Raw genomic sequence first — 53,703 nt, 5'->3', positions numbered from 1 at the left:
GCCGGTCGGCGGGACGACGTCATGCCGCGGGCCATGCCCGTGGCCGCTGCGGTGGGTCGCCTTGAACTTCGATGCGTCCTGCATGGCTCGTCTCTCCTTGAAGGGCCTCCCCAACACTTCGGCAAGCTAAGAAACTATCGATGGGTCCACTGTGCCGCACCGCACGCTCCGTGACGTGCGGCCTGGATCGGGGCACGTCGCCGCGGGGGCGGCGCTTTGCCCCTCCCCGGCCTCCGGTTCGGCTGTTAGGCTGCGCCGCAACGGAAACGATCGAAGGGATTGTCCATGAATGGCTTCACGCGGCGGCATCTTCTCGCGGGCGCAACGCTCCTGGCAGGCTCGCCGCTGGCGACGCCGGTCCTCGCCCAGCCGAAATGGCCGGCCCGGCCTGTGCAGCTGCTCTGCCCCTGGGCTGCCGGCGGCGGCACCGATGCCGTGGTCCGCATCGCCGCCACCCTGCTGGAACGCGATCTCGGCCAGCCCTTCAACGTGGTGAACCGCACCGGCGGCTCGGGCGTGGTCGGCCATACCGCGATCGCGCAGGCCAACCCGGACGGCTACACGCTCGGCATCATCACCTCCGAGATCTGCATGCTGCACTGGCAGGGCCTGACCGAGGTGACCTACAAGAATTTCACGCCGCTCGGGCAGATGAACAACGACCCGCCGGGCATCCAGGTGAACGTCAACTCCCCCTACAAGACCGCCAAGGACTTGGCCGAGGCGATCAAGGCCAGCCCGCCCGGCAAGTTCAAGGCGAGCGGCACCGGCCAGGGCGGCATCTGGCACTTGGCGCTGGCCGGCTGGCTGATCGCGCTCGGGCTGAAGGCCGACCATGTGCGCTGGGTGCCGTCGAACGGCGCGGCGCCGGCGATGCAGGACCTGGCGGCCGGCGGGCTCGACTTCACCACCTGTTCGGTGCCCGAGGCGCGCGCCATGCTGGATGCCAACCGGGCCCGGAGCCTGGCGGTGATGGCACCGGCGCGGCTGTCCGCCTTCCCGGCCATCCCGACCCTGCAGGAGGCGATGGGCATCGGCTTCACCACCGGCGCCATGCGGATCATCGCCGGGCCGGCCGGGCTGCCGGCCGAGGTGGTGGCGGCCGTCGGCCCCGCGTTGAAGAAGGTCTACGACAGCAAGGAATACCAGGACTTCATGAACGCGCGCGGCTTTGGCCTGGTCTATGCCGACCCGGCGGGCGCCGGACGCGCCCTGGCCGAGGCGGACGCCGCGCTGGGCGATGCGATGAAGGCGGCCGGGCTGGCCAAGGCCTGAAGCCGCGGGGGCCCGGCCTCGGCGGGGCCCCCGCTATTCCTCCGGCTCGGTGGTGAAGAGCAGCGGGTAGCCTTCACGCCGCCCGGCATCGGTCGCCGCCGTCGCCTTTTCCTCCGCCACGTCCTTGGGGAAGACCGCGACCACGCAGACGCCGCGCTGATGGGCGGTCATCATCACCCGGCCGGCCTGTTCCTCGGCCATGCGGAATTCCGCCCGCAGGACGCGGACCACGAAGCCGCGCGGGGTGAAGTCGTCGTTGACCAGCAGCACCTTGTGCAGCTTCGGCCGCTCGGTCCTGAGCTCCGGCTTGGTGCCCTGGATGGTGATGGGGTCGTGCATCGCTGCCCTCCGGCCAATCCTTGCCGCCGGTCCTGGCGGGCCGGCCAGGGCCCGCGGACGCCCGCGCCATACACCGGCCGGGGCCTCGCCGCCAAGGCACATGCTGTGGAGGCCGGGCTTGCCGCGGCCGGCGGATGCCCACACTCTCAGGATCGAATACCGGGAGGGCCTGGCGTGGCCGGCTTCAAGAGCACCGAGAGCTATATCGCGTCCCGCGACCTTGAGGTCGCGGTCAATGCCGCCGTCGCGCTGCAGCGTCCGCTGCTGGTCAAGGGAGAGCCCGGCACCGGCAAGACCGTGCTGGCGCACGAGATCGCCGCGGCGCTCGGCTTTCCGCTGATCGAGTGGCACATCAAGTCCACCACCAAGGCGCAGCAGGGTCTGTACGAGTACGATGCCGTTTCCCGCCTGCGCGACGGCCAGCTGGGCGACGAACGGGTGCACGACATCGGCAACTACATCGTCCGCGGCAAATTGTGGGACGCCTTCGAGGCCGACCGCCCGCATGTCCTGCTGATCGACGAGATCGACAAGGCCGACATCGAATTCCCCAACGACCTGCTGCTCGAGCTCGATCGGATGCAGTTCTTCGTCTACGAGACGCGGAAGACCATCGTTGCGAAGCACCGCCCGGTGGTCATCATCACCTCGAACAACGAGAAGGAGCTGCCGGACGCCTTCCTGCGCCGCTGCTTCTTCCACTACATCCGCTTCCCCGACCGCGAGACGATGGAGAAGATCGTCCAGGCGCACTACCCCGACATCAAGCACGAGCTGGCGCGGGAGGCGCTGAACGTCTTCTTCCAGGTCCGCGGCGTGGCGGAGCTGAAGAAGAAGCCGGCGACGAGCGAGCTGCTGGACTGGCTGAAGCTGCTGATGATCGAGGACCTGCCGCCCGAGGTGCTGCGCAGCCAGGATGCCAAGACGGCCATCCCGCCGCTCTATGGCGCGCTGCTGAAGAACGAGCAGGACGTGCACCTGTTCGAACGGCTGGCCTTCCTGTCGCGGCGGCAGCCGGGGCGGTGAGGATTGGGGGAGAGGACATTCCTCCCCCCCACTCACCGTCTTCTCCGAGTCGGGTCTGGCCGGGTCGAGGGGCCAACCCACAGAAAAAAGTGAGGGGGTTTCAGGGGGAGAATTCTTCTCCTCCTGACCTTCCTTCGAGGAGGCCCGGATGCTCGCCCACTTCATCTTCGCGCTGCGGACCGCCGGCATCCCGGCCAGCATCACCGAATACCTCACCCTGCTGCGCGGGATGAAGGAGGGCGTCGCCGACTACAACGTCGACGATTTCTACCACCTGTCACGTGCCACGCTGGTGAAGGACGAACGCCACCTCGACCGCTTCGACCGCGTCTTCGCCGAGACCTTCAAGGGGCTGGAGCCGCCCGAGGGCGACCCGCAGCAGCAGATCCCCGAGGAATGGCTGCGCAAGCTGTCCGAGAAGCTGCTGACCGAGGAGGAGAAGGCAGCGATCGAGGCCGCCGGCGGATTCGACAAGCTGATGGAGCTGTTGAAGCAGCGCCTGGCCGAGCAGAAAGGCCGCCATCAGGGTGGGTCGAAATGGGTCGGCACCGGCGGCACCTCGCCCTTCGGGGCCTATGGCTACAACCCCGAGGGCGTCCGCATCGGCCAAGAGGAAAGCCGCAACCGGCGCGCCGTGAAGGTCTGGGACAAGCGGGAGTTCAAGGACCTCGACGGCGACATCGAGATCGGCACCCGCAACATGAAGCTGGCGCTGCGCCGGCTGCGCCGCTTCGCCCGGCAGGGTGCGGCGACCGAGCTCGACCTGCCCGACACCATCCGGGCGACGGCCAACAATGCCGGCACGCTCGACCTGAAGATGGTGCCGGAGCGGCACAACACGGTGAAGGTGCTGCTGTTCCTGGATATCGGCGGGTCGATGGACGACCATATCCGCATCTGCGCCGAGCTGTTTTCCGCCTGCCGGGCCGAGTTCAAGCACCTCGAGCACTACTACTTCCACAACTGCCCCTATGAGCGGCTCTGGACCAACAACCGCCGGCGCAAGGAGAGCGAGGTCTCGACCTGGGAGGTGCTGCGCAAGTACGGCCCGGACTACAAGGCGATCTTCGTCGGCGACGGGGCGATGTCGCCTTACGAGATCATCCAGCCCGGCGGCAGCGTGGAGCACTGGAACGAGGAGACCGGCCAGGTCTGGCTGCACCGGCTGACCGGGCATTTCCGCCGCAGCGCTTGGCTGAACCCGATGCCGGAGGTGGCCTGGCCGCGCTACCAGTCGGCGCAGATCCTGCACCGGCTGATGGAACAGCGGATGTTCCCGCTGACCCTCGGCGGGATCGACGCGATGACCCGCGAACTAAGCCGGTAGCATCCGGGCACAAAAAACCCCCGGGGGCCTTGCGACTCCCGGGGGGTTGCCGTGGTGCGCGGCTTACGGCAGCGGCAGCGGGTTGGCCGAGAGGCTGCGCAGATAGGCGATGACGTTGGCGCGGTCCTCGGGGTTCTTCAGCCCGACGAAGCCCATGCGGGTGCCCGGGGCATACTGCGCCGGAGCGAGCAGCCAGGCGCTCAGTTCCTCGTAGTTCCAGGGGCCCGGCTTGCCCTTCAGCACGGCCGAGTAGTTGAAGCCTTCGAGGTGGCCATGCGGCTTGCCGACCACGTCATAGAGGTTGGGGCCGACGCCGCTCTTGCCGCCCTCGTTCGCGGTGTGGCAGACGGCACATTGCCGGCGGAACAGGGCGCCGCCCTTCTCCGGATCGGCCGCGGCCATCAGCGGGCCGATCTTCGGCACCTCGGCCGCGGCCGGCGCCGCCGCGGGGGCGGCGGCGGCAGCGGCCGGGGCGGCTGCGGGAGCGGCACCGGCCGGCGGCAGCGGCGGGGCCTTCGGCGAGATGGACCGCAGGTAGGCAATCACGTCGGCGCGCTGCTGGGTATTCGCCAGGCCGGCATAGCCCATCCGGGTACCGGGCGCGTAGGCGGAGGGCTTGTACAGCCACTCGTTCAGCGAGGCGTAGTCCCAGGGGCCAGGCTTGCCCTTCAGCACCGCCGAGTAGTTGAAGCCTTCGATATGGCCATGCGCTGCGCCGACCACGCCGTAGAGGTTCGGGCCGATGCCGTTCCTGCCGCCTTCGTTCAGGCTGTGGCAGGCGGCGCACTGCTTCTGCACGATGCCCTGGCCGTTCTCGACGCTGGCATTGGCCAGCAGGCCGGCGATGGGCTCCGGCCCGGCCGGCGCGGCAGCCGGGGCGCCGGCGGGGGCGGCGACGTCACCGATCCTGATGGCGCTCTCATGCGGCCGTTCGCCATGCACCAGCACTTTGCCGAGTTGGCCGGCCAGCATGAAGGTGATGCCGGCCGTGAGTACGGCGGCGAAGGCCTTGTTCAGTTCAAGCGAGCTCATCGGCGATGGCGTCCTTGGCAACGCGACGGACGAATAGGACCGCGCGCCTTTCGGGCGCGGTCGGTATCCATCCAGGGATATAACCCAAGCGCCGCAGGTCGCAACCCACCCCGGCGGCGATCGGCGGCCGGAAAGGCCCCCTGAAGAAGCAAGGGCCGGGCCCCGCCGTGGCGGGACACCGGCCCTGTCTGCTGCGCCCGGCGAACCGGGCCGCGTGCTACTGGCGGATCGGCTCCGGCGCGTCGATCTTGGTGATGCTGTTCAGCTCCGGATAGTCCCGCAGCATCGAAACCCCGAGCAGCGGCTTATAGGCCCCCTGGTGGCAGGTCGCGCAGTTGACCTTCAGCGGGTCGCCATGGATGCCGACGCGGGCCTGGGCCGGGCCGCTCGCCGGGCCATAGGGGTTGGCGGCCCAGCTCGGCTGCAGCGGGTCGATGAAGTTGTTGTTGATGTCCCGCACCATGCGGATGCCATGCCAGGCATTGGTCCGCTGCGGCGGGCTCTCCTCCCAGGAATACCAGGCGCGGGAGTTGTGGCAGTAGGTGCAGTTGACCCCGAGCGAGGTCGACATGTGCATCATCAGCCCATAGGTCCACTCGGCGTCCTTGGTGCCGGGCTTCACCGGCATGACGCGTGGTGCCGGGGTCTGCACCCGGACCTGCGCATCGTTGCTGAGATAGGGCGTGAAGGGGTCGTAGGGCAGCGAGGTCAGGCCGACCGATGCGCTGGCCAGGTTCTGCCCGGCGGTGCCGACCGAAAGGCCCGCGGCACGCGGCGGGGTGTCGTTGCGCGCCCAGGAATTCGCCGGCACCGGCTGGCCGCGGTGGCAGGTGTAGCAGGTGACGCCGGTCTCCGCCACGTGGCTCTTCCACTCGGCATTGATGCGCGCCGTCATCTGCAACATGCGTCGGGCGACGACCTTGGTATAGACCTCGTCGGACGCCATGTTGTTGGGGTTGTGGCAGTAGTTGCACCCCTGGTCCGGCGAGACCCAGGAGGTCAGCGCCGCCATGGTGCGGGCGAACTGGGTGACCGTGAGGTCGCCCAGCACCTGCACGTTCTGGTAGACCGCGCCGGCCTTCGGCCCGACCGCGCCGACATTCGGCACCGCGGTGGGGATCACGTTCTGCGCCGCGACCACCCGTTCGAGCCGCGGGTTGACCGGCTGTTGCTGCGCCAGGCCGCGGTAGCCGAGCTGGACGGTGTCGATCGGCGGCCGTTCGAAGGTGGTCAGCAGCGCGAAGCCGCCGATCAGCGCCACCGCGGCGGCGGCGCCTTTGAGGACGTAGCTCATCGAGCGCCTCCAGACAGCGGATCGGGCAGGGCGTTGAACGACTCCGGCGGGTAGGACGGCGCGAAGGAATGCTGCATCGCCCACTGGTGCCAGTTGTCCACCACCGTGCCGGTCAGCAGGATGCCGATGCCGCCCGTGAGGGGGCACAGCACGGCGAACCACCAGGCCCAGCGATGGATCGACTCGAAGCTGGCGTTGAAGCCCATGGTCCAGCGCCAGAACAGGCCGCCGCGCTCGGCCGCCGTGCCGCGGTCGATCGCCAGCTCGATCTCGCGCTCACCGCCGAAGCGGCCCAGCGCCAGGATGGTCGCGCCGTGCATGGCGAACAGCAGGGTCGAGCCATAGAGGAAGACGATGCTGAGCGCGTGGAACGGGTTGTAGAACAGGTTGCCGTAGCGGATCGACAGCGCCGCGGTCCAGTCGAGGTGCGGGAAGATGCCGAAGGGCACCGCCTCGGACCAGGACCCCATCGCCAGCGGACGGAGGAAGCCGCAGACGAAGAACAGCCAGAGCGCCGCGGCGAAGGCCCAGGGCACATGCGTCCCCATCCCCAGCGCGCGGGCCCTTCGGTAGGTGCGGACCCACCACAGGATGACCGAGAGCGAGAGGAAGAAGCCGGCCATGATCCACCAGCCGCCTTCATTGAGCGGCGGGAAGCGCAGGCCGTATTTCGGCGCCGGCGGCTCGAGCGCCAGCCAGAAGAACTGGCGGCCGAATTCGCGGATGTTCCAGTTGACGCTGTCGAGCATCACCAGGCCGATGATCTCGAAGGCGATGAAGCCGCAGACGAGGGAGAGCAGCCCGGTCATGCCCAGGTAGACCGGCCCGACCTGCGCGTCGCCGAGCCGGCCCAGCAGGTGCCAGTGCCCGGTCTTGGCCTGCCGCTCGACGCTGTCCCGTGTCCCGAGCGCCACGCCCGGATAGGCGGGACCGACAACCTGTATCCGGGTGAAGATGTTCTGATATTCGGCCATGGATCGATCCTCCCCCTACGACCAGATCGGCAGCTTGAGCCACCAGCCCCACCACTCGGGCCAGCCGCGCGTCCAGAAGGGCCCGCTGATGATGATGCAGACGGCGCTCCAGAAGGCCGCCGACAGCGCGACGAACAGCCCGAGCCGATGGATGCCGAGGGTGCCGATCGAATAGCCGATCAGGTCGCGGAAGAAGCTGTTCTCGTGTTCCGAGGTCTTCACCGCCTCGCCCCGCGGCGGGTTCAGCGCCGAGAGCACCAGGCCGCCGTGCAGCGACAGGGCCAGCACCGTGGTGAAGAAGAAGGTCACCGCCAGCATGTGCGCCGGATTGTAGTGGAAGTGCAGGTACTGGTACCCGACGTTCGACACCCAATCGAGATGGCTGAAGATGCCGTAGGGGAAGCCGTGCCCCCAGGCGCCCAGCAGCACCGGGCGGATCACCACCAGCGAGATGTAGGCGAAGACCGCGACGCTGTAGGCGACGGGGATGTGGTACCCCATGCCGAGCTTCCGCGAGATCTCCGCCTGCCGGAAGATCCAGGAGACGAAGGCGCCGATGGCGCAGACCGTGATGACCTGCCACAGCCCGCCCTCGTACATCGGGGCCAGGCCCAGGCCGTATTTCAGATCCGGCGGCGCGATATTGATCAGCCACGGATTCCAGGTTCCACCCTTGGCCGCGCCCATGAATATCAGGACGGTGCCGATCACGGTGAAGAAGGCCGTGGTAATGCCGAAGAACCCGACCCAGAACGGCCCGATCCAGAAGTCGAAAAGATCGCCCCCGACCAAGGTGCCGCCGCGGACGCGGTACTTCTGCTCAAAGCTCAGCATGGACATCGCATGTTCCCCTCATCCGCGCGCCGACCGGACGCCGCCGCAGGATGCTTCCGACAGGGGCTGGGGCGGGCTGTGCCGCCCGACCCGCCCACTGTCGTGAAGCGGACGCCGGCGCGCTACCGCGCGGGCGGACGGGCAGCCACGGCGCCCGGCTGTGCGTTCATCGTCGGAGCGCACCAGCCCCAATGGTCGCAGTAGCGCGGCGAGCTCATGACCACGAAATGCAGGATGGTGGCGATCGCGATCACCCCGATCGCGGCCAGCACGAGCGAGCGCCGCGGATCGAACAGCATCCAAATCTTGTGCATGTCTAACATAGTGTTCTCCCCAGTGTGCGGGCGGGAAGGCGGCCAGGCGGCCGCCCTCGGCTGCTCAGAAGAAACGCCAATCCGGCGGCACGGCCTGGCCGCCGTACACGAGCGGACGCCACAGCCACACCAGGATATGCGCGCCCATCGAAGCGAAGACGGAGAAAGCCCACCCCTTGATCAGCAGGTTGTTGACTTCCTTGGCCTCGGCCTCGGTCAGGCCGGAAGGACCTCTTCCATCTGCCATGTCAGAAACTCCTCACTGGCCTTGCGGCCGGTCACCGCGCAGGTCCCGCGCGGCAGGGATCGGCGCGACGGCGAACGCCGCGCGCGATGGGGTGCGCCAAGGGGGGGCAAAGCCGCGGTCGCTCATGCGACGCGCCCCTCGGCCAATTCGGTGAGCAGGCGCTCGACGCGCGCCGCGGTGACGCGCGGCTCGGCGGCGTCCCGCGCATCCCGCTCGACGCGATCGCGCAGCCGCTTGGCGGCCGAGATGCGCAGCAGGAAGGGCTCGGTCTCGAGGTGCCGCTCCAGCAGCGCCTGGGCCTGCGGCTCCCACACCTCGGCCGGGCGCGCCGGCGTCGGCTCGACGCGGTCGAGGTCGGTGCCGAGGGGGAGGATGTGGAACAGCGCGTCGAACAGCGCGTTGCAGTATTCCTGGATGATGTAGGTCGCGCCCGCATAGCCCATGAAGGGCGTGCCGGTGGCGCGGCGGATGATGGCGCCGGGGAAGCTGACCGGGATGTAGGTGCAGCGCGCCCGTGTCTCGGCGGCATACATGCGCTCGTTGTACGACCCGAACAGCACCAGCGGCGGGGTCTTCCGCATCGCCTCCCGCACCGCCTGGTTGTCGGGCTTCATCCCGGGCCGCCTGGCGAAGGAGAAGGCGCAGGGCACGCCCATCTCGTCTTCCAGGAAGCGGCGGAAGCCGCGCGTGTAGGTCTCCGTCGCCACGATGGCGAAGCTGGCGGTGGCGTAGAAATCCTGCGTGACGCTGCGCCAGAGATCCCAGATCGGCTTGATCGTGGTGTGCTTCTCGCGCTCGATGAAGGGCTCGGGGTCGAGCCCGGTCAGCTCGCCCAGCTTGCGCAGGAAATTGGTGGTGGCGAAGATCCCGAACGGCGCCTGCAGGTAGGGCCGGTCGAGCTCCTCGCACAGCTTGCGGCCGAATTCGCGGTACATGCAGATGTTGACATCCGCCTCGGGCAGCCGGGCGATGTCCTCGACATGACTGCCGAGCGGGAAGACCAGGTTGATCTCGCAGCCGATGCCCTCGACCAGCCGGCGGACCTCCGCCAGGTCGGACGGCATGTTGAAGGTGCCGTAGATCGGACCGATGATATTGACCCGCGGGCGCTCGCCGTCCTTGCGGACGCGCGGCCGCACCTTGCCCTTCTTCGCGCCGAACTCGGTCCAGAGCCAGTTGATGGCGCGGTCGGCCGCCTGCCACTGGTCCTCGTCGATGGTGCGCGGGATGAAGCGCAGCAGGTTGGAACCCTCGGGCGTCACCCCGCCGCCGATCATCTCGGCGATCGAACCCGTCACCACCACGGCGGGAAGGTCGGGGTCCTGCGTCGCCGCGGCGCGCCGCATCGAGCCTTCGGTGCCGGTCTTCGACAGGCTGTCCTCGTCGAGGCCGGTGACCACCACCGGCAGCTCGTGCGGCGGCAGCGCATCCGTGTAGTGCAGCACCGCCGTCACCGGCAGGTTCTCGCAGCCGACCGGGCCGTCGATCACCACGCGCAGGCCGCGCACCGCGGTGAAGGCGTAGACCGCCCCCCAGTAGCCGCCGGCGCGGTCATGGTCGATGACGAGCATCGGTCAGGTCCCCACCGCTTCGATCGCCTTCGCCTTCGCCGCGCGGATCTTGCGCTGGCGATCGCGGAAGCCGGGCGGGTCGGCGGGCTTGCCCGCGAAGCCGTAGCCGGCGCTGTCCTTGGTGCCGACGCCCTCGAAGAAGCTGACCATGCGGCCGAAGCGCTCGCGCCCCTTGGTCTGGGCGTTGACGATGGCCGCCATGGACCCGGCGCCGGCCGGCCCGAACAGCGGGCGGGCGGAGACCATGTTGGTGAAGTAGAGCGACGGGATGCCGAGCTCCTTGCCGCGCTGCACCAGCGGGGTGGTGCCGATGGCCAGGTCGGGGCGGACATCCTCCATGGCCGCGACGTCGTGCTCGAGGCTGGCGCGGTACTGCACATGCGCGCCATGCGCTTCCAGCCAGTCGAGGTCGGCGGCGCTCCATTCGGTCTTCGGCAGCGCGGTGCCGACATAGGGCACCTCGGCGCCGGCCTCGATCAGCAGCCGCGCGACCAGCAGCTCGCTGCCCTCGTAGCCGGAGACGGTGACGCGGGCCTTGATCGGGTTGGCAGCGAGTGCGCTGCGCAGCGCCGGCAGGATCGCCTGGCGTGCCGCCTCGATCCGCGGCCCGTCGATGCCGGCGGCACGGCCGACCGATTCCAGCCAGGCCATGGTGCCCTCGACGCCGACCGGGCCGGAGCCGACGACAGGGCGGCCGGCGGCGCGGAATTCGCGGATGCTGGCGGTGTAGAAGGGATGCACCGCGGCGACGACCTCGCAGTCCAGCGCGGCGTAGAGGTCGCGCCATTCGCGCGACGGCGTCTGCGGCGCGACGCCCAGGCCGAGCGGCTTCAGCAGGCCCGCCACCACCATCGGGTCGGCCGGGAACAGCTCGCCGACCAAAGCGACGCTGCGCTCCTCCTCCGGCAGGTTGCGCGGCCGGGCGACCGGGCCGGCTTCCGCTTCCAGCCGGGCGTATTTCAGCATCGCGCCGGCGAGCACGTCCTTGGCCTCGGCATGGGTCGGCACGCCGAAGCCGGGCACGTCGATGCCGATGACGCGGACGCCGTCGATCTGCTTCGGCAGCAGGTCGAGCGGCACGCCGGAGGCGGTCGGTACGCAGAGGTTGATGACGACGACCGCGTCATAGTCCTCGGGCTTCGCCGTCGCATGCACCGCGTCGCGGATGTCCTCGAACAGCTTGCCGGTGACCAGCGTCTCCGAGTTGAACGGCACGTAGCCGACCGAGCGCTTGGCGCCGTAGAAATGGCTGGTGAAGGTCAGCCCGTAGACGCAGCAGGCGCTGCCCGACAGGATCGTCGCGGTGCGGCGCATCCGCAGCCCGACCCGCAGCGACCCGAAGGCCGGGCACATCGATTGCGGCTGGTCGTGCGGGCCGCGCGGATAGTCCTTCACCAGCTGGGCCATCGCCGCCGATTTCCCGGCGGCGCCGGCGGCCGCCAGCATCGTCTCCCGCCCGCCATGGCAGCCGGAGGCTTCCGTCGGGGATTTGGGGGGGAGCGCATCCATGCTCAGGCGCCTTCGTAGACGACTTCGAGGGAGGGCTTCTCGATGACCTCGGCGCCGCACATGTCTTCCATGGTGGCCGGGTTCAGCACCACGCCGCGGCCGACCGCATCGCCCTTGAACAGGCCGAGCAGCGCGTCATGCGTCAGCGGCTTCGGCCGCAGCGGCGGCGCCGTGGCGACCTGCTCGGCCAGCTGCTCGAAGACGCTGGCCCATTGGCCGCCGGGCGTGCCGACGATCTCGTAGTTGGCCGACTTGCGGCGGATGTCGTCGTCGGCCGGGATCGCCGACAGGATCGGGATGCCGGCGGCGGCGGCGAAGGCCGCGGCCTCCCCGGTGCCGTCGTCCTTGTTCACCACCATGCCGGCGACGCCGACATTGCCGCCGAGCTTCTTGAAGTACTCGACCGCGGAGCAGACGTTGTTCGCCACGTAGAGCGACTGCAGGTCGTTCGACCCGACGACGATCACCTTCTGGCACATGTCGCGGGCGATCGGCAGGCCGAAGCCGCCGCAGACCACGTCGCCCAGGAAGTCGAGCAGCACGTAGTCGAAGTCCCACTGGTGGAAGCCGAGCTTCTCCAGCAGCTCGAAGCCGTGGATGATGCCGCGCCCGCCGCAGCCGCGGCCGACCTCCGGCCCGCCGAGTTCCATGGCGAAGACGCCGTCGCGCTTGAAGCAGACATCGCCGATGGCGACCGGCTCGCCGGCCAGCTTCTTCTTGCTGCTGGTCTCGATGATCGTCGGGCAGGACCGGCCGCCGAACAGCAGGCTGGTCGTGTCGGACTTGGGGTCGCAGCCGATGAGCAGCACGCGCTTGCCCTGCTGCGCCATCATGTAGGACAGGTTCGCCAGGGTGAAGGACTTGCCGATGCCGCCCTTCCCGTAGATGGCGATGATCTGCGTCTCCTTCTTCACCGGCCCGGTATGCACCGCGTCCGGCTCCATCGCGGCCTCGGCGCGCAATGCGTCTGCCATGCTGGCCTTGGGGGGCTCGGACGGGGTCTTGCCGACGGCCACGTTCATGCGCAGTCCCTCCAGTCTAAAATCATCTTCAGGCACGCGGCGTCCGAGAAAGCCGTGCGGTAGGCCGCAGCAGCCTCGGCCGCGGCCGCGGTATGGGTGATCAGCCCGTCCAGCGAGAGCCGGCCGGCAGCGAGCAGCGCCTGCACCGCCAGCAGGTCGGGCGCCTTCCACTCGGCGGCGATGCGCAGGCGCGCCTCCCGCATGAAGGCGGGCGGGAAGGCGAAGCTGAGCGGCTCGGCGTAGAAGCCGGCCAGGCAGATCTCGCCGCCCGGCGCCAGGCGGGCGATCAGGCTGTCGAGCAGCCTTGGGTCGCCGGAGACGTCGCAGATGGCGCGGTAGTCGCGCCGGTCGTCGCTGGCGGGGTCCACCACCCGATAGCCCGCGGCGCCGTCGCGGCGGGAGGGGTTGCTTTCCCAGACGGTGGGCGGCGGCGCGCCGGCGGCGATCGCCAGCCGGGCCAGCAACCGGCCCAGCACGCCATGGCCGATGATCAGTTCAGGCTGGACCGCGCCGGCGGGGGTGGCGTGGTAGGCGGTGGCGGCGAGCGCCAGCAGCACGCCGGTCTCGGCCAGGTTCTCGCCGATCGGCACCACCTTGGCGCCCGGGACGACCAGCCGGGCGGCGGCCCCGCCGAACAGCCCGCGGACGGGACCGAAGCAGCGCGCGCCGGGGACGAAGACGCGGTCGCCGACGCTGCGGCCGGCATCGGGGCCAGCCTGCGTCACGCGGCCGACCGATTCGTAGCCGGGGACCAGCGGGTACCCCATGCCGGGGAAGTGCGGCATCCGGCCGGACCAGAGCAGCCGCTCGGTCCCGGTGCTGATGCCGCTCCACTCGACGGCAACGACGACATCGTCCTCGCCGGGGGGTGTCAGGTCGAGCCTTTCGAGGCCCAGGTCTTCCGGTCCCCTCAGCAGGACGGCGATGGTGTCCATTGTTTGGACCTCCCCTGTCCAGCTTGATGTCAGGATACCTTGACGGTCCAAAGTGTCAAGCGAGTTTGACATACCTCAAGCCGCCCTGGCGACCATGACGCGCGCCAGCAAGGGCGTGCGCGTCGGCAGCAGCTTCGGCGCGGCGAAGCCGGCCTGCTGCACCAGCGCGGCCAGTTCCCCGGCGCTGCGCGGCCGGCCGGTGCCCATGGCGAGCAGGTAGAAGCCGAAATAGGCCTCGGTGATCGGCTCGGCGCCCGGCGTGCCCGACATCGGCTCCGCCACCAGCAGCGTCCCCCCCGGGGCGAGCGCGCCGCGGGCCGAGCGCAGGATGGCCAGCGCCTTGCCGTCGTCGTGGTCGTGCACGATGCGGACAAGCGAGACGATGTCGGCGCCCTGCGGCATCGGCCCTTCGGTGAAGTCGCCGCCGAAGGCCTCGGCGTGGTCGGCCAGGCCCGCCGCGGCGAAGGCGGCGCGGCCGCGCTCGGCCACCGCCGGCAGGTCGAACAGCTTCAGGCGGAGATCGGGATGCCGCGCCGCCACCGCCCGCAGGAAGCTGCCGTCGCCGCCACCCAGGTCCAGCAGGCAGCGGTGCTTCGAGAAGTCGTAGGCGGCCAGCACCTCCTCGGCGATGAAGGGCTGGGACGCCGCCATCAGCGCGGTATAGGCGGCGACCTGGGCATCCGGCAGCGCGGCGGGGCGCTCGACCTCGGCATAGGGCCAGTAGCCGGACAACCCGTTGCCGCCGCGGTCGCGCCGCAGCAGCGCCACCGGGTCGGCCAGGTCGCGGTAGACCATGGCGTGGTGCTCGACCATCGCGGTGACGCCGGGATTGTCGACCATGGCGGCGCCGAGCGCGCCCAGGCCCCAGCGCCGGCCACGGCGGCGGGCGACGAGCTTCAGCGACTCGGCAGCATTCAGCAGCGTCGCCGCTGCCTCCGCCGAAAGCCCCAGCCGCGCCACCAGCACGTCATGCGCCACCGGCCCGTCGCGCAGGATCTCGAAGACCCGCAGCCGGACGCAGGCCAGCAAGGTCTGGGTGTAGACGAAGCCGGCGCACAGATCGAACAGCGCCCGCACCCGCCGCCGCGCCATCGGCCGGGTCAGCGGGAAGCGTGTGGCGAACCGGCGGAAGCGCGGGCTGGCCAGCAGCCGGTCGTAAAGGTCGCGGAGGCGCTCCGGGAGCCCGGGCTGCGCCATGGCGGTGGTATCCGACACGCTGTCAGGCCGCGTTGACGGACAGCTTGCGCGGCAGCAGCCGGCGGGTCTCCGACAGGATCACCGCGCGCAGCTCCCGCGCCCCCGGGCAGTCCGGGATGGCGGCGACCGCCTCGGCCGCCAGGTCCTCCAGCCGCGCGATGGCGCCCGCGAGGCCGAATTGCAGCACCGCGCTGGGGCGCTGGTGCGCCGCGTCCTGGCCGGCCGGCTTGCCCATCTCGGACTCGTCCTCGACCGCGTCGCGCAGGTCGTCGGCCACCTGGTAGGCCTCGCCCAGCCGGTCGCCGAGCAGCCGCCAGACCGCCGCATCGGCGCCCGCCGCGGCGGCCCCGGCCGCGGTCGCGGCGGCGAACAGCGAGCCGGTCTTCTCCCGCTGGTATTGCGCCAGGTCGCAGCGCGGCTCGCTCTCCCAGGCCTGGCCGGCGACGATGCCGCGCGGCACGCCGACCGAATCGCCGATGGTCATCACCAGCGGGCCGAGCCGGGCCGGCGCGTGGTGGGCGGCGCGGGCCAGCAGCTGGAAGGACAGCACGATCAGCGCATCGCCAGACAGCACCGCCAGCGGCTCGCCATGCGCGGCATGCACGCTGGGCCGGCCGCGGCGGGTCGCGGCGTCGTCGAAGCAGGGCAGGTCGTCGTGGACGAGGGAGGCGCAGTGCAGCAGCTCGATCGCCGCCGCGGCGGCGTCGGCCAGGGCCGGCGCGTCGTCGCCGCAGGCGCCGGCAACCGCGAGGCAGAGCCGCGGGCGGACCCGCGCGCCCTTCGGGAAGACCGCATGCCGCATCGCCTGGGCCAGGCGCGGCGGGCAACCCGGGCCTTCCGCCAGGCCGATGGCGGCGGACAGGGCCCGTTCGATCCGCGTGACTGCGTCCATCTGGCGACCTCCCCAGGGGCCCGAGCGTGTGTCGGGCTTCCTTGTCGGTTAAGACTGTCAACTTGATTGGACAGTGACGTCAACCGGAATTCACGCATCGCGCCCTCGTGACCCGCGCAGGGTCCGGGTCCGGGGCCATATCAGCCTTGCTAAGGCTCGCGTGGCGGCTCCCGCCCCCTCAAGGCCGGCGGCTTCCCCGGGCCCGCATGCAACGCGGCCTGGCCCCGTGCGGCCAGGCAGGGAGGGATCCGGTATGGCCAAAGCCTGGACCAACGATCGCCTTGCGACCGGCGTGCAGGAGGCGGGAATCCGCCGCATCGGCACCGCCGACCTGATGCTGGCGCTGCGCCAGGGATGGGACGACTTCCGCGCCATCCCGACGCAGCTGCTGTTTCTCTGTGTGCTCTATCCCGTCGTCGGCCTGGTCGCCGCGCGCGCCATGTCGGGCGGCGAACTGGTTCCCCTGATCTGGCCGCTGGTCGCCGGGCTCAGCCTGGTCGGGCCGGTCGCGGCCGTCGGGCTGTACGAGATCAGCCGGCGGCGCGAGGCGGGGGAGGATGTCTCCTGGCTGACCGCCTTCGCGGTGCTGAAGCACCCCAACCTGCCGCAGATCGCCATGCTCGGCATCCTGCTGATGGCGATCTTCGTCGCCTGGGTGGGGGTGGCGCAGATGATCTGGTCCGCGACCTTCGGGCACCTGCCGGCGATGGGCTTCGGCGAGATGGTGCATGCCGCCTTCACCACACCGGAAGGGCGGCGCTTGCTGCTGTATGGCAATGCCGTCGGCTTCGTCTTTGCCCTTCTGGTGCTGGTCCTGACCGTGGTCTCGGTGCCGATGCTGATCGACCGGCCGGGGGTCGGGATCGGCTCGGCGATCAGTGCCTCGGTGCAGGCCTGCATCGCCAACCCGGTGCCGATGGCGATCTGGGGCGCGCTGGTGGCGGCGCTGCTGCTGCTGGGCAGCATCCCGGCCTTCATCGGGCTGGCGGTGGTGATGCCGGTGCTGGGGCATGCCACCTGGCACCTGTACAAGCGGGTGGTGGTGTAGGAAGGCCGGGGAGAAGGTATTCTCCCCGGACCCCTCATCTCTTTTTCCGAGTTGATACCCGCCGCGCGACAGGTCGCGACCCACAAAAAGAAGGGGTGGGTTTCGGGGAGGGAGTACTTTTCCCTCCCCAGCCTTGCGTCCTTCAGACCACCGGCAACGGAGACCCCCCGCATGACCTGGTCCATCCTCGGCGCGTCGCTGGCGGCGCATGACCTGGCCGCGTCCCGCCATTTCTTCGGCACCCTGCTCGGCCTGGGCACGCCACGGGCGGTCGACCCGCAGACCCTGGCCTTCGGCGAGGGGCTGCGGCTGCGCCGGCCCGGCCGGATGCTGGCCCGGCGGGGCGGCGACTTGCTCGGCCCCGCCGGCGCCCGTCACGTGGCGATCGAGATCGACGACCTGCACACGGTTGCCGGCAACCTCGGCAAGGCGGCCATTCCGCATGTCGAGGCGGATCCGGCCGAATTCGGCCGCGCCGCGATCTGGACGCTGGACCCGGCGCAGAACCTCGTCGCCTTCTGCCAGCGGCAACGCAGCGAGGGCGATGCCGGCTGGCATGTCCACCACGTCAACCTGCCGGCCGCCGACGTGCGCGAGGCCACCGCCTTCTATGTCGAGATGGCCGGCATGACCGAAGGCCGCTGGCAGGCGCCGGCGGCGCGCGGCGATTTCAGCATCGACCCGGCGGAGCTTGCGGTGCTGACGCGCGGCACCGACAACAGCGGCCTGCACATCATCCGCCCCGACCCCGGCTTCGCGCTGCGCAACCACTTCGCCCACAACCCGTCGATCGGCGGCCATCCGGCCTTCTGCGTGAAGGATGTCGGCGCGGTGAAGGCGCGGCTGGAAGCGGCCGGGGTGCTGGTCTCGGATGCCGGGGTCTATGCCATGGCGAACATGCGGCAGATCTACGTGCTCGACCCGGTGTCCAACATGATCGAGGTCAACCAGGTGGTGTAGCGGACCTCGAAGACGCAGGCGGCGGCGCCCGCCGCTGCGCAGGCCACCTCGGTGACCCGGGCGCGGCGGTGCACCAGCCCGGCGAAGAGCCGTTCGAAGGTCGCGGCGAAGTACCCGCAGCCCGGCCGGTCCAGCACCGCGCCGCGGCACAGCGGGCAGCCGGCGATCGACAGCCGGACGGGATGCCCCGGCCGCGCGGCGAAGGCGCCGCTCCCGGCGAAGGTCCAGGCATGGCGCCGGATGGCCGAGAGCAGCAGGCGCGCCGCCAGCGGCGCCGGCAGCACCCGCAGCAGCCATTGCACCGGGCGCGGGATGCGGTTGGCCAGCAGGTAGTCGCCGGTGCGCAAGCCTGCCTCCCTGGCCGCGGCGGCGAGCAACGCGGGGTCCAGCCGCCTTCGCAGCACGTGGTGCAGGACGGCGACCTCGCGCTCCTCGACCATCCGCGCCGGCGGTGCGCGGCGATAGGCGGCGAGCCCCGCCTCGGCGAACAGCGCATCGACCGCATCCGCCGGCAGCGCCGCATCCAGCGCCGCCGCCATCTGGGTGATGGCGTTCGGGCCGATGCGGCCGCCCGGGTGGGCGCCGCCGTCCATGCTACTCGACGCTTTCCGGCAGTTGCTCCGTCCCGCCGCCGCAGGCCTTGACGCTGGCGGCCGAACTGCCGCCGACATTCGCCGCCGGCAGCTTGGCCTTGGGCCGGTGCATGGTCTTCCACATCGCGTTGTGCGGCGCGCGGGCGGCGGCGGCGTCCATGGTCCGCGTCGCGTCGAAGTGGAAGTCGACCGACTTCTTGGTCTGCGGCCCCCAGTAGCCGACCTTGCCGAGATCGTAGAAGGTCCGCTGGAAGCCCGATTTCAGGAAGGCCTTGAGGCAGCCGAGCAGGTATTTCCGCTTCGCCTTGTCGCGCTCGAACGGGTAGCCGAGGAAGGACTTGCGCATGTAGAAGCGCCGGTAGTTCGCCATGACGCGGTCGAGCAGGGTCGCCCGGTCCATCGCATCCGGCTTCATGATCGGCGTGACGAAATTGTACTTCGAGAAGTCGAAGACCTCGACCTTGTCGCCCAGTTCCTGGAACAGGTCGCTGAACGGCCAGGGCGTGTACATCGCCCAGTTCGCCATGTCCGGGTTCCAGTCCAGCGCCATGCGGTAGGTCTCCTCCAGCGTCTCCACCGTCTCGTTCTCGAGCCCGACGATGAACTGCGCCTCGGCGACGATGCCGTTCTGGCGCAGCAGCTGGATGGCCTTCTTGTTCTGGGCGATCGTGGTCTCCTTGTTGAAGCGTTCCAGCTTCAGCTGCGCCGCGGCCTCGGTGCCAAGCGAGACATGGATCAGCCCGGCCTTGCGGTAGAGCGGCAGCAGCGCCTCGTCGCGCAGGATGTCGGTGACGCGGGTGTTGATGCCCCAGAGCACGGGCAGGTCGCGCTCGACCAGCAGTTCGCAGAATTCGACGAATTTCTTCTTGTGGATGGTGGGTTCCTCGTCGGCCAGGATGAAGAAGCCGACCTGATGGTCGCGCACCAGCCCTTCGATCTCGTCGACCACCTTGCGGGGGTCGCGCACCCGGTAGTCGCGCCAGAATTTCCACTGGCTGCAGAAGGAACAGGTGAAGGGGCAACCGCGGGCCAAATTGGGGATCGCCACCCGCGTGCCGGTCGGGGTGTAGACGTAGCGCTTCCAGTCGAGGATGCCCCAGTCGGGCGAGATGCGGTCCATGTCGGCGATCGGCGGCGCGGCCGGCGTCGCCACCGCCTGCCCCGCCTCGCCATAGGCGATGCCCTTCACGCCGGCGCGCTCCGTGGGCCAGCGGCCTTCGTCCACGCAGCGGACCAGGTCGAGCAGCACCTGCTCCCCCTCCCCGCGCACGATGGCATCGATCCAGGGCGCCTCGGCCAGGACCTGGCCATACATGAAGGTGCCGTGGATGCCGCCCAGCACGGTGACCGCCCGCGGGCAGGCCTCCTTGGCGATGCGCAGGATCGACTCGGCCTCGTAGATCGCCGGGGTGATCGCGGTGCAGCCAACCAGGTCGGGCTGCAGGGCCAGCAGGGCTTCCCGGACCTGCTCGTGATCCAGGTGCTCGGTCATCGCGTCGATGAAGGTGATCTCGGTGAAGCCTGCCGCCTTCAGGTAGCCGGACAGGTAGGCGACCCAGGCGGGTGGCCAGGTGCCGGCGATCTCGGCGCCGCCCGAGTGGTAGTTCGGATGGATCAGGACGATGCGCATGGCTTTGGCCCTCCCCCGGCCCTGGCCGGCAAGGGGAAGGCTGCCCGCGAAAGTGTCAGGCTACCTTGACAGAGATCAAACCGGTTTCAGACGACACCGGTTGCAGGGCGCCTCCTCTACATGGGCCTGCACCCGCCACACGGCAGGTCCCGACCCGGCGACATGGAGGCGGGTCCAGCGAGGATGCTTCCTCCCTGGCCTTGCCATCCCCTCTACCGGTTCCGCCGCCACAGCTCCTCGCTCAGCAGCGCCGCGAAGCCGATCCAGGCGGCATAGGGCACCGCCAGCCAGGCCGCCGGCCGGTCCACCCTGCGCGCGGTCTCGACGAAGGCCACGGCGTTCACCACCGTGACCGCCGCCTCCAGCGTCGCCGTGCCGCGGAGCCGCTTGCCGAAGCCCAGCCACATCCAAAGCGCGTTCAACCCCTGGATGCCCCACCAATGCGCCAGCGCCTGGGTCCGCGCCTGGCCCGGCCGGGCATTCCACAGCCGGGCGCCGGAGACGGTCAGCGCCGCATAGATCGGCCCCCAGATGGCGAAGGCGGCGTCGGGCGGGTTGAAGGGCGGCTTCTCCAGCCTCTCGTAGTCCCGCCGGATCCGCCCATGCGCCGGGGAGGGCGACCAGCGCGCCGCCAGCAGCGCCGAGGCCAGCACCGCCCCGCCGCAGACCGCCAGCGCCGTGGCGATGTCGGCGTCGCCCACCCGCCGCGGCGCCAGGGCGATACGCGCCCGCTCCACCAGGGACTGATCCATGCACCGCGCCTCCGCCTGACCGCCGGCGGAACGCGGCGGCCCGGGGCAGGGTTCAGCGCAGCCGGGGGTTCAGCGCGCGTTCCTGCTCCAGCCGCAGCATCAGGTCGAGCATCCAGCCGACCTGCGCACCCAGCCGCGGCGCCGGCGCCTGGCCGCGGCGCGGCTCGGCCGCCACCGCCTCGACCAGGAAGCGCGTCTCCGGCAGGCAGGGCGCGTCGGTGCGGCCGGCCGGCAGCGCGATGGCGCCCAGGCTGCGCGCCAGCAGGGCGACCTTCCGCCGGCCCGACACCACGGCGCGGCGGGAGACGCTGTCGAAGCCCTGGCGCGCCACCTGGTGGCCGATCTCGGCATAGATCCAGCGGGCGGCGCCGATCCCGGGCCGGCAGGCCAGCGGCAGCCGGGCGATCCCGGATTCCGACCGGCGGTACAGCATCGCCGCCTCGGCCAGAAGCCGCCGCACCACGCCGGCGAGCCGCGCGTCGAAGACCGGCTCCGCCAGCCAGGCATCCGGGTCCAGCCCGGCCTCCCGCATCCAGTCCAGCGGCAGATACAGCCGCCCAGCCCGGGCATCCTCGCCGACGTCGCGGGCGATGTTGGAGAATTGCATGGCGACGCCGAGGTCGCAGGCGCGGGCGAGGACCGCCGGCCGGCGCTCGTCCATCAGCAGCGCCATCATCGCGCCGACCGTCCCGGCCACCCGCGCGGCATAGGCGGTGAGGTCAGCGAGCGTCGCATAGCGCCGTCCCGCGCGGTCCCAGGCGAAGCCGTCCAGCAGGGCTTCCGGCACCGCGCGCGGGATCGCGTAGCGGGCGATCACCGCGGCCAGCGCGCGGTCGGCGGGCATGGGCAGCGGGCGGCCCTCATAGGCGCGCTGCAGCCGGTCCCGCAGCTCGGCCAGCGCGGCCGGGCTGGGGTCGAGGTCGATGACGTCGTCGGCGACCCGGCAGAAGGCATAGAGCGCGGTCGCCGGCTCGGCGATCCGCCGCGGCAGCAGCTTCGAGGCGGCATGGAAGCTCTTCGACCCGCCGGCCAGCAGCGCGCGGCAGGCGGCGAGGTCTTCAGGGCTGAGCACGGGCTCTTGGCGCATCTTGGACCCCACTGGACGTTTGCGGTCTGCGCCGCGGCAGCCGTCGACCACCCTTGCGCCACTGTAAATCCAGCCTGACACTTTCCGCCAGAGCAAAAAGGACAAGCGCGTGCGACGATTGGCCGTCGGTCTGGTTGCCCTGCTGGCGCTCGTCGCCATCGGGTTCGGCGTCGCGCGGATGCTGGCGCCGCTGGAAGGGCTGGCGGTTGCGCCGCTGCGGGTCGGGGGCATCCCGACCTTGGTCTACCGCAAGGCCGGCGGCGCCGCGGCCCCGGTCGTCGTCATCGCGCATGGCTTCGCCGGGTCGCAGGCGATGATGCAGCCCTTCGCCACCACCCTGGCGCAGGCCGGCTTCGTCGCCGTCACCTTCGACTTCCCCGGCCATGGCGGCAACCCGGCGCCGCTGTCGGGCGGGCTGACCGACGACGCCGCCGCCGCCGGCGTGCTGCTCGCGGCCCTCGGCCGGGTGGTGGAGGCGGCGCAGCCGCTCGGCGACGGGCGGGTGGCGCTGCTCGGCCATTCCATGGCGGCCGACATCGTCATCCGCTGGGCCTTCGCCCGGCCGGAGGTGGAGGCGACCGTCGCCCTCTCCGGTTTCGGGCCGGAGGTGACGGCGGGCCAGCCGCGCAACCTGCTGGTCGGCGTCGGCGCCTGGGAGCCGGAATTCCTCCAGGACGCCGCCCGCCGCATCGTGGCCCTCGCCTCGCCCGGCCCGCCGGTGCCGGAGACCACCTACGGCGCCTTCCCCGACGGCACCGCCCGCCGCCTGGTGCTGGTCGAGGGCGTCGAGCATATCGGCATCCTCTACGCGCGGCAGTCGCTGGTGGAATCCCGCGCCTGGCTCAACGCCGCCTTCGACCGCAGCGGGGATGGCCCGCTGGATACCCGCGGACGCTGGATCGGCCTGCTGCTCGGCGGCCTGCTGGCGCTGGCCTGGCCGCTGTCCCACCTGCTGCCGCGCGCGACTGCGGCACCTGCCGGCGGCGGCCTGCCCTGGCGGCGCTTCTGGCCCGTCGCCCTGCTGCCCGCCATCGCCACGCCGCTGGTCCTGCGGGTGCTACCCACCGGCTTCCTGCCCATCCTGCTCGGCGACTACCTGACGGTGCATTGCGCCGTGTATGGCGGGCTGACCGCGGCCGGGCTGTGGTGGGCGCGGCGGGGGGAGCCGGCCGCCGGCCGCGCCGCGGCGCTGGCCGTCGGCCTCGCCGCGCTGGCCATCGCCGCCTATGCCATCCTCGGCCTCGGCAGCGCGATCGACCGCTTCGTGCTGGGCTTCCTGCCGGCGCCGCACCGCGCCTGGCTGGTGCCGCTGATCCTGCTCGGCACCCTGCCCTGGTTCCTCGCCGACGAATGGGCGACGCGCGGGCCCGGCGCGGCGCGGCTGGCCTACCCCGCGACCAAGGCGCTGTTCCTGGCCTCGCTGCTCGGCGCCGTGGCGCTCGACCCGCCGCGGCTGTTCTTCCTCATCATCATCGTGCCGGTGATGCTGGTCTTCCTCGTGGTCTTCGGGCTGTTCGGGCGGTGGAGCCACCGTGCCACGGGGTCGCCGCTGCCGGCGGCGCTGGCCAATGCGCTGGCGCTGGCCTGGGCGATGGCGGCGACCTTTCCCATCGTGCCACGCTAGGCAAGGTCGGGGAGGACGTATCCTCCCCAAGCCCCACCCTCATTCCTGTGGGTTGGCACCTGCCGTGTGGCGCGGCCCGACCCTGCCACCGCAACCCGAGGAGACCCTCCATGGACATCAGGCGCGCCGGCTCGCAGCCCTCCGGCAAGGGGCCGGCGGACTACTTCACCGGCACCGTCCGGATCGACCCGCTGTTCAGCCCGCCCGACCCTGCCCGGGTCGCCGGCGCCCTGGTCACCTTCGAGCCCGGCGCCCGCACCGCCTGGCACACCCACCCGCTCGGCCAGACCCTCTTCGTCATGTCCGGCTGCGGCCGGGTGCAGCGCGAGGGCGGCCCGGTCGAGGAGATCCGCCCCGGCGACGTGGTCTGGTTCCCGCCCGGCGAGAAGCACTGGCACGGCGCGGCGCCTGCCACCGCCATGTCGCACATCGCCATCCAAGAGAAGCTGGACGGCAAGGCGGTGGACTGGCTGGAACAGGTCACGGACGCGCAATACGGCGGCTGACGGCGGCCTGCCGGCAGGCCGCCGGAGTCACCGCCCCGGCAGGGCCCGACGCGCCTCGCCCCGCGGCGCGAAGGCGTCGTCCGTGAAGCTCAGATAGGCGTCGCCGAGCGGTTCGGGGACCTCGAACCGGACCCATAGCTGGCGCGCCGCCCCCGCGGGAACGGCCGTGAGGGGCAGCCCTTCCACCGGCCTGTGGATCCTGCCCGGCGTGAGGATCCGCACGTTGCTGCGGGACAGGTCGACCTGGGTCGTGCCGGCGGTGACCCGGAAGGTCACGCTGATCTCCCGCGTGCCGTCGCGGAGCGCGGCATTGCCGAGGGCCAGCACCTCGAACCAGGTGCCCGCGATCTCGAGCCGCTCGCCGAGGACGAGCGGCGGGGCCGCCTTGCCCGGCTCGCTCCCCCCGGCCGGCACGCGCGGGTCCGGCTGCGGGGCCAGCCGGGGTTCCGGCCCGGCAGGCCGCGCCTCCCGCGGCGGGGACGGTGCCGGGACCGGCGCTGCGGCCGGCACGGCGGCACGCCCCGCGGGGTCGGTCGGCGCCAGCGCGACGCGCGCCTGGTAGACCGGCAGGAGCAGGGCAAGCAGCCCCGTCATCGCCGTCAGCAGCGCCGCCAGGCCGGTCAGCAGGCCGGGCAGGGTGGTCCACCAGGAGCGTTCGGGCGGCGGCTCGGCCATGGCGTCTCCCGTCCCCTCCCCTGCCGCCCGATCCTGCCTTCGGCGCCGCGGCCGTGCCAAGCCTGGATCCGGGCCGGCAGCATCACCCGGCGCCGGTCCCCTGGCCCGGCAGGTGCGGATGCCCTTGTTGAGCATAGCCGTGCAGTTATATTATGGTCCGACCATGCAAGCCTCGCTCGATCGGACCTTTGCCGCCCTGGCCGATCCGACCCGCCGTGCCATCCTCGCCCGGCTGGCCCAGGGCGAGGCGACCGTCGCCGAATTGCAGAAGCCCTTCCGCATCAGCCAGCCGGCCATCTCGAAGCACCTCAAGGTGCTGGAGGCCGCCGGGCTGGTCGAGCGCGGCCAGGCCGGCCAGGCCCGGCCGCGGCGGCTGCGCCTGGCGGCGCTGGACGAGACCACCGCCTGGTTCGACCAGCTCCGCGGCCTCTGGGCCGACAGCTTCGACCGGCTGGAGGCGCTGCTGCAGGCACCCGACACCATCGACAGGAAAGCCTGACCCATGACCGCCGATCCAGGCTCCGATTTCGTCGTCACCCGCCTGTTCCGGGCACCCCCCCAGCGGGTCTGGGACGCCTGGACCCGGCCGGAGATGCTGGCGCAGTGGTTCGGCCCCAAGGGCGTCACCACCACCGTGCTGCGCCACGAGCTGCATCCGGGCGGCCTGCTGCATGCCCGCATGGACCGGCCGGACGGCGGCACCATGTATGCCCGCTTCCTCTACCGGGAGGTCACCCCGCCTGCCCGCCTGGTCTGGGCGCATGCCTTCGGCGATGCCGCGGGCAATGCCGCCCCCTCCCCCTTCGGCGGCCCCTGGCCACTGGAACTGCTGGCCACCGTGACCTTCGAGCCGGCCGGCGCGGCGACCCGGGTCACGCTGCACTGGACGCCGATCGAGGCGACGCCGGAGGAACGCGCCGCCTTCACCGCCGCCATTCCCTCGATGGAAGGGGGCTGGGGCGGCAGCTTCGATCAACTCGACCAGTTTCTCGCCGGGATGGAGTAGGCAAGGCCCGGGAGGCGGTATCCTCCCGGTGGACGCAATGCGTCCAACCCACCCCTATCTCTCTGGGTTGGCATCGGCCGCGCGGCGGGTGCCAGGCTCACAAAGAGGCAGGGTGGGGCTTGGGGAGGGAATACCCTTCCCTCCCCAGTCTTCCTTTCTACGGACACCGATACGGATGGCCAATGCCCCCTGATCCCTATGCGACGCTCGGCCTGGCCCGCGACGCCACCGCGGACCAGGTCCGTGCGGCCTACCGCAAGCTCGCCAAGCAGCACCACCCCGACCTGAACCCCGGCAATGCCGCCGCCGAGGCGCGCTTCAAGGCGGTCAACGCCGCGCACGACCTGCTCTCCGACCCCGAGACCCGCGGCCGCTTCGACCGCGGCGAGATCGACGGCGCCGGCGACCCGGTGGCGCCGGAGCCGCCGCGCTACCACCGCTACGCCGATGCCGCCGCCGGCGGCCGCTACCGCGCCGCAGCGGAGGACGACGACCCCTATGGCGACATCTTCGCCGACCTGTTCCGCCGCAGCGGCGGCGAAGGCCTGCGGCTGCGCGGCGCCGATGCGCATTATGCGCTGGCGGTCGATTTCCTCGACACCGTCACCGGGGCGACCCGCACCCTGACCCTGCCGGACGGCAAGACGCTCGAGGTCCGCATCCCGCCGGGGATCGAGGAGGGGCAGAGCCTCCGGCTCAAGGGCCAGGGCGGCCCCGGGCGGAACGGCGGCCCGGCCGGCGACGCGCTGATCGAGATCCAGGTCCGGCCCCACCCGGTCTTCACCCGGGCGGGCGACGACATCGAGGTGGCGCTGCCGGTCGGCCTCAAGCAGGCCGTGCTCGGCGGCCGCATCGCCGTGCCGACGCCGGCGGGCGAGGTCAGCATGGCCGTCCCGCCGCGGTCCGACACCGGCACCCGGCTGCGGCTGCGCGGCCGCGGCGTCGCGGCGCATGGCGGCCGGCCGGCCGGCGACCTCTACGTGACCCTGCGGGTGACGCTGGCCGGGGTGGATGCGGCGCTGGAGGCCTTCCTGCGCGACTGGACACCGGCCCCGGCAAGCAAGGGCGAAGAGGAGGGCGCATGATCACCATCACCGCGCTGTCGCAGAGCCTCGGGCTGGAGGAGGCGGAGATCCACCGCTGGGTCACGCTGCACTGGCTGCGGCCGGACCCGGACCCGGAGGGGTGGCTGTTCCAGCCGGTCGACCTCGCCCGCGGCCGGCTGATCGTCGAATTGCGGTCGCTCGCCCTGGACGAGGAGGCGATGCCGGTGGTGCTCTCGCTGCTCGACCAGCTGCACGCGACGCGGCGCGACCTGCGCCTGCTGCGCCAGGCGGTCGAGGATGCGGCGCCCGACGCGGTGCGCGCCCGGCTGCGTGACCTGCTCAACGAGGGCTGATCCAGGGCGGCCGCGCGGAATCCGTTGCGCCGGGCGGCCGGTCCGTGCGATAGGAATATCATCAAGAGCAGGCATTTGTCCGAAACCCGCGACGATGTCCGGCCGGGCACCGTCGAAGCCGCCTCAATCGCTGAAGGATAAAAGCCGCGTCCGGCGAAAGCGCCGGCAGGCCTGGGATAGCCGGCGAAGGACCCGGATCGGCCTCAACTCGTTTGAGCGGCCTTGCGCCATTTGAAGCCGACGCGGCTTCAGCCCGGCTCCGCCTGCCGCCGCCGCCGCTTCAGCAGCTTCCGCACCTGCCGCAGCCCGAGCGCCACCATCACCGCCACCACCGGGATGGCGATGCCCGTCACCAGGTCGGGGTCGAGCTTCGCCCCGCCCGCCTTGATGCCCTTGGCGACATAGCCGACCAGCCCGACGACGTAGTAGGTCACCGCGGCGATCGACAGGCCTTCCACCGTCTCCTGCAGCTTGAGCTGCTGCTGCGCCCGCCGGTCCATCGAGGCCAGCACCGCCTGGTTCTGCCGTTCGCGGGTCAGGTCGACGCGGGTGGACAGCAGCGCCGTCGCCCGCGCCACGCGGCGGGACAGCGCATCCTGCCGCGCCGCCACCGCCCGGCAGGTGTTCATCGCCGGCGCCAGGCGGCGCTCGGTGAATTCCTGCAGGGTCTGCACCCCTTCGATCCGCACCTCGCGCAGCTCGGCGATGCGGCGCTGGACCAGCTCGTAATAGGCATCCGCGGCGCTGAAGCGGTACAGCGACCCGGCCTCGCGGCTCTCGACCTCGGCGGCCAGCCCGGTCAGCCGTTCCAGCAGCTCCGGCTCGTCGTGCTCGACGGCCTGGACGAGCGAGTTGGTGACCTGGGCGAGCGCCTGCTCCGACCGGGTCAGGAAGGGGCCGATCTCCCGCGCCATGGGCAGGGCCAGCAGCGCCAGCATCCGGTAGGTGTCGATCTCCAGCAGCCGCTGCACCACGCGGCCGGCCTGGCGCGGCGCCATGCCGTGGTCCTGCACCAGGATGCGGCTGAAGCCGCCCTTGTGGATGCGGAAATCGGTGAAGGCATGCGCCATGCCGCCCGAGACCTGGCCGCCGGCCAGCACGTTGCCGGCGAACAGCCGGTCCGAGATGGCGTCGATGTCGGGCGCCGCCTTGTCGCGGACCAGCCCGACATGCGCCGCGACCATCAGCCGGCCGGGCAGCGACTCGACCCAGTCGGCCGGGACGGTGGCGATGGCAGGGTCCGCGAAGGGGTCGTCGCCCACGAGCGGGGCGAAGACCATGATGCGGTGGAATTCGGTGTGGCTCTCCCATTTCAGCCGGAATGGGCCGAAATCGGCGCTGAAATGGCTGGCCCCGGGCAGCGGCGGCGCCACCGCCATGCGGCGCGCGAGGTCGACCACCGCCTCCCAGGCCGCATCGCGCCGCGTGGCCTCGTTCAGCAGCGCGAGGTAGGAGATCCGCAGCGGCGGCCCCATCGCCTCCGGCGGGCGGGCATGCACCTCGTCGTTGAGCTCGAGCCGCTGCGGGTGGGAGGCGGGCAGGATCATGCGGTTTCGGGGGCCAGCAGCGGTGCCAGGGCGCCGGCCTCCTCGGCGATGCGGACGAGGAGGCCGGCGACCTCGGCCGGCCGCTCCTCATGCGCCAGGTGGCCGAGCGCCGGCAGGTCGATGATGCGGGTGCCCGGCAGCGCGGCGCGGATGCGCCGCGCGTCGGAGGGCGGCACGGTCCGGTCATGCCCGCCCACCACCAGGACCAGCGGGACGGCGAGCGTCTTGAGGTCGCGCAGCAGGGGCCGCAATTCCCAGTGCGCCATCATGCCGAGCGCCGCGGCGACATGGCCGGGCTGCCGCACCAGCCGGCCATAGAGCTCGACCCCGCGGGCATCGAGGGCCGAGCCGGTGTCGCGCAGCAGGCGTTCCACCAGGCCGCGGTCGCCGGCCCGCCAGGCGAAGAACCAGGGCACCGCGGGGACGCCGGCCAGCAGCCGGGCGATGGGGGAGAAGATCTGCCCGGCAATGCCCTCGAAGGGCAGCAGCGCGGCGTTCAGCCCGACCAGGGCACGCGGCGCGATGCCGCCGTCGAGCGTCATGCGGGCGATCACCGCCGCCCCGGCGGAATGCCCGGCGGCGAGGGCGGGCGAGAGGCGGAGGGCGCGCAGCAGGGCGGTGAGGCCGCGCGCCATGCCGGGCAGCGACAGCCCCTCGGCGCGCGGACGCTGGGAGAAGCCATGGCCGGGCAGGTCGGGGGCAACCACGGTGAAATGCCGGGCGAGCAAGGGCAGCAGGTCGCGCCAGGAATGCGTGGCGGCGCCGGTGCCGTGGACCAGCAGCAGCACCGGGCCGGAACCTGCGACCTGGACATGCCAGCGCAGGCCGCCGGCGGTGACGAGGCGGCTGGAACTCCGGTTCGGCCAGTCGGCGGGGATCACGACCCTTCCAGGGGGCTTTGCCCCCTGCCCCCCCGCCGGGGACCGGGTCGGTCCCCGCACCCCGACCTGGGCTTGCCGGTCATGCCGCTTCGGCCTTAACGGCGCGGGACAGCGTCGCCGCGTCGGCATAGGGCAGCGCCAGGTACTTCGCGCCCATCTCGGCGGCCAGCCGGCGGCCGGCCTCGGCCGGGCGCGGGGAGACATCGACCAGGACGCAGGCGACGCGGGCGGCGCGCAGGGCACGCGCGGCCTCCAGCGCCTCGGCCTCGGCCCGGGCGCGGCCGCCGGCGCCGTCGCGGGCGACGTTGGCGCGGCCGTCGGTCAGCATCACCAGCAAGGGCGTCTGCCCCTTGCGCCGTACCGCGTCCGCCAGGGCCAGGGCCGCATCCAGGGCGGAGGCCACCGGCGTGCCGCCGCCGCCCGGCAGCCCGGCCAGGCTGCGCTTGGCCCGCACCAGGGAGGAGGTCGGCGGCAGCAGCAGCTCGGCCCCGGTGCCTCGGAAGGCCAGCAGCGCCACCTTGTCGCGGCGCACGTAGCAATCGGCCAGCAGCAGCTCGACCGCCCCCTTCGCCTCGGCCAGGCGGTTCAGCGCGGCGGAGCCGGAGGCATCGACCGCGAAGATCGTCGCCGTCTCGGAGCGCTGGCGGAAGCGGCGGATGCGGAGGTCATCGCGCCGGACTTCGATCCGGCGCGGCTCGTCCGCATCGGGGCGCACCTCGATCCGCGCGCCGCTGCGCCCGCGCAGCCGCTGCCAGGGTGCGGCGGCCCGCAGCGTCTCGACCAGGGCCAGCTTCGCGCCGCCGCGCGGCTCCCCGGCGCGGACGCCGATCGGCCGGCCGCGCCGGGGCGAGGCCTTCTGCGCCCCGGCTTTGCCCGGGGCGCGGGACCGTGCCGCCTCGCCCAGCTTGAGCCCGTCGAGCAGATGCGGCGGCACCGCGGCGGCGGCGGCGGCGAGGATCATGTCCTGCAGCGCCTGCGGGTCGGGCAGGTCGTCCGCCTCGCCCTGGTCGGGCGGCTCGGGGGCCGGCTCCTCCGCCTCGGGTCCCGGTTCCTCCTGCGGTTCCTCCGGCGCCGGCGCCTCGGCCGGGACCATCAGCGCGCGCGGCCCTAGCACCAGCCGGGCGGCGAGCGCCGCGTCCGCCTCGGTGACCGCGTCGCGCCCGGCCAGCGCCGCGGCGGCCCTGGCCGCCCGCAGCGCCAGCACGGGCGGGCGCAGGCTGCCGATGCCCAGCGCCAGCGCGGTGCCGCAGAGCGCCTCGAGGATGTCGTCGCCGGCGGTGACCGCGGGCAGCAGCGCCCGCGCCGCGGCCAGGTCCGGCGCCTCGCCCACCGCATCCCGCGGCGGGACGGCGTGCAGGTCGAGCCGGAAGGCCAGGCGTTCGAGCAGCGCGGCGGGCGGCGCCTCCTCCGGCGCCAGCCCCTCGTCGAGCGCCACCACCGCCAGCCGCGCGGCCGCCCGCAACGCCAGCCCGTCGCGCTCGGCGACCGCCTCGCCGGTATCCAGCGCCGCGGCCAGGTGCGCGGCGGTATTGGCGGCGACGCGTTCGGCCATGGCCAGCAGCAGCACGCCGCCATCGGCCTCGGCCAGCAGGCCGCGCTCGGCGACCGGCCGGCCGGATCGCAGCGTGGCGGTCAGGTCGAGCCCGCCGAGCAGCCGGCTGTCGCCGACCGCGAGCGGCACGCGCCGCCAGGGCGCCTCCGCCGGCAGCATGCCGCGCAGCAGGGCCAGCCAGGCGTCGCGCACCGGCCCCGGCATGGCCCGCAGCGAGACGCCGCCGAGGCCCCGGGGGTCGATCGCCAGCAGCGTCGCGGCCTGCATGGCTGCCGCCCAGGGGCCGGAATCGTCGGGCCCCGGCGCGGTCACGGGCCGAACAGCTCGGTGACGGCGCGCTCGACGCGGGTGCCGGCGACAGCCTCGTCCAACGGGTTGCGGCGGAGGCGGTGGCGCAGCGCGGGCGGGGCGACGCGGCGCAATTCGGCATCGCCGACCGCGGCGCTGCCCTCCAGCGCCGCCAGCGCCCGGGCGGCGCGGATCAGGGTCAGCTCGCCGCGCAGGCCATCCGTGCCGAGCGCCATGCAGAGCCGGGCGGCGCGTTCGTAGGCCGCCTCGGGCACCTCGACCTTGGCCAGGGCCTCGCGCCCCGCGAGGATCCGGCCGCGCAACTCGGCCTCGGCGCCGCTCCATTGGGCCACGAAGCCGGCCTGGTCGCGGTCATAGGCGTCGCGGCGGCGGATCACCTCGATCCGGCTCGGCAGGTCGCCGGGGGTGCGGACCTCGACCGAGAGGCCGAAGCGGTCGAGCAATTGCGGCCGCAGCTCGCCTTCCTCGGGGTTGCCGGAGCCGACCAGGACGAAGCGGGCGGGGTGGCGGATCGACAGGCCCTCGCGCTCCACCACGTTCTCGCCCGAGGCGGCGACGTCGAGCAGGAGGTCCACCAGGTGGTCCTCCAGCAGGTTCGCCTCGTCGATATAGAGGAAGCCGCGATTGGCCCGGGCCAGCAGGCCGGGCTCGAAGGCCTTCTCGCCATGGGCCAGGGCGCGCTGGATGTCGAGCGCGCCGACCACGCGGTCCTCGGTGGCGCCGAGGGGCAGGTCCACCACGGGGACCGGCGCCATGCGGGTGCGCAGCGGGCCCTTCGCCTGCCGGGCGCGGCAGTCCTCGCACAGGGCGCGGGCATCGCCCGGGTCGCAGCGGTAGGGGCAGCCCTCGACCACGGGGATGTCGGGCAGCAGGGCGGCGAGCGCCCGGATGGCGGTGGACTTGCCGGTGCCGCGGTCGCCGAAGGCGAGCACGCCGCCGATCCCGGGATCGACCGCCGCGACCAGGATGGCCAGCTTCATCTCGTCCTGGCCGACGATCGCGGAAAACGGGAAGGGGACGCGTTGGCTCATGGGGCCCCATCCGAACGTCTAGGCTGCATAAGTGACTCCGGCGCGGCCATGGGGGCCGCGCCGGGCCTAGTCTAGCCTCAGGGCTTCGCAGCCCAAACCGCGCACCAGCCTTCTGGCGCGATGTTGCCGGCAACGATGGCGCAGGCGTTCGGCGGCTGGAAGTGCAGGCAGCCGCTGCACTTCTGCCCGTCCTTCGGCTTGTCCTGGTACATGACCATCGAGCCCTGCAGCTTGTCCTGCGCCTGGACGGGACGGATGGCGATCGGCGCGAGCGCGGCGAGGCCGGCCGCCTGCAGGACGGCACGGCGCGGCTTCGGGGTCTTGTTGTCTGGCGTCACCCTGAGAATCTCCTTCGTGTTCACCCGGCGCCCAACAGATTAGGGGCGGCTGCCGCTTTGCCAATCCGCCGGCCGAGGTATACGCGCCCCTAGGCCGCCCGTTGCAGGCTGTACCGCGCCCAGACCTCGCCCAGGGCGAAGATGAGATGGTCGATATCCGCATCCGTGTGCAGCGGGCCGGGGGTCAGGCGCAGCCTCTCCGTCCCGCGCGGGACGGTCGGGTAGTTGATCGGCTGCACGTAGATCCCGTACTGGTCGAGCAGCAGGTCGCTGATCTCCTTGCAGACCACCGGGTCGCGCACCATGACCGGGACGATGTGGCTGGGGTTGTCGAGATGCGGCACCCCGATCGCGTCCAGCCGGCGCCGGACGGTGGCGGCGCGCTCCTGCAGCCCGTCGCGCTCGGCGGTGCTGGCCTTCAGGTGGCGGATGCTGGCCAGCACGCCGGCGGCGACCGCGGGCGGGATGGCGGTGGTGAAGATGAAGCCCGAGGCATAGCTGCGGACGAAGTCGCACATCGCGGCCGAGCCGGCGATATAGCCGCCGACCACGCCGAAGGCCTTGGCCAGCGTGCCCTCAATGACGGTCAGCCGGTGGGCGACGCCGTCGCGTTCGGTGATCCCGCCGCCGCGCGCACCATACAGGCCGACCGCATGGACCTCGTCCACATAGGTCATGGCGCCGTATTCGTCGCAGACGTCGCAGAGCTCGGCGATCGGCGCGATGTCGCCGTCCATGGAATAGACGCTCTCGAACGCCACCAGCTTCGGCGTCTCGGGGTTCAGGTCGGCCAGCTTGCGGCGCAGGTCCTCGGGGTCGTTGTGGGCGAAGACGCGCCGCTCGGCCCGGCTGTGGCGGATGCCCTCGATCATCGAGGCATGGTTCAGCTCGTCGGACACGATGACGCAGCCCGGCATGCGGCCGGCGAGAGTCGAGAGGCTGGCCCAGTTGGACATGTAGCCGCTGTTGAACAGCAGCGCGGCTTCCGTGCCGTGCAGGTCGGCCAGTTCCTGCTCGAGCAGCACGTGGTAGTGGTTGGTGCCACCAATGTTGCGGGTGCCGCCGGCGCCGGCGCCGCACTTGTCCAATGCCTCGTGCATCGCCGCCAGCACCTTGGGGTGCTGGCCCATGCCGAGATAGTCGTTCGAGCACCAGACGGTGACGTCCTGCGCGCCGCGCGGGCGGTGGTGCACCGCGCGCGGATAGGCGCCGGCCTGGCGTTCGAGGTCGGCGAAGACGCGATAGCGGCCTTCGCGGTGCAAGGTGCCGATCTGCTTCTTGAAGAATGCCTCGTAGTTCATGCTACCTCCCCCTGGCCTCACCGGGCCTACTGGCAGGGCATCGGCAGACCGCACCGACGCTGTATGGGACGCCGCCGGTCATCCGGCGGGCGCCGTACCGGCACGGAAGCGTGCCGGGTCGAGTGCGGGCGGCGCCGACGACGGCGCCTCCCGCGAACGCAGCCCCCAATTCCACAGCACCTCGGCCGGGATGGGGAGCACCAGGAACCAGTGCTCCAGCGTCGCCAGCGCCGCGAGGGTGCCGAGGAAGGTGAAGCCGGCGACCTGGAAGGGGCTTGCCGCCGGGGCGAGCGCCAGATGGAACAGCAGCGCCGTCAGCAGGGTCGCCAGCGTCACCGCGAAGGGGAACAGCAGGTTCATCGGCCGGCGCAGGAAGAAGCTGCCGAGATAGCGCAGGTGGGCGGGAAGGAAATTCTCGTTCAGGTTGCGCGCGCCGAGGAAGACATTGAGCTTGGCGCTCTGCCGCATCCCCCAGATCAGCAGGTAGGTCCAGGTGCCGATCTGGTTCGGCTGGCCCCAGGTGACGGCGACGACGGCGACCGCGCCGGCGATGATCGCCAGCTCATGATACAGGATCGCCCGCAGCGCCAGGCCGAAGCGGCGCCAGCCGGCGGCATCCGGCGGGCAGGGCGCGCGCGACGGGCCGGTGGCGTAGCCCATCAGGAAGGCCATCTCCTGCCAGGCCCAGGCGAGCAGCCCGCAGGAGAAGGCGCAATAGGCGCCGAGCACCGAGGCATCCGCGCTGCTGGCCGAAAGCCCCCAGAGCGCCGCGAGCAGGACCAGGGTCGCGCCCGCCATGCTGATCCGGTAGGTCCGGGCCGGCAGCCCGTCCAGCCACAGGATCGCGCCGGTGCTGAACCACCAGACAAACAACGCGAACAGGGCGGGCAGCGCGAAGGCGGCCATGCTACCAGGCCGGCGCCATGCGGACATCGGCCGGCAGCGCCGCATGCTTGCCGGGCAGCATGTACAGCCGCGCGAAGGTCGCGGCGGCCGAGAGCTTCAGGCCGGTGCGGCGGAGCGAGGCGACGGCGCCGGTCTGGGCCCTCAGCGCGCTGAGCTTCTCGGTGATGACGAAGAGCTGGTCGAGACCGCGGCGGAAAGACGGGCGGTCGGTGTCGAGCGTCACCGGGAAGACCTGGGTGCAGATCGCGGTGCAGGTCTGGAAGACGCGGTGGTCGTATTCGGTCGGCGTCATGCCGAGCGCCTTGTGGAATTCAGGCCGGGCGTGGTCGCGCACGTACATCGTCGCATAGACCGCGAGCTGGAAGAACTTGACCCAGAGCTTGTTGCGGCCTTCCAGCAGGTGCGGGTTGGCGCGCATCAGCAGGGCGAAGGCCTCGCCGTGGCGGAACTCGTCGTTGCACCACTTCTCGAACCACATGAAGATCGGGTGGAAGCGCAGCTCGGGGTGCTTCTCGAACTGGCGGAAGATGGTGATGTAGCGGGCGTAGCCGATCTTCTCGCTCAGGTAGGTCGCGTAGAAGATGAACTTGGGCGAGAAGTAGTGGTACTTCTTCGCCTTGGTCAGGAAGCCGAGATCGACGCCGATCCCGATATCCTTCAGCGCGTCGTTGATGAATCCGGCATGGCGGGCCTCGTCGCGGCTCATCACCCCGAACAGGTCCTTCATGTCTGGGTTCTTCACCCGCTTCCTGATCTCGGCGTACAGCACGCAGCCGCTGAACTCGGCGGTGACGGAGCTGACCAGGAACTCCTTCAGCTCGGCCTGCAGCCCGGGCGGCAGGTCCTCCATGCGGAATTCGTCGAAGGCGGCCGAGCGGACGAAGTGGCCCTTGTTCGGGTCCGACTTGAACTCCGCCATCAGCGCATCCCATTCGGCGCGGATGGAGCTGACGTCGATGCGGTCCATGGCCTCGAAATCGGTGGTGTAGAAACGCGGCGTCAGCACCGTGTCGGTGGTGGCCATCCGCGTCGAGTCGTTGATCGCCCGCTTCGGCGTGACAGCGTTCATGGCGTTTCCCTCGGCTCGAATCCGCAGTGGTACAGCTCGGCCAGCTCCAGGATGGCCGAGGCCTCGGTCCAGACCCGCTCCAGCCAGCCGGCCCGGTAGACCGTGGCGCGGCAGGTGAAGCTGATGGCCTGGCCGTAGGGTATACCGGCGGGCGCGCCATGCACCACCACGCGGTCGCCGGGGCGCAGCGCTATGCCTTCCGGGATGGCATGGGCATGCAGGCTGTCGAAGGTCTGCTCCATATCCACCGTGCAGGGCACCTCGATGGTGCGGCCGCCGGTCAGCCAGGCGAGTGCACGGGTCATCACTTGCGCTCCGCGGCGATCAGCAGATGGAGGAAGACGTCCTTGTTGGTGTCGCCGAAGGCGTTCAGCTCGACCTCTCGGCCCGTGGCGGTGTCCAGCAGCCGGACCCGGCCGTCGCTCCAGGCGGCGACGCGGAAGGGGATCTCGTGGCCGAGGTCGGCCTGCCGCCGGCCGCGCGCCAGGGCGCGCAGCGTGCCGCGGACGAAGCCGTTGGTGCCGATGTCGTAGACCGCGACCTCGGCGCCGGTGGCGGCATCCCGCGCCACGATGGCGCCGTCGGCGCGGTCCTCGAAACGGAACTCCCGGGCCATGACCGGGGCGGCGTTGGAGGCGCCGGCGCCGCCGACCAGGCCGAAGAGGTCGGTGACGGCCAGGGTGAAGACCAGCAGGCCCAGCCCGATGAACAGGGGTGCCCGCGGGATCGGACGACGTGGATTGCGCACCGGCATGCTCCCCTATTCCTCGTTCAGGCCGCCTGCGGCTGCGGCAGGTCGGCGTTGCCCGGCTTGGCGCCGGCGGTGGCCATGGCCTGCACCGGGACCGAGGCCGCGCCGGCCAGGGCACGGCCCAGGATCTGCGCGACGGCGCCGGCATCGGCCAGGCCGCGCAGCGTCGGCTGCGGCCGCAGCAGGTGCCAGGGCCGCGCATGCGGCCAGAAGAACATGTAGGACACCCGGTGCGGCTTCAGCAGCGCCAGGCTGACATCGCCCGAGCCGTCCGCATGCAGCCTGGCCGCGGCCGCGCCGACCAGCGCGAAGGGCAGGTTCACCGTCATCGACAGGGCGATGCCGAAGCGCATCACCACGCGGCGGTTGGTGATGGTGTAGGCGGTGGTGCGCACCACCGCCCAGCCGAAGACCAGGGCGATGCCGATCACCAGCAGCGACGGCAGGATGAACCACAGCGCGTCCATCGCGGTGACGGGCAGCGACGCGCCGGCCATCAGAACCGAGGCGACGCGGGCGGCGACGAGCACCCCGAAATAGGTCGCCAGGCCCGGCAGGTGCAGCGCCCGCCGCACGAAGGCCCGCCGGTCGGGGCGGCCCTGCCAGAGGATGACCTCGCCCTCCGGCAGCTTCTCCGGCAGGCCCCAGACCGGCTCGTAGTCGTGTTCCTTGATCACAGCACCGGCTCCTGCCGGTTCGGGGTGGCGTACATGTAGCCGCCGGCGAAATAGGCGCTGACCTTGTCTTCCTCGAGCAGGGTGATCTGGTCGGGGTCCTTCAGGCCGGGCGCGGCGAGGAACTGGTCGGCCAGCAGCGCGCTGGTCGAGGCCTCCTGCTTGCTGCGGTCGAAATTCGCCAGGCCGATCGGGAAGACCACGCTGCGGGCATTCGCCCCAGGCACCGCGACCTCGATGTAGCGCAGGATCACGTCGGACCGGTCGACCCAGAGATCCTTGACCGTGCCGACCACGCGCTTGTCGGCGGTCAGCATGTACCAGCCGCGGGGGTCGATATCCTCGTGCGCGATGCTATATTCGGTGGCGACGCGCAGCGGGACGATCTTCGGCAGCGCGGCGTCGAAGGTCAGGTCGGGCACGTCGGCGCGCAGCGCGTATGCGGCAGGACCGACGCCATCGGCCAGCGGGTTGCCGAGCGGCAGGCGCGGCGCGCCGGGCACCTTGGCGGTCGGCGTCAGCAGGCCGGTCAGGTCGCGCTCCTCGCGCCCCGCGACGGTCGGGCCGCCATGCGCCAGGTTCCAGATCTTCGGCCTCGGCGCGCTGCGCGGGTTGATGACGACGAGCTCGCCATTCACCTCATGCACCAGGGGGAAGCCTTCCCGCCGGTCCTCGTTGCGGAGATACATGATGAGCACGATGAAGGCCGCGTAGAACAGGTACAGCGAGAGCACCGCTGCGTCGAATTGGCTGGAATAGGCGATGTAGGTCATGACGCGTGTCTCCTCGCGCTAGGCGCCGCGCGGGTCGGGCAGCCCGATCCGCAGGTCTTCGGGACGTGGCACGCCGCCGACCGGCCGCACCAGCGGACCGATGGCGACGATGGTGGCGAACAGCAGGGCGATCTCGATCAGGTAGACGACGCCATAGCCGGTGGCCGGCCCGGCCAGCGCTTCCCCCAGCGTGCCGCGCATCGCGAGGCCGGAGATCATGTCGCGCAGCACGCCGCCGAAGGCGATCGCGGCACCGGCGCAGGTGGCCTGCACCGCACCCCAGCTGCCGAGCGCCAGGCCGATCTGCGCCGGCGGCGCGGCGCGCATGCAGGCGGTGAGCGTGGCATGGGCGAACAGCCCGCCGCCGAAGCCGATCAGCCCGGTACCGACGGCGAAGACGAAGCCGCTGCCGAGCGGCGCCGCGGCGATGACCGCGGTGAAGGCCACGGTGCCGATCAGCGCGCCGGTGGCGGCGACCCGGTGCGCGTCGCCGCCCCCGGCGATCTTCGCCGCGGCACGCATGAAGCCGACGATGCCGCCCGCCGCGAAGGCCGCGGTCAGCAGCGTGGTCTGCGCCACGGTCAGGCCGAGGATCTGCCCGCCATAGGGTTCCAGCAGCACGTCCTGCATGGCGAAGGCGAAGCTGCCGAGCCCGGTCGCGGTCAGCCGGCGGACCCATTTGTCGGTCCGGCGCAGCTCGTCCCAGGCGGCCTGGAAGGCCGGGCGCTCGCGGTCGGGGTGGGTGGCGGCGGGATTGCGCACCTCCTGCTTCCAGACGGCGACGAGGTTGAGGACGATGCTGACCACCGCGGCGCCCTGGATCACCTGGATCAGGCGGAGCTGGCTGAAATTCGACAGCAGGGCGCCGAAGACCAGCGCGCTCAGCAGCATCCCCAGCAGCAGCATGACCGACAGCAGGGCGACCACGCGCGGCTGCTGCTCGACCGGCGAAAGGTCGGTGGCCAGCGCCAGGCCGACGGTCTGCACCGTGTGCATGCCCGCGCCGACGCAGAGGAAGGCGATGCCGGCGGCGACCTGGCCGACGATCGGCGGCGCGAAGGTGTCGCCCGACAGGATGATCAGCGCGAAGGGCATCATCGCCAGCCCGCCGAAGATCCAGACCGAGCCGAGCCACACATAGGGAACCCGCTTCCAGCCCAGCACCGACTTGTACTGGTCCGAGCGGAAGCCGATCAGCGCGCGGAAGGGCGCGAAGACCAGCGGCAGGGAGACCATGACGGCGACCATCCAGGTCGGCACGCCGAGTTCGACGATCATCACCCGGTTCAGCGTGCCGATCAGCAGCACCGCCACCATGCCGACCGAGACCTGGAACAGCGACAGCCGGAACAGCCGGCCGAGCGGCAGGGTCGCGGACGCCGCATCCGCGAAGGGCAGCAGGTCCGGGCTGAGCTTCATCCAGACCCGGGAGACTTTCGGCAGGGCCATCAGTCGAATCCGAGCAGGTCGAAGATGTCGCGGTCCTTCATCGGGGAGGCTTCCAGCGCCGGCGTGCCGGCCCAGAGGCTGGCGGCCAGCCGCAGGTATTCCAGCTTCACCGCCTCCAGCTCCGGCGTGCTCTCCATCTCGAACAGGGTCGCCTTCTTCAGGCGGGACCGGCGGATGACGTCGAGGTTGGGGAAATGCGCCAGGCTCTTCATGCCGGTGGCGGCATTGAACTTGTCGATCTGGTCGGTGTCGTCGCTGCGGTTGACGATGACGCCGCCGAGCCGGACGTCGTAGTTCTTCGACTTCGCCTTGATGGCGGCGATGATGCGGTTCATCGCGAAGATGCTGTCGAAGTCGTTGGCCGCGACGATGATGCCGCGGTCGGCGTGCTGCAAGGGTGCCGCGAAGCCACCGCAGACCACGTCGCCGAGCACGTCGAAGATGACGACGTCGGTCTCCTCCAGCAGGTGGTGCTCCTTCAGCAGCTTCACCGTCTGGCCGACCACGTAGCCGCCGCAGCCGGTGCCGGCCGGCGGGCCGCCCGCCTCCACGCACATCACGCCGTTGTAGCCCTGGAAGACGAAATCCTCGGGCCGCAATTCCTCGGCGTGGAACTGCACCGATTCCAGCACGTCGATGACGGTGGGGATCAGCGACTTGGTCAGGGTGAAGGTGCTGTCGTGCTTCGGGTCGCAGCCGATCTGCAGCACCCGCTTGCCGAGCTTGCTGAAGGCAACGGACAGGTTCGAGCTGGTCGTGCTCTTGCCGATGCCGCCCTTGCCGTAGACGGAAAAGACCTTGGCGGTGCCGATGGTCAGGTTGGGGTCCAGGTGCACCTGCACGCTGCCCTCGCCGTCCAGCTGGGACGGGGTCCGGCCCCGGTGCAGCGCGGCATGCGGCGTCTCGATCCTCATGCGGCCTCCTCAGCGGGAAAAATGGGCTTTGGCATCGTAGAGAGTCTCCAGCGTGATGCTGGCCAGGCCCTGTTCCGCCGCGAAACGCTCGGTGTTCCGCCGGGCCTTGCCGCGCACGAAGAACGGGATCTTTTTCAGCTCGGACTCGGCTTCGGCGCTCCAGCCGGCCGGGCCGCTCGGCACGTCGGCCACGGCCGCCGCCACCGGGGCCGGCGCCGCGGCGCCGCCAAGATGGGACGGCGCGGCTTCCGCGTGGAATTCGAAATCCTCGCGGAACATGCCCAGAAGGTGCTCCTCCAGGCCCATCATCAACGGATGGACCCAGGTGTCGAAGAGGACATTCGCCCCCTCGAAGCCCATCTGCGGCGAATAGCGGGCCGGGTAGTCCTGCACATGGACCGGCGCCGAGATCACCGCGCAGGGGATGCCCAGCCGCTTGGCGATGTGGCGTTCCATCTGGGTGCCGAGGATGAGTTCCGGCTGCGCCGCCTGGATCGCCGCCTCGACTTCCAGGTAGTCCTCGCCAATCAGCGGCTCCACCGCGTACAGCGCCGCCGCCGTGCGGATGTCACGCGCGAATTCGCGGCTGTAGGTGCCGAGGCCCACGACCTTGAAGCCCATCTCCTCGGCCGCCACGCGCGCCGCGGCGACCGCATGCGTCGCGTCGCCGAAGACGAAGACCCGCTTGCCCGTCAGGTAGTTGCTGTCGACCGAGCGCGCATACCAGGCGGCGCGCGCCGCCTCGGCGGCCAGCACCGGCGCGGCGTCGATGCCGGCGAGCGCCGCCACCTCCGCGACGAACTCCCGCGTCGCATTGGTGCCGATCGGGATCGTCCGCGTCGCCTTCTGGCCGAAGGTCCGGCCGAGCCAGGCGGCCGCCTGGCCGGCGACTTCCGGGTAGAGCACGACGTTGAAATCCGCCTCGCCCAGCCGCGCCAGGTCGGCCGGCCGCGCCCCCATCGGCGCGGTCACCCGCACCTCGATGCCCATGCGCTCCAGCAGCCCGGCGATCTCCCGCACGTCGTCGCGGTGGCGGAAGCCGAGCGCGGTGGGGCCGAGGATGTTGCAGACCCGCCCCGGGCCGCGCTGGGTGCCCGGCGGCGGCGCCTGCGGCCCGGCAAGCGCCCGGACCAGCTGGTAGAAGGTCTCCGACGCCCCCCAATTCTCTTTCTTGGAGTAGGAGGGCAGGTCGAGGGCCACCACCGGGATCGGCAGCCGCAAGGCCTTGGCCAGCCCGCCGGGATCGTCCTGGATCAGCTCGGCCGTGCAGGAGGAGCCGACGATCATCGCCTCGGGCCGGAAGCGTTCGTAGGCGTCCAGCGCCGCGGTCTTGAACAGCTCCGCGGTGTCGCCGCCGAGGTCGCGCGCCTGGAAGGTGGTGTAGGTGACGGGGGGGCGCGCGCTGCGCCGCTCGATCATGGTGAAGAGCAGGTCGGCATAGGTGTCGCCCTGCGGGGCGTGGAGGACGTAGTGCAGCCCCTCCATGCCGGTGGCGACGCGCATCGCCCCGACATGCGGCGGCCCTTCGTAGGTCCAGACGGCGAGCTGCATCGTCCTAGACCTTCAGCTTCTGGCGCCGCACCAGCGGCCGCGCGAACAGCTCGGCGAGGTCGCCGGCCTGGTCGTAGCCCTGGATCGGCGTGAAGACGAGCTCGATGGACCACTTGGTGGCGAAGCCCTCGGCCTCCAGCGGATTGGCCAGCCCCAGCCCGCAGACCACCAGGTCCGGCTTCTCGGCGCGGCAGCGGTCGAGCTGCCGGTCGACGTCCTGGCCTTCCGACAGCAGCACGTCGCGCGGCAGCAGCGGCAGCTCGGCCGCCAGATGCGCGCGGTGCAGATAGGGCGTGCCGATCTCGACCGGGCGCATGTCCAGCTCGCGCGCCAGGAAGCGTGCCAGCGGGATCTCCAGCTGGCTGTCGGGGAAGAAGAAGATGCGGCGGCCGGCCAGCACGCTGCGGGCATGGGCGATCGCGGTGCGGGCGCGCTGCTCGCCGGTCTCGGTCACCGCGCGGAAACGGGCGGCGTCCACCCCCCAGGCCTCGGCCGCGGCGCGCAGCCAGCCGGTGGTGCCCTCGGCGCCCAGCGGGAAGGGCGCTGGCAGATGCTTCGCACCGCGGGCTTCCAAGGCGCGCGCGGTATCCGCCAGGAAGGGCTGCGCCAGCAGCATGCGGGTATTCGGCCCGACAGCCGGCAATTCGCGCGCCCGCCGCGGCGGCAGGAAGGCGACCGGGCCGATGCCGAGCGCGGCGAAGAGCCGGCGCATCTGGTCCTCGACCACCTCGGCCAGCGCGCCCACCACCAGCAGCGCCGGCGCGGTGGTGACCGAGGCCGGCATCTCCGGCACCAGCGAGGCGAGGCAGGCATCCTCGCCCTGGGTGAAGGTCGTCTCGATGCCGCTGCCGGAGTAGTTCAGCACCCGGACGTCGCCATGCGCGCGGTCCAGCCGCTTGGCGGCGCGCGACAGGTCGAGCTTGATGACCTCGGACGGGCAGGAGCCGACCAGGAAGAGCAGCCTGATGTCCGGGCGGCGCGCCAGCAGCTGGCCGACCACGCGGTCGAGCTCCTCGTTCGCGTCGGCAAGGCCGGCCAGGTCGCGCTCGTCGATGATGGCGGTGGCGAAGCGCGGCTCGGCGAAGATCATCACGCCGGCGGCCGACTGCATCAGGTGGGCGCAGGTGCGGCTGCCGACGACGAGGAAGAACGCGTCCTGGATCTTGCGGTGCAGCCAGATGATGCCGGTCAGGCCGCAGAAGACCTCGCGCTGGCCGCGCTCCCGCAGCACCGGGGCGTCCGTGCAGCCCGCCTGGTCGACGGGCGACCGGCCGAGGGCTGCGAGGCTGCTCACTTGGAATAGCCCAGCATGTCGGCATCGGCGCCGCGCCAGCCGCGCTCGTCGCGCCGCGCGGCCCGCAGCTTCATGACGAACTGCATGGCGTTGACGACATAGGCGGCATAGGCGGCGAGTGCCAGGAACATCAGGCCTTCGGCGTCGCCGGTGCCGGTCAGCAGCAGGCCGAGATAGGCGGTGTGCAGCCCCAGCACCAGCATGCTGAAGACGTCTTCCCAGAAGAAGGCGCGGGCGAAGAGCCAGCGGCCGAACACCACCTTCTCCCAGATCGAGCCGGTGACCATGATGACGTAGAGCACGATGGTCTTGACCACGACCGAGGCAGTGGCGACCGCGTAGCCGTCGCCGGTCGCCAGGAAGTTCAGCACCAGGCCGAGGCTGACGAGGAAGACCGCGAACTGCAGCGGGGCGAGGACGCCCTGCACCAGGGTCCAGCGGGTGGCGTCGCGGCGGACCCTCTCCTCCGCCGTGTAGAGCGGCCGGCGGGGGGCGGCATGGCGGGCATGGCGGCCCGCGACGGTGCCCCAGGGGCAGGCATCGATCGGGGCGGTGAGTTTTGCCAGCACGCCGGATGTAAACATCGCTTGACAACCCTCTGTCCCGAAGGTCCGCTCTGAAACCGGTCCTGGGTTGGCCCTGCGGGACACCTTGCCTCATCCGAGGGACGGTGCTCCCGGGACAGACCCGGCCGATATTCTGGCGTACCTCCCGCAGCGAAGATTTCGCTGAGAGGGAGGCTAGGTCGATGGGCTTCAGAGTGTCAAGCGTGATTGACGTAAGGAGTGATTGACACCGGCTTAAGGTCGGGTCGATAAACTCCGCAACGGGGAGAGGCCCAATGGTCGCCTTGGGGCAAGACAGCATATCAAGGCACCGGACGGAGTCTCCGTCCTCTCCAGCCGGCATGGGCCTCGCCGAGGCGCCCGCCCGCTGGATCACGCCCGAGCCCGATGAACGGACCACCCAGCGCCATTCCCTGGCCCGGGCGATCGAGGATACCGTCCTGCCGCGGCTGCTGCTGACCCGCGGCACCGCCAGCGCCCGCCCCGACCTCGATGCGCTGTTCGGCGCCGTGCCGACCGCGGCGGATGTCGACCGGCTCTGCCTGCTGCTGGTGGTCGACGACCATGTCGCCGCCCTGGCGCTGGTCGAGGCGCAGCGCGACCGCGGCGTGACCCTGCCGCATATCTATCTCGACCTGCTGGCGCCCGCCGCCCGCTGGCTCGGCGCGGCCTGGGAAAGCGACCGCTGCGACTTCTCCACCGTGACGCTCGGCCTGATGCGGCTGCAGCACATGGTGCGCGACTACGACGACAGCCTCACCCGCGACGTCCGGCCGCAATCCCGCATCCGCCGCGCCCTGCTGGTCACGGCACCGGGCGAGCAACACAGCTTCGGCCGCGACATGCTGGCCGGCTTCTTCCGCCATGCCGGCTGGGATGTCTGGGACCCGGCACCGCGCGGGGCGACCGAATTCGCCACCCTGCTGCGGCGGGAAAGCTTCCAGGTGATCGGCATCTCCGCCGCCTCCGAGGACCGGCTGGACGCTGTCGCGGCCTGCATCCGCGTGGTGCGCAAAAGCGTCCGCAACCGTGGCGCCGGCGTCATGGTGGGCGGGCCCGCCTTCATCGCCCATCCGGAATACGTCGCGCTGGTCGGCGCCGATGCAACCGCCGCGGATGGCCAGCAGGCCACTTTGCAGGCCGAGCGCATGCTCTCGTTGATGGCTCATTGGGACTGAGCCGAATGGCGGTAAAGCGGGCGCGGACCGTGCTCTCCGCCGTGAAGGGATATTGCGCTCGTGAAGGCATTCAAAGCCCCGAAGACGTCGCTGGGCGACCTGGATGCGGAAGCCGCGGCGGTCCTGATCACGGCTGCCGCCGACGTCGCCATCATCGTCGATGCCACGGGGGCGGTCCGCGACGTCGCCTTCAACAGCGAAGGCCTGGCGGAGGAACTGGCCGGGCAGGACTCGTGGCTCGGCAAGCCCTGGATCGACACGGTCGCCCCGGACAGCCGGGCCAAGGTGGTGTCGCTGCTGGCCGATTCGGCGGCGGGCGCCAACCGGCCCTGGCGGCACGTGAACCTGCTCTCGGCGCGCGGCGCCTCCGTCCCCATCCTGTTCTCCGCGGTGCGGGTCGGTGACGGCAGCCGTGCCGTCGCCTTCGGCCGCGACCTCCGCCAGCTTTCCGCCCTGCAGCAGCGGCTGCTCGAGGCGCAGCAGTCGCTCGACCGCGACTACTCGCGGCTGCGCCATGCCGAGACGCGCTACCGGATGCTGTTCCAGCTCTGGTCCGACCCGGTGCTGATCCTCGATCCCCAGGCGCAGAAGGTGACCGAGACCAACCAGGCGGCCGACCGCCTGCTCGGCCGCACGCCACGCCGCCCGGCGGGGCGCGAATTCCTCGACATCTTCGCCCCCAAGGGCCGCGAATCGGTCGAGCTCCTGCTGTCCGGGGTGCGCGCCACCGGCCGGGCCGACGAGGTCCGGGTGCAGCTGGAGGAGAACAGCAAGGACATCATCGTCTCCGCCTCCCCCTTCCGGCAGGAGAGCACGACCTACCTGCTGGTGCGGCTCGGCATTCCCGTCGCCGATGCAAACGCGATCCTGCTGCCCAAGGCCAAGACCAAGCTGCTGAAGCTGGTCGAGAACGTGCCGGATGCCTTCGTCGTCACCGGCCAGGACGGCCGCATCCTGACCGCCAATGCCGCCTTCCTCGACATGGCGCAGCTGCCGAACGAGGAGCAGGCGCTCGCCGAGCCGCTGGAGCGCTGGCTGGGCCAGCCCGGCGTCGAGCTGGAAGTGCTGACCGCCAGCCTGCGCCAGCGCGGCCCGGTGCGGCTCTTCGCCACGACCATGCGCGGCGAGTACGGCGCCACCACCGAGGTCGAGATCTCCGCGGTTTCCGTCATGAACGGCGTCGGTCCCTGCTACGGCTTCGCCATCCGCGATGTCGGCCCGCGCGTCACCGCCCCCGCCCGCGCCTCCACCCGCACGCCGCGGTCGGTCGAGCAGCTGACCGAGCTGATCGGCCAGGTGCCGCTCAAGGACCTGGTGCGCGAGGCAACGGATGTGATTGAGCGGCTCTGCATCGAGGCGGCGCTGGAGCTGACCGGCGACAACCGCGCCTCGGCCGCCGAGATGCTCGGGCTCAGCCGGCAGAGCCTCTACGTCAAGCTGCGGCGCTACGGGCTCGGCGACCTGCCGGCCGACGGCACCGAACAGGGATAGCCATGACCGCCACCGTCGCCCGCCCGGCCCTGTCCGCCTGCCTCGAATTGCTGAAGCCGGTGACCTGGTTCGCGCCGATGTGGGCGTTTTCCTGCGGCGTCGTCTCCTCCGGCCTTGGCGGCCATGGACGCTGGCACCTGATCGTCGCCGGCCTGTTGCTGACCGGGCCGCTGGTCTGCGGCACCAGCCAGGCGATCAACGACTGGTACGACCGGCACGTGGACGCGATCAACGAGCCGAACCGGCCGATCCCGTCCGGCCGCATCCCGGGCGACTGGGGCTTCCGCATCGCCGTCATGTGGACCGCGCTGTCGCTCGCGGTCGCCACCATCCTCGGTCCCTGGGGCTTCGCCGCGACGGTGCTGGGGCTGGTCCTGGCCTGGATCTACTCCGCCCCTCCCCTGCGGCTGAAGCGCGACGGCTGGCTCGGCGGCACCGCCTGCGCCGCCTGCTACGAGGGCCTGCCCTGGATCACCGGCGCCGCGGTGATGAGCGCCGGCGCGCCGGATTCCCGGGTGCTGCTGATGGCCGGGCTCTACAGCATCGGCGCCATCGGCATCATGACGCTGAACGACTTCAAGGCGGTCGAGGGCGACCGCCGCACCGGCATCAACTCGCTGCCCGTGACGCTCGGCGCGGAACGCGCGGCGCAGATCGCCTGCGGGCTGATGGCGGCGCCGCAGGTTTTGGTGGTCGGGCTGCTGCTGTCCTGGGGCGCGCCCTGGCATGCCGCGGCGATCGCCGCGGCGCTGCTGGCGCAGGTCGCCCTGATGCGCGTGCTGCTGGCCAACCCGCGCGAGAAGGCGCCCTGGTACAACGGCACCGGCACCACGCTCTACGTGCTGGGGATGCTGGTGACGGCCTTCGCGCTGCGGCCCGTCCTGCCGGGGGTGATGCCATGAGCGGGACCCAGTTGCACCAGGGCCAGGGCTCGCTTGGCTGGCTCGGCATCTTCCGGCTGGGGCTGGTGCAGACCGCGCTCGGCGCCGTCGTCGTGCTGACCACCTCGGCCATCAACCGCGTCATGGTGGTGGAGCTCGCGCTGCCGGCGACCATCCCTGGCCTGCTGGTGGCGCTGCACTACGCGGTGCAGCTGTCCCGCCCGGCGATGGGCCATGGCTCGGACCGCGGCGGGCGGCGGACGCCCTGGATCATCGGCGGCATCGGCGTGCTGGCCCTGGGCGGGTTCGGCGCCGCGGCGGCGACGGCGCTGATGGCGGAACACCTGGCGCTCGGCATCGGCCTCGCGGTGCTGTCCTTCCTCGCGGTCGGCGCCGGGGTGGGGGCGGCCGGCACCTCGCTGCTGGCGCTCCTCGCCACGCGCGTCGCGCCGAACCGGCGGGCGCCGGCGGCGACCATCGTCTGGCTGATGATGATCTTTGGCTTCATCGTCACCACCGCCCTGGCCGGGCGGTTCCTCGACCCCTATTCGCCGCAGCGCCTGCTGGCGGTGACCGCCACGGTCTGCGGCATCGCCGTGCTGCTGGCGGCGGCGGCGATCTGGCGCATGGAACCGGCGGCGCCGGCCGTCGAGGCACGGCCTGCCGCGAAAGGCAGCTTCCGCGAGGCCCTGGCGCAGGTCTGGGCGGAGCCGGAGGCGCGGCGCTTCACCATCTTCGTCTTCGTCTCGATGCTGGCCTATTCGGCGCAGGACCTGATCCTGGAACCCTTCGGCGGCCAGGTCTTCGGCCTCTCGCTCGGCGAGACCACCAGGCTCGCATCGGCCCAGCACATGGGCGTCTTCGGCGGCATGATCCTCGCCGCGCTGGCCGGCGGCCTGGGCGGCGAGCGTTTCGGCTCGCTGCGCGCCTGGACCATCGGCGGCTGCCTCGCCTCGGCGCTGGCTCTGGCGGCGCTGGCCGCGGCCGGCACGGTGGGGCCGGGCTTCCCGCTGCGCGTGGCCTATGTCGCGCTCGGCCTGGCCAACGGCGCCTTCGCCGCGGCGGCCATCGCCACCATGATGCAGATGGCCGGCCGCGGCCGCGCCAGGCGCGAGGGCATGCGCATCGGCCTCTGGGGCGCGGCGCAGGCGGTGGCCTTCGGGCTCGGCGGCCTGGCGGGGGCGGCGGCCAGCGACCTGGCGCGCAGCCTCATCGCCTCCCCGGGCCTGGCCTATGGCGCGGTCTTCGCGGCCGAGGCGCTGCTCTTCCTGTTCTCCGCGTTGCTTGCTGCCCGGATCGGCCGGAAGGCCACGGCGGCGGGTGATTTCGGCGCGCTCGCGCCATCCAGACCCTAGGGAGACGATCCATGTTGGCCGAGACCTGGGATGTGGTGATTGTGGGCGGCGGCCCTTCGGGCGCCACCGCGGCGCATGACCTGGCGCGGAGCGGCCGGCGGGTCGCGCTGCTCGACAAGGCGGGGCGCATCAAGCCCTGCGGCGGCGCCATCCCGCCGCGGGCGATCCGCGACTTCGACATCCCCGACCACATCATCGTCGCCCGGGTCAACGCCGCCCGCATGATCGCGCCGTCCAACCGCGAGGTGGACATGCCGATCGACGGCAACGGCTACGTCGCCATGGTCGACCGCGAGCATTTCGACGAATTCCTGCGGGTGCGCGCCGCCGAGGCCGGCGCCGAGCGCCACACCGGCAGCTACGAGCGGATCGAGCGCGATGCCGACGGCGTGGCAGTCGTGGTCTACGCCATGAAGTCGGGCGAGGAAATGCGTCTCCGCGCCCGCACCGTCATCGGCGCCGATGGCGCGAAATCCAAGGTGGCGAAGCAGGAAGTGCCGATCGCCGCCACGGTGCCCTGCGTCTTCGCCTACCACGAGATCATCGAGGCGCCGAAGCCAGGCACCGGCAGCTACGACGCCCGCCGCTGCGACGTCTTCTACCAGGGCAAGCATTCGCCGGATTTCTATTCCTGGATCTTCCCGCATGGCGACACCGCCAGCATCGGCACCGGCTCGGCGGTGAAGGGCTTCTCGCTGCGCGGCTCGATCGCCGAGCTGCGCAGGACCACCGGCCTGGAGGGCGCCCGCACCCTCCGGCACGAAGGCGCGCCGATCCCGATGAAGCCGGCCAAGCGCTGGGACAACGGCCGCGACGTGGTGCTGGCGGGCGATGCCGCCGGCGTGGTCGCGCCGGCCTCGGGCGAGGGCATCTTCTACGCCATGCTCGGCGGCCGGCTGGCGGCCGAAGCCGTGGAGGAATGCCTCGCCACCGGCCGCGCGGCGGCCCTCGGCCTCGCCCGCAAGCGCTTCATGAAGGCGCATGGCCGGGTCTTCTGGATCCTCGGGATCATGCAGTACTTCTGGTATTCGTCCGAGAAGCGGCGGGAGAAGTTCGTCTCCATCTGCCAGGACAAGGACGTGCAGCGGCTGACCTGGGAAAGCTACATGAACAAGGAGCTGGTCCGCCGCGACCCGATGGCGCATGTGCGGATCTTCTTCAAGGACCTCGCCCATCTGTTCGGCCTGGCGCGCGCCTGAGCCATGACCGCCGGAGCCTTCGCATGAGCCGCCTTCGCAGCCTCGACACCCCCGCCGCGGGCCGCCACGGCCAGGGCCGCACCCTGCCGCTGCGCGTCGGTACCCGCGGCTCGCCGCTCGCCTTGTGGCAGACGCGGCATTTCCTCTCGATCGTCAGCGGCTTCTGCCCGGTGCTGCGCGACGCCAAGGCCTTCGAGGAACACGTCATCAGCACCGAGGGCGACCGGGTGCAGGACCGTCCGCTGGCGGATATCGGCGGCAAGGGGCTCTTTGCCAAGGAGATCCACGAGGCGCTGCTGGACGGCCAGGTGGATTTCGCCGTGCACAGCCTGAAGGACCTGGAGACCGAGCTGCCGCCCGGCATCGTCCTGGCCTGCACTCTGGAACGGGAGGACCCGCGCGACGCCATCATCCTCGGCCCGGTGTGCGGCGCGCCCGACCGCGCCGACCCGCTGGGCTGCATCCCGCATGGCGCGCTGGTCGGCACGGCGTCCGTCCGCCGCCAGTCCCAGGTGCTGGCGATGCGGCCCGACCTGCGCTGCGAGGTGATCCGCGGCAATATCCAGACCCGGCTCGGCCGCGTCCGCAACGGCGACTTCGCGGCGTCCTTCCTGGCGCTGGCCGGGCTGCGGCGGATGGGGCTGGAAAGGGAGGCCGGCGTGCTGCTGGACCCGGCGATGATGCTGCCCGCCGCCTGCCAGGGCATCGTCGGCGTCACCGTGCGCGAGACGGATGTCGAGTTGCACGAATTGCTCGCGGCCATCGAGTCGCGCACCGCGCGCATCGTCGCCACCGCGGAACGCGCCCTGCTCGGCGCGCTCGATGGGTCCTGCCGCACGCCGATCGGGGCGCATGCGACCTTGCGGCCGGATGGGTCGCTGTTCCTCACCGGGCTGATCGCCCGGGCGGACGGGTCTTTCGTGGTGCGGCAGACGATCGAGGGCCCGGCCGCCGATGCCGCGATGCTGGGCATGGAGCTCGGCGACAGGCTGCGGCGGGAGGCGCCGGCCGATATCCTCGGCTGAGTGCGTCCAGAAGATGAAGCAAGGCCAGGGAGGAGGTATCCTCCCTGGACCCGCCTCTGTTTCTGTGGGTTGGCACCCGCCGCGCCGCAGGTGCCAACCCACAGAAAAAGGAAGGGAGGGGTTGGACGCATGCGTCCAACGGGGAGGGAATGCTTTTCCCGTCCCCGGCCTTACCCGCGAGGTAATCGATCCCGCGCCCCATCGGTGGCTCCCTGCACCCCTCGACGCAGGAGACTCACCATGCCGGAGCCCTTCACCGTCCTCATTACCCTGCAGGTGAGGCCGGGGCTGGAGGCCGAATTCCTTGCCCTGCTCGCGCCCGTGCTGGACGCCATGCGGCACGAGCCGAGCTTCCTCAGCACGATCCTGCACCAGGCGCCGGACGACCCCTGCCGCTTCCTGCTCTACGAGACCTGGACCGACCGCCGCGACCTGGTCGAGGTGCAGATGCACCGCCCCTACCGCGCGGCCTTCGAGGCGCGGCTGCCGGCGCTGCTGGAACGGCCCCGCCAGGTCGAGATCTGGCGGAGCCTCCGCGCCGACTACGCCTTCAGGTCCGGCTGAGCCGCGCCTGCTCGGACCGGTACCACTCCAGCAACTGCACGCCGTTCCAGTGCAGCACCCCGGTCTTCCGCGCGACATGGTCGTAGAAGGCCTCGAGGTACTTGATCCGGTGCGGCTGGCCCGAGATGTACGGGTGGATCGCCAGCGACATGATCTTCGCCCGCTCCGCGCCTTCCTCGTACAACCGGTCGAACTGGTCGATGGCGCGCTTCAGCAGGTAGTCGCTCTCGTGGTGCTGCACGATCATCATCGGGATGTCGTTCAGCTCGACCGTGTAGGGCAGCGTGACCAGCGGGCCGTTGTCGGTGCGGATCGTGGTCGGCTCGTCGTCATAGACCCAGTCGCCGATATACTGCACGCCGGCCTCGGCCAGCAGCTCCGGCGTCTCCCAGGTCTGGGTCAGGCCCGGACCGAGCCAGCCGACGGGACGCTTGCCGGTGAATTTCTCCAGCCGGTCCATCGACCGGTGGATCATCGCCCGCTGGTCGGGCTCCTTGTGGATCGGCCCCTGCTCCCAGGAATGGCCCATGAATTCCCAGCCGGCCTCGCGCGCCTGCGCCGCGACGCGCTCGTAGTCCTCGACCACCCTTGCGTTGATCGACAGGGTCGGCGCGATGCCGAGCTTCTCGTACAGCTTGAAGAAGCGCCAGACGCCGACCCGCATGCCGTATTCGTGCCAGGACCAGTTCGGCACGTCGGGGGACAGCACCTGGCCGGTCGGCGCCGGCAGCACCTGGCGGGCCATCGGTTTCTCGATGTCCCAGACCTCCAGGTTGACGATGGTCCAGACCGCGACGCGGGCGCCGCCGGGCAGCCGCAGCGCCGGGCGGTCGACGATGGCGGAATAGGGGACGCGATCGCGCGGCTGCATGGCCATGCCTGGGCTCTCCGGTACAGCCGCGGCCTGCGTTCAGGCATGAACGCAGGCCGCGGCAGCCTGTTGTTCGCAGCGCGGATTCACGCGTCCGGGCGTCCACGCCCTCCCGCGACCTGCGCTGGCCGCGAGTCTGCCGCCATGCCCGCTTATGTCAAATGCCGCTGACCGGCGGGATCGTGGCGGCGAAGGAGGGCCGCGCGGCGATCCGGTCGAACCACGCTGAAAGCGCCGGCCGGCCCTCGCGCCAGGCCCAGGCGCGGTGGCGCATCTCGGCATAGCCGAGCAGGCAGCCCAGCGTGATCCGCGGCGCGTCGGGCGGCGCGTCGAGCGCCCAGCCGCCGCCCGCCACCTCCGCCTCCCAAGCATCGGCGACGCGGTTGGTCCGCACCGTCTCCAGCGCGATGACGGTGGGGGAGCGTTCGCCGGGCGGCCGGCGCAATTCGCGGTTCCACACCGCCATGCCGTCCATGGCGCCCAGCACGCGGCCGAAATCCGCCAGCGCCGCGCGCGGCACCAGCGGGTAGGTCCCGCCCAGTGTGCCGAGGAAGGGCAGGATCAGCGCCGTCTCGGTCAAGGCCGTGCCGTCCGGCAGCACCAGGGTCGGCACCCGGCCGACCGGGTTGTGCGGCAGTAGAGAGGAGGCCGGGTCGCGGAGGGTGGTGACGACCTCCTCGACCCGGCCGATCAGCCCGGTCTCGCGCAGCGCCACGCGCACCGCGCGGGCGAAGGGGGAGCCGGTGGAGTAGAAAAGCTGCATGGGCCGGAGGCTACGCGCGAAGCCGCCCCCGGCACCATCCCGGGCGCGAGGTGCCTATCGCACCTCGCGCCGGCGGATCTGGTCCATCGCCGGGCGCGGGCCGCGATGCGGCGACGGCCGGCGGGCCGGCCCGGTCGCGGCCGGCATGGCGCCGCCCTGCAGCGACTGGATCTGGATATGCGCGTCCTCCTCCTCGCCCGGCTTCCGCGCCGCGACGGCGAAGCGCTCGGCCGCCCAGGGGGCGACCTCGAACTGCGTCTCGTTCTCCTGCACCTTGATGCGGCCGATCTCCTGCCGGGTCACGTGGCCGCGGCGGCAGAGGAAGGGCAGCACCCAGCGCGGATCGGCATTGCCGTTGGCCCGGCCGAGATTCATCCGGAACCAGACGCCTTCCTGCTGCGG

General features: G+C 71.5%; 57 protein-coding genes (2 of these 57 cut by a window edge). 18 read left to right on the top strand and 39 right to left on the bottom strand.

Going from position 1 to position 53,703, the window contains the following annotated elements; genetic code table 11:
- On the bottom strand, positions 1 to 84 hold the beginning of the coding sequence (locus tag ACFQS7_RS00550) for a heme peroxidase family protein (RefSeq protein ID WP_380065067.1). The gene continues 1,494 nt to the left of window position 1, outside the view; only the first 84 of its 1,578 coding nucleotides appear in the window; its start codon is at positions 82 to 84; the stop codon falls past the left edge of the window.
- A 201-nt stretch (positions 85 to 285) separates the two neighbouring features.
- Here ACFQS7_RS00550 and ACFQS7_RS00545 point away from each other — a divergent pair, with 201 nt between their 5' ends.
- A complete protein-coding gene (locus tag ACFQS7_RS00545) occupies positions 286 to 1,275 on the top strand; it encodes a Bug family tripartite tricarboxylate transporter substrate binding protein (protein ID WP_380065066.1) in 990 nt (329 codons plus the stop codon).
- A 33-nt stretch (positions 1,276 to 1,308) separates the two neighbouring features.
- Here the strand turns inward: ACFQS7_RS00545 and clpS are convergent, their stop codons facing one another.
- Positions 1,309 to 1,614, bottom strand: a complete 306-nt coding sequence (gene clpS, locus ACFQS7_RS00540) for an ATP-dependent Clp protease adapter ClpS (RefSeq protein WP_380065065.1) — start codon at positions 1,612 to 1,614, stop codon at positions 1,309 to 1,311.
- Positions 1,615 to 1,788: 174 nt separating this feature from the next.
- Here clpS and ACFQS7_RS00535 point away from each other — a divergent pair, with 174 nt between their 5' ends.
- Positions 1,789 to 2,640, top strand: coding sequence for an AAA family ATPase (locus ACFQS7_RS00535; protein WP_380065064.1), 852 nt, complete (start codon positions 1,789 to 1,791; stop codon positions 2,638 to 2,640).
- Positions 2,641 to 2,788: 148 nt separating this feature from the next.
- Complete coding sequence (locus tag ACFQS7_RS00530; protein WP_380065063.1) at positions 2,789 to 3,967, top strand: VWA domain-containing protein; 1,179 nt, start codon at positions 2,789 to 2,791, stop codon at positions 3,965 to 3,967.
- Between the two features lie 63 nt (positions 3,968 to 4,030).
- Here ACFQS7_RS00530 and ACFQS7_RS00525 read toward each other — a convergent pair whose 3' ends face one another.
- From ACFQS7_RS00525 to ACFQS7_RS00470, 12 genes are all read right to left on the bottom strand, one after another.
- A complete protein-coding gene (locus ACFQS7_RS00525) occupies positions 4,031 to 4,999 on the bottom strand; it encodes a c-type cytochrome (RefSeq protein WP_380065062.1) in 969 nt (322 codons plus the stop codon).
- A 217-nt stretch (positions 5,000 to 5,216) separates the two neighbouring features.
- Entirely contained in the window at positions 5,217 to 6,293 is a 1,077-nt protein-coding gene (pufC, locus tag ACFQS7_RS00520) for a photosynthetic reaction center cytochrome PufC (RefSeq protein WP_380065061.1), read from the bottom strand.
- Positions 6,290 to 7,267 (bottom strand): photosynthetic reaction center subunit M, encoded by a 978-nt coding sequence (gene pufM, locus ACFQS7_RS00515; RefSeq protein WP_380065060.1) that lies wholly within the window; start codon positions 7,265 to 7,267, stop codon positions 6,290 to 6,292. Before pufM ends, pufC begins: the two co-directional genes overlap by 4 nt.
- Before the next feature lie 15 nt (positions 7,268 to 7,282).
- The gene (gene pufL, locus ACFQS7_RS00510) at positions 7,283 to 8,107 is read right to left on the bottom strand and encodes a photosynthetic reaction center subunit L (protein WP_380065059.1); all 825 of its coding nucleotides are present in this window, start codon (positions 8,105 to 8,107) and stop codon (positions 7,283 to 7,285) included.
- Positions 8,108 to 8,223: 116 nt separating this feature from the next.
- Positions 8,224 to 8,415 carry a light-harvesting antenna LH1, alpha subunit gene (pufA, locus tag ACFQS7_RS00505; RefSeq protein ID WP_380065058.1) on the bottom strand — a complete coding sequence of 64 codons (192 nt, stop codon included), beginning with the start codon at positions 8,413 to 8,415 and terminating at the stop codon, positions 8,224 to 8,226.
- 64 nt (positions 8,416 to 8,479) lie between these two features.
- The gene (locus ACFQS7_RS00500; protein ID WP_380065057.1) at positions 8,480 to 8,662 is read right to left on the bottom strand and encodes a light-harvesting protein; all 183 of its coding nucleotides are present in this window, start codon (positions 8,660 to 8,662) and stop codon (positions 8,480 to 8,482) included.
- 122 nt (positions 8,663 to 8,784) lie between these two features.
- Entirely contained in the window at positions 8,785 to 10,233 is a 1,449-nt protein-coding gene (gene bchZ / locus ACFQS7_RS00495; protein ID WP_380065056.1) for a chlorophyllide a reductase subunit Z, read from the bottom strand.
- Between the two features lie 3 nt (positions 10,234 to 10,236).
- On the bottom strand, positions 10,237 to 11,742 hold the full coding sequence (gene bchY / locus ACFQS7_RS00490) for a chlorophyllide a reductase subunit Y (protein WP_380065055.1): 1,506 nt from the start codon (positions 11,740 to 11,742) through the stop codon (positions 10,237 to 10,239).
- A 2-nt stretch (positions 11,743 to 11,744) separates the two neighbouring features.
- Positions 11,745 to 12,686, bottom strand: coding sequence for a chlorophyllide a reductase iron protein subunit X (locus ACFQS7_RS00485; protein WP_380066179.1), 942 nt, complete (start codon positions 12,684 to 12,686; stop codon positions 11,745 to 11,747).
- Between the two features lie 74 nt (positions 12,687 to 12,760).
- Positions 12,761 to 13,699, bottom strand: a complete 939-nt coding sequence (gene bchC, locus ACFQS7_RS00480; RefSeq protein WP_380065054.1) for a chlorophyll synthesis pathway protein BchC — start codon at positions 13,697 to 13,699, stop codon at positions 12,761 to 12,763.
- A gap of 75 nt (positions 13,700 to 13,774) precedes the next feature.
- Complete coding sequence (locus ACFQS7_RS00475; RefSeq protein WP_380065053.1) at positions 13,775 to 14,914, bottom strand: methyltransferase; 1,140 nt, start codon at positions 14,912 to 14,914, stop codon at positions 13,775 to 13,777.
- A gap of 4 nt (positions 14,915 to 14,918) precedes the next feature.
- On the bottom strand, positions 14,919 to 15,788 hold the full coding sequence (locus ACFQS7_RS00470) for a polyprenyl synthetase family protein (RefSeq protein WP_380065052.1): 870 nt from the start codon (positions 15,786 to 15,788) through the stop codon (positions 14,919 to 14,921).
- 253 nt (positions 15,789 to 16,041) lie between these two features.
- Here ACFQS7_RS00470 and ACFQS7_RS00465 point away from each other — a divergent pair, with 253 nt between their 5' ends.
- Positions 16,042 to 16,836, top strand: a complete 795-nt coding sequence (locus ACFQS7_RS00465; RefSeq protein ID WP_380065051.1) for a DUF2189 domain-containing protein — start codon at positions 16,042 to 16,044, stop codon at positions 16,834 to 16,836.
- A gap of 171 nt (positions 16,837 to 17,007) precedes the next feature.
- Positions 17,008 to 17,796 (top strand): VOC family protein, encoded by a 789-nt coding sequence (locus ACFQS7_RS00460; protein WP_380065050.1) that lies wholly within the window; start codon positions 17,008 to 17,010, stop codon positions 17,794 to 17,796.
- Here the strand turns inward: ACFQS7_RS00460 and bchJ are convergent.
- From bchJ to ACFQS7_RS00440, 4 genes are all read right to left on the bottom strand, one after another.
- Positions 17,745 to 18,389, bottom strand: coding sequence for a bacteriochlorophyll 4-vinyl reductase (bchJ, locus tag ACFQS7_RS00455; RefSeq protein WP_380065049.1), 645 nt, complete (start codon positions 18,387 to 18,389; stop codon positions 17,745 to 17,747). The two genes, ACFQS7_RS00460 and bchJ, sit on opposite strands and share 52 nt — an antisense overlap.
- 1 nt (position 18,390) lies before the next feature.
- Positions 18,391 to 20,019, bottom strand: a complete 1,629-nt coding sequence (gene bchE, locus ACFQS7_RS00450; RefSeq protein ID WP_380065048.1) for a magnesium-protoporphyrin IX monomethyl ester anaerobic oxidative cyclase — start codon at positions 20,017 to 20,019, stop codon at positions 18,391 to 18,393.
- Between the two features lie 212 nt (positions 20,020 to 20,231).
- Positions 20,232 to 20,771: a TspO/MBR family protein gene (locus ACFQS7_RS00445; protein ID WP_380065047.1), complete on the bottom strand. Its 540-nt coding sequence runs from the start codon at positions 20,769 to 20,771 to the stop codon at positions 20,232 to 20,234.
- Positions 20,772 to 20,823: 52 nt separating this feature from the next.
- A complete protein-coding gene (locus ACFQS7_RS00440) occupies positions 20,824 to 21,858 on the bottom strand; it encodes a phytoene/squalene synthase family protein (protein ID WP_380065046.1) in 1,035 nt (344 codons plus the stop codon).
- Positions 21,859 to 21,967: 109 nt separating this feature from the next.
- Between ACFQS7_RS00440 and ACFQS7_RS00435 the strand changes: the two genes are divergently transcribed.
- Positions 21,968 to 23,482, top strand: a complete 1,515-nt coding sequence (locus tag ACFQS7_RS00435) for an alpha/beta hydrolase (protein WP_380065045.1) — start codon at positions 21,968 to 21,970, stop codon at positions 23,480 to 23,482.
- A gap of 110 nt (positions 23,483 to 23,592) precedes the next feature.
- Complete coding sequence (locus tag ACFQS7_RS00430; RefSeq protein WP_380065044.1) at positions 23,593 to 23,988, top strand: cupin domain-containing protein; 396 nt, start codon at positions 23,593 to 23,595, stop codon at positions 23,986 to 23,988.
- 27 nt (positions 23,989 to 24,015) lie between these two features.
- Here the strand turns inward: ACFQS7_RS00430 and ACFQS7_RS00425 are convergent, their stop codons facing one another.
- A complete protein-coding gene (locus ACFQS7_RS00425) occupies positions 24,016 to 24,663 on the bottom strand; it encodes a hypothetical protein (RefSeq protein ID WP_380065043.1) in 648 nt (215 codons plus the stop codon).
- A gap of 163 nt (positions 24,664 to 24,826) precedes the next feature.
- Between ACFQS7_RS00425 and ACFQS7_RS00420 the strand changes: the two genes are divergently transcribed.
- The 4 genes from ACFQS7_RS00420 (at position 24,827) to ACFQS7_RS00405 (ending at position 27,068) form a co-directional block, all read left to right on the top strand.
- Positions 24,827 to 25,162: an ArsR/SmtB family transcription factor gene (locus tag ACFQS7_RS00420; protein ID WP_380065042.1), complete on the top strand. Its 336-nt coding sequence runs from the start codon at positions 24,827 to 24,829 to the stop codon at positions 25,160 to 25,162.
- 3 nt (positions 25,163 to 25,165) lie between these two features.
- Positions 25,166 to 25,669 (top strand): SRPBCC domain-containing protein, encoded by a 504-nt coding sequence (locus ACFQS7_RS00415; RefSeq protein ID WP_380065041.1) that lies wholly within the window; start codon positions 25,166 to 25,168, stop codon positions 25,667 to 25,669.
- Between the two features lie 182 nt (positions 25,670 to 25,851).
- Positions 25,852 to 26,754: a DnaJ C-terminal domain-containing protein gene (locus tag ACFQS7_RS00410; protein WP_380065040.1), complete on the top strand. Its 903-nt coding sequence runs from the start codon at positions 25,852 to 25,854 to the stop codon at positions 26,752 to 26,754.
- Positions 26,751 to 27,068 carry a chaperone modulator CbpM gene (locus tag ACFQS7_RS00405; protein WP_380065039.1) on the top strand — a complete coding sequence of 106 codons (318 nt, stop codon included), beginning with the start codon at positions 26,751 to 26,753 and terminating at the stop codon, positions 27,066 to 27,068. The genes ACFQS7_RS00410 and ACFQS7_RS00405 overlap by 4 nt, the downstream gene beginning before the upstream one ends.
- 248 nt (positions 27,069 to 27,316) lie before the next feature.
- On the opposite strand, the gene ACFQS7_RS00400 is transcribed toward ACFQS7_RS00405, so the two are convergent.
- The 17 genes from ACFQS7_RS00400 to bchF all read right to left on the bottom strand — a co-directional run bounded on the left by ACFQS7_RS00400 (position 27,317) and on the right by bchF (position 43,992).
- Entirely contained in the window at positions 27,317 to 28,615 is a 1,299-nt protein-coding gene (locus ACFQS7_RS00400) for a DUF3422 family protein (RefSeq protein ID WP_380065038.1), read from the bottom strand.
- Entirely contained in the window at positions 28,612 to 29,496 is an 885-nt protein-coding gene (gene bchO / locus ACFQS7_RS00395; RefSeq protein ID WP_380065037.1) for an alpha/beta fold hydrolase BchO, read from the bottom strand. The genes ACFQS7_RS00400 and bchO overlap by 4 nt, the downstream gene beginning before the upstream one ends.
- Before the next feature lie 79 nt (positions 29,497 to 29,575).
- Complete coding sequence (locus tag ACFQS7_RS00390; RefSeq protein WP_380065036.1) at positions 29,576 to 31,360, bottom strand: magnesium chelatase subunit D; 1,785 nt, start codon at positions 31,358 to 31,360, stop codon at positions 29,576 to 29,578.
- Positions 31,357 to 32,388: a magnesium chelatase ATPase subunit I gene (gene bchI / locus ACFQS7_RS00385; RefSeq protein ID WP_380065035.1), complete on the bottom strand. Its 1,032-nt coding sequence runs from the start codon at positions 32,386 to 32,388 to the stop codon at positions 31,357 to 31,359. Before bchI ends, ACFQS7_RS00390 begins: the two co-directional genes overlap by 4 nt.
- A gap of 77 nt (positions 32,389 to 32,465) precedes the next feature.
- Complete coding sequence (locus tag ACFQS7_RS00380) at positions 32,466 to 32,726, bottom strand: high-potential iron-sulfur protein (RefSeq protein ID WP_380065034.1); 261 nt, start codon at positions 32,724 to 32,726, stop codon at positions 32,466 to 32,468.
- Between the two features lie 89 nt (positions 32,727 to 32,815).
- A complete protein-coding gene (hemA, locus tag ACFQS7_RS00375) occupies positions 32,816 to 34,027 on the bottom strand; it encodes a 5-aminolevulinate synthase (protein WP_380065033.1) in 1,212 nt (403 codons plus the stop codon).
- 78 nt (positions 34,028 to 34,105) lie between these two features.
- On the bottom strand, positions 34,106 to 34,933 hold the full coding sequence (puhE, locus tag ACFQS7_RS00370; RefSeq protein ID WP_380065032.1) for a putative photosynthetic complex assembly protein PuhE: 828 nt from the start codon (positions 34,931 to 34,933) through the stop codon (positions 34,106 to 34,108).
- 1 nt (position 34,934) lies between these two features.
- Positions 34,935 to 36,002, bottom strand: coding sequence for a magnesium-protoporphyrin IX monomethyl ester (oxidative) cyclase (acsF, locus tag ACFQS7_RS00365; protein ID WP_380065031.1), 1,068 nt, complete (start codon positions 36,000 to 36,002; stop codon positions 34,935 to 34,937).
- Complete coding sequence (locus tag ACFQS7_RS00360; protein ID WP_380065030.1) at positions 35,999 to 36,307, bottom strand: hypothetical protein; 309 nt, start codon at positions 36,305 to 36,307, stop codon at positions 35,999 to 36,001. The genes acsF and ACFQS7_RS00360 overlap by 4 nt, the downstream gene beginning before the upstream one ends.
- Positions 36,307 to 36,756 carry a photosynthetic complex assembly protein PuhC gene (gene puhC / locus ACFQS7_RS00355; protein ID WP_380065029.1) on the bottom strand — a complete coding sequence of 150 codons (450 nt, stop codon included), beginning with the start codon at positions 36,754 to 36,756 and terminating at the stop codon, positions 36,307 to 36,309. Before puhC ends, ACFQS7_RS00360 begins: the two co-directional genes overlap by 1 nt.
- Positions 36,757 to 36,773: 17 nt before the next feature.
- Positions 36,774 to 37,430: a photosynthetic complex putative assembly protein PuhB gene (gene puhB, locus ACFQS7_RS00350; RefSeq protein ID WP_380065028.1), complete on the bottom strand. Its 657-nt coding sequence runs from the start codon at positions 37,428 to 37,430 to the stop codon at positions 36,774 to 36,776.
- Positions 37,427 to 38,200: a photosynthetic reaction center subunit H gene (gene puhA, locus ACFQS7_RS00345; RefSeq protein WP_380065027.1), complete on the bottom strand. Its 774-nt coding sequence runs from the start codon at positions 38,198 to 38,200 to the stop codon at positions 37,427 to 37,429. The genes puhB and puhA overlap by 4 nt, the downstream gene beginning before the upstream one ends.
- 18 nt (positions 38,201 to 38,218) lie before the next feature.
- On the bottom strand, positions 38,219 to 39,649 hold the full coding sequence (locus ACFQS7_RS00340; protein ID WP_380065026.1) for an MFS transporter: 1,431 nt from the start codon (positions 39,647 to 39,649) through the stop codon (positions 38,219 to 38,221).
- A complete protein-coding gene (gene bchL / locus ACFQS7_RS00335) occupies positions 39,649 to 40,563 on the bottom strand; it encodes a ferredoxin:protochlorophyllide reductase (ATP-dependent) iron-sulfur ATP-binding protein (RefSeq protein WP_380065025.1) in 915 nt (304 codons plus the stop codon). Before bchL ends, ACFQS7_RS00340 begins: the two co-directional genes overlap by 1 nt.
- A gap of 9 nt (positions 40,564 to 40,572) precedes the next feature.
- Positions 40,573 to 42,114: a ferredoxin:protochlorophyllide reductase (ATP-dependent) subunit B gene (bchB, locus tag ACFQS7_RS00330; protein WP_380065024.1), complete on the bottom strand. Its 1,542-nt coding sequence runs from the start codon at positions 42,112 to 42,114 to the stop codon at positions 40,573 to 40,575.
- A 4-nt stretch (positions 42,115 to 42,118) separates the two neighbouring features.
- The gene (locus tag ACFQS7_RS00325) at positions 42,119 to 43,408 is read right to left on the bottom strand and encodes a ferredoxin:protochlorophyllide reductase (ATP-dependent) subunit N (RefSeq protein ID WP_380065023.1); all 1,290 of its coding nucleotides are present in this window, start codon (positions 43,406 to 43,408) and stop codon (positions 42,119 to 42,121) included.
- Positions 43,405 to 43,992 (bottom strand): 2-vinyl bacteriochlorophyllide hydratase, encoded by a 588-nt coding sequence (gene bchF, locus ACFQS7_RS00320; protein WP_380065022.1) that lies wholly within the window; start codon positions 43,990 to 43,992, stop codon positions 43,405 to 43,407. Before bchF ends, ACFQS7_RS00325 begins: the two co-directional genes overlap by 4 nt.
- Before the next feature lie 323 nt (positions 43,993 to 44,315).
- Between bchF and ACFQS7_RS00315 the strand changes: the two genes are divergently transcribed.
- From ACFQS7_RS00315 to ACFQS7_RS00285, 7 genes are all read left to right on the top strand, one after another.
- Entirely contained in the window at positions 44,316 to 45,152 is an 837-nt protein-coding gene (locus ACFQS7_RS00315) for a B12-binding domain-containing protein (RefSeq protein WP_380065021.1), read from the top strand.
- Positions 45,153 to 45,212: 60 nt separating this feature from the next.
- Positions 45,213 to 46,643, top strand: coding sequence for a transcriptional regulator PpsR (gene ppsR / locus ACFQS7_RS00310; RefSeq protein ID WP_380065020.1), 1,431 nt, complete (start codon positions 45,213 to 45,215; stop codon positions 46,641 to 46,643).
- A 2-nt stretch (positions 46,644 to 46,645) separates the two neighbouring features.
- Positions 46,646 to 47,545: a chlorophyll synthase ChlG gene (gene chlG / locus ACFQS7_RS00305; protein ID WP_380065019.1), complete on the top strand. Its 900-nt coding sequence runs from the start codon at positions 46,646 to 46,648 to the stop codon at positions 47,543 to 47,545.
- A complete protein-coding gene (locus tag ACFQS7_RS00300; RefSeq protein WP_380065018.1) occupies positions 47,542 to 48,879 on the top strand; it encodes a BCD family MFS transporter in 1,338 nt (445 codons plus the stop codon). The genes chlG and ACFQS7_RS00300 overlap by 4 nt, the downstream gene beginning before the upstream one ends.
- An 11-nt stretch (positions 48,880 to 48,890) precedes the next feature.
- Positions 48,891 to 50,078 carry a geranylgeranyl diphosphate reductase gene (locus ACFQS7_RS00295; protein WP_380065017.1) on the top strand — a complete coding sequence of 396 codons (1,188 nt, stop codon included), beginning with the start codon at positions 48,891 to 48,893 and terminating at the stop codon, positions 50,076 to 50,078.
- Positions 50,079 to 50,101: 23 nt separating this feature from the next.
- A complete protein-coding gene (hemC, locus tag ACFQS7_RS00290; protein WP_380065016.1) occupies positions 50,102 to 51,103 on the top strand; it encodes a hydroxymethylbilane synthase in 1,002 nt (333 codons plus the stop codon).
- A gap of 240 nt (positions 51,104 to 51,343) precedes the next feature.
- A complete protein-coding gene (locus ACFQS7_RS00285; RefSeq protein WP_380065015.1) occupies positions 51,344 to 51,667 on the top strand; it encodes a putative quinol monooxygenase in 324 nt (107 codons plus the stop codon).
- Here ACFQS7_RS00285 and ACFQS7_RS00280 read toward each other — a convergent pair.
- From ACFQS7_RS00280 to ACFQS7_RS00270, 3 genes are all read right to left on the bottom strand, one after another.
- Positions 51,654 to 52,544: a polysaccharide deacetylase family protein gene (locus tag ACFQS7_RS00280; RefSeq protein WP_380065014.1), complete on the bottom strand. Its 891-nt coding sequence runs from the start codon at positions 52,542 to 52,544 to the stop codon at positions 51,654 to 51,656. The two genes, ACFQS7_RS00285 and ACFQS7_RS00280, sit on opposite strands and share 14 nt — an antisense overlap.
- Positions 52,545 to 52,695: 151 nt before the next feature.
- Complete coding sequence (locus ACFQS7_RS00275) at positions 52,696 to 53,301, bottom strand: glutathione S-transferase family protein (RefSeq protein WP_380065013.1); 606 nt, start codon at positions 53,299 to 53,301, stop codon at positions 52,696 to 52,698.
- 54 nt (positions 53,302 to 53,355) lie between these two features.
- Positions 53,356 to 53,703, bottom strand: the end of a protein-coding gene (locus ACFQS7_RS00270) for a DEAD/DEAH box helicase (RefSeq protein WP_380065012.1). Its footprint extends 1,365 nt past the window's final position; 348 of the gene's 1,713 nt are visible here — the last part of the coding sequence; its start codon lies off the right edge, out of view; it ends in the stop codon at positions 53,356 to 53,358.

The sequence above is a fragment of the Dankookia sp. GCM10030260 genome (assembly GCF_042666655.1).
In the GTDB taxonomy this organism is placed as follows: Bacteria; Pseudomonadota; Alphaproteobacteria; order Acetobacterales; family Acetobacteraceae; genus Paracraurococcus.
This window is presented reverse-complemented; position numbering and strand designations above follow the sequence as displayed.

What these genes read in the sequence shown, in the direction of transcription:
- ACFQS7_RS00545 (WP_380065066.1), top strand. Translation starts at nt 286, where the DNA reads ATGAATGGCTTCACGCGGCGGCATCTTCTCGCGGGCGCAACGCTCCTG.
- clpS (WP_380065065.1), bottom strand. Translation starts at nt 1,614, where the DNA reads ATGCACGACCCCATCACCATCCAGGGCACCAAGCCGGAGCTCAGGACC.
- ACFQS7_RS00530 (WP_380065063.1), top strand. Translation starts at nt 2,789, where the DNA reads ATGCTCGCCCACTTCATCTTCGCGCTGCGGACCGCCGGCATCCCGGCC.
- ACFQS7_RS00525 (WP_380065062.1), bottom strand. Translation starts at nt 4,999, where the DNA reads ATGAGCTCGCTTGAACTGAACAAGGCCTTCGCCGCCGTACTCACGGCC.
- pufC (WP_380065061.1), bottom strand. Translation starts at nt 6,293, where the DNA reads ATGAGCTACGTCCTCAAAGGCGCCGCCGCCGCGGTGGCGCTGATCGGC.
- pufM (WP_380065060.1), bottom strand. Translation starts at nt 7,267, where the DNA reads ATGGCCGAATATCAGAACATCTTCACCCGGATACAGGTTGTCGGTCCC.
- pufL (WP_380065059.1), bottom strand. Translation starts at nt 8,107, where the DNA reads ATGTCCATGCTGAGCTTTGAGCAGAAGTACCGCGTCCGCGGCGGCACC.
- pufA (WP_380065058.1), bottom strand. Translation starts at nt 8,415, where the DNA reads ATGCACAAGATTTGGATGCTGTTCGATCCGCGGCGCTCGCTCGTGCTG.
- ACFQS7_RS00500 (WP_380065057.1), bottom strand. Translation starts at nt 8,662, where the DNA reads ATGGCAGATGGAAGAGGTCCTTCCGGCCTGACCGAGGCCGAGGCCAAG.
- bchZ (WP_380065056.1), bottom strand. Translation starts at nt 10,233, where the DNA reads ATGCTCGTCATCGACCATGACCGCGCCGGCGGCTACTGGGGGGCGGTC.
- bchY (WP_380065055.1), bottom strand. Translation starts at nt 11,742, where the DNA reads ATGGATGCGCTCCCCCCCAAATCCCCGACGGAAGCCTCCGGCTGCCAT.
- ACFQS7_RS00485 (WP_380066179.1), bottom strand. Translation starts at nt 12,686, where the DNA reads ATGGAGCCGGACGCGGTGCATACCGGGCCGGTGAAGAAGGAGACGCAG.
- bchC (WP_380065054.1), bottom strand. Translation starts at nt 13,699, where the DNA reads ATGGACACCATCGCCGTCCTGCTGAGGGGACCGGAAGACCTGGGCCTC.
- ACFQS7_RS00470 (WP_380065052.1), bottom strand. Translation starts at nt 15,788, where the DNA reads ATGGACGCAGTCACGCGGATCGAACGGGCCCTGTCCGCCGCCATCGGC.
- ACFQS7_RS00465 (WP_380065051.1), top strand. Translation starts at nt 16,042, where the DNA reads ATGGCCAAAGCCTGGACCAACGATCGCCTTGCGACCGGCGTGCAGGAG.
- ACFQS7_RS00460 (WP_380065050.1), top strand. Translation starts at nt 17,008, where the DNA reads ATGACCTGGTCCATCCTCGGCGCGTCGCTGGCGGCGCATGACCTGGCC.
- bchJ (WP_380065049.1), bottom strand. Translation starts at nt 18,389, where the DNA reads ATGGACGGCGGCGCCCACCCGGGCGGCCGCATCGGCCCGAACGCCATC.
- bchE (WP_380065048.1), bottom strand. Translation starts at nt 20,019, where the DNA reads ATGCGCATCGTCCTGATCCATCCGAACTACCACTCGGGCGGCGCCGAG.
- ACFQS7_RS00445 (WP_380065047.1), bottom strand. Translation starts at nt 20,771, where the DNA reads ATGGATCAGTCCCTGGTGGAGCGGGCGCGTATCGCCCTGGCGCCGCGG.
- ACFQS7_RS00440 (WP_380065046.1), bottom strand. Translation starts at nt 21,858, where the DNA reads ATGCGCCAAGAGCCCGTGCTCAGCCCTGAAGACCTCGCCGCCTGCCGC.
- ACFQS7_RS00430 (WP_380065044.1), top strand. Translation starts at nt 23,593, where the DNA reads ATGGACATCAGGCGCGCCGGCTCGCAGCCCTCCGGCAAGGGGCCGGCG.
- ACFQS7_RS00425 (WP_380065043.1), bottom strand. Translation starts at nt 24,663, where the DNA reads ATGGCCGAGCCGCCGCCCGAACGCTCCTGGTGGACCACCCTGCCCGGC.
- ACFQS7_RS00420 (WP_380065042.1), top strand. Translation starts at nt 24,827, where the DNA reads ATGCAAGCCTCGCTCGATCGGACCTTTGCCGCCCTGGCCGATCCGACC.
- ACFQS7_RS00415 (WP_380065041.1), top strand. Translation starts at nt 25,166, where the DNA reads ATGACCGCCGATCCAGGCTCCGATTTCGTCGTCACCCGCCTGTTCCGG.
- ACFQS7_RS00410 (WP_380065040.1), top strand. Translation starts at nt 25,852, where the DNA reads ATGCCCCCTGATCCCTATGCGACGCTCGGCCTGGCCCGCGACGCCACC.
- ACFQS7_RS00405 (WP_380065039.1), top strand. Translation starts at nt 26,751, where the DNA reads ATGATCACCATCACCGCGCTGTCGCAGAGCCTCGGGCTGGAGGAGGCG.
- ACFQS7_RS00400 (WP_380065038.1), bottom strand. Translation starts at nt 28,615, where the DNA reads ATGATCCTGCCCGCCTCCCACCCGCAGCGGCTCGAGCTCAACGACGAG.
- bchI (WP_380065035.1), bottom strand. Translation starts at nt 32,388, where the DNA reads ATGAGCCAACGCGTCCCCTTCCCGTTTTCCGCGATCGTCGGCCAGGAC.
- hemA (WP_380065033.1), bottom strand. Translation starts at nt 34,027, where the DNA reads ATGAACTACGAGGCATTCTTCAAGAAGCAGATCGGCACCTTGCACCGC.
- puhE (WP_380065032.1), bottom strand. Translation starts at nt 34,933, where the DNA reads ATGGCCGCCTTCGCGCTGCCCGCCCTGTTCGCGTTGTTTGTCTGGTGG.
- acsF (WP_380065031.1), bottom strand. Translation starts at nt 36,002, where the DNA reads ATGAACGCTGTCACGCCGAAGCGGGCGATCAACGACTCGACGCGGATG.
- ACFQS7_RS00360 (WP_380065030.1), bottom strand. Translation starts at nt 36,307, where the DNA reads ATGACCCGTGCACTCGCCTGGCTGACCGGCGGCCGCACCATCGAGGTG.
- puhC (WP_380065029.1), bottom strand. Translation starts at nt 36,756, where the DNA reads ATGCCGGTGCGCAATCCACGTCGTCCGATCCCGCGGGCACCCCTGTTC.
- puhA (WP_380065027.1), bottom strand. Translation starts at nt 38,200, where the DNA reads ATGACCTACATCGCCTATTCCAGCCAATTCGACGCAGCGGTGCTCTCG.
- ACFQS7_RS00340 (WP_380065026.1), bottom strand. Translation starts at nt 39,649, where the DNA reads ATGGCCCTGCCGAAAGTCTCCCGGGTCTGGATGAAGCTCAGCCCGGAC.
- bchL (WP_380065025.1), bottom strand. Translation starts at nt 40,563, where the DNA reads ATGAGGATCGAGACGCCGCATGCCGCGCTGCACCGGGGCCGGACCCCG.
- bchB (WP_380065024.1), bottom strand. Translation starts at nt 42,114, where the DNA reads ATGCAGCTCGCCGTCTGGACCTACGAAGGGCCGCCGCATGTCGGGGCG.
- bchF (WP_380065022.1), bottom strand. Translation starts at nt 43,992, where the DNA reads ATGTTTACATCCGGCGTGCTGGCAAAACTCACCGCCCCGATCGATGCC.
- ACFQS7_RS00315 (WP_380065021.1), top strand. Translation starts at nt 44,316, where the DNA reads ATGGGCCTCGCCGAGGCGCCCGCCCGCTGGATCACGCCCGAGCCCGAT.
- chlG (WP_380065019.1), top strand. Translation starts at nt 46,646, where the DNA reads ATGACCGCCACCGTCGCCCGCCCGGCCCTGTCCGCCTGCCTCGAATTG.
- ACFQS7_RS00300 (WP_380065018.1), top strand. Translation starts at nt 47,542, where the DNA reads ATGAGCGGGACCCAGTTGCACCAGGGCCAGGGCTCGCTTGGCTGGCTC.
- ACFQS7_RS00295 (WP_380065017.1), top strand. Translation starts at nt 48,891, where the DNA reads ATGTTGGCCGAGACCTGGGATGTGGTGATTGTGGGCGGCGGCCCTTCG.
- hemC (WP_380065016.1), top strand. Translation starts at nt 50,102, where the DNA reads ATGAGCCGCCTTCGCAGCCTCGACACCCCCGCCGCGGGCCGCCACGGC.
- ACFQS7_RS00285 (WP_380065015.1), top strand. Translation starts at nt 51,344, where the DNA reads ATGCCGGAGCCCTTCACCGTCCTCATTACCCTGCAGGTGAGGCCGGGG.
- ACFQS7_RS00280 (WP_380065014.1), bottom strand. Translation starts at nt 52,544, where the DNA reads ATGGCCATGCAGCCGCGCGATCGCGTCCCCTATTCCGCCATCGTCGAC.
- ACFQS7_RS00275 (WP_380065013.1), bottom strand. Translation starts at nt 53,301, where the DNA reads ATGCAGCTTTTCTACTCCACCGGCTCCCCCTTCGCCCGCGCGGTGCGC.